Source organism: Adhaeribacter swui (genome assembly GCF_014217805.1).
Classification (GTDB): Bacteria; Bacteroidota; Bacteroidia; order Cytophagales; family Hymenobacteraceae; genus Adhaeribacter; species Adhaeribacter swui.
This window is the reverse complement of record NZ_CP055156.1, coordinates 634388-692058: the sequence shown is the minus strand read 5'-3', so window position 1 is coordinate 692058 and position 57671 is coordinate 634388. Positions and strand designations below refer to the sequence as shown.

General features: G+C 43.2%; 53 protein-coding genes (2 of these 53 running past the window's edge). 29 read left to right on the top strand and 24 right to left on the bottom strand.

The window, feature by feature from the left end:
- On the bottom strand, positions 1–549 hold the 5' end (the start) of the coding sequence (locus HUW51_RS04055) for a valine--tRNA ligase (protein WP_185272719.1). 2079 nt of this gene lie to the left of the window's left edge; 549 of the gene's 2628 nt are visible here — the first part of the coding sequence; the start codon lies at positions 547–549; its stop codon lies beyond the left edge, outside the window.
- A gap of 303 nt (positions 550–852) precedes the next feature.
- Between HUW51_RS04055 and HUW51_RS04050 the strand changes: the two genes are divergently transcribed.
- Positions 853–1545, top strand: a complete 693-nt coding sequence (locus HUW51_RS04050) for a hypothetical protein (RefSeq protein ID WP_185272718.1) — start codon at positions 853–855, stop codon at positions 1543–1545.
- A gap of 18 nt (positions 1546–1563) precedes the next feature.
- Here the strand turns inward: HUW51_RS04050 and HUW51_RS04045 are convergent, their stop codons facing one another.
- Positions 1564–2178, bottom strand: a complete 615-nt coding sequence (locus HUW51_RS04045) for a hypothetical protein (protein WP_185272717.1) — start codon at positions 2176–2178, stop codon at positions 1564–1566.
- A gap of 175 nt (positions 2179–2353) precedes the next feature.
- Positions 2354–3631 (bottom strand): serine--tRNA ligase, encoded by a 1278-nt coding sequence (serS, locus tag HUW51_RS04040; protein WP_185272716.1) that lies wholly within the window; start codon positions 3629–3631, stop codon positions 2354–2356.
- A 266-nt stretch (positions 3632–3897) separates the two neighbouring features.
- Here serS and rho point away from each other — a divergent pair, with 266 nt between their 5' ends.
- Positions 3898–5910 (top strand): transcription termination factor Rho, encoded by a 2013-nt coding sequence (rho, locus tag HUW51_RS04035; RefSeq protein WP_185272715.1) that lies wholly within the window; start codon positions 3898–3900, stop codon positions 5908–5910.
- A gap of 78 nt (positions 5911–5988) precedes the next feature.
- Here the strand turns inward: rho and HUW51_RS04030 are convergent, their stop codons facing one another.
- A complete protein-coding gene (locus tag HUW51_RS04030) occupies positions 5989–6852 on the bottom strand; it encodes a UbiA family prenyltransferase (protein WP_185272714.1) in 864 nt (287 codons plus the stop codon).
- Positions 6853–7045: 193 nt separating this feature from the next.
- Entirely contained in the window at positions 7046–7825 is a 780-nt protein-coding gene (locus HUW51_RS04025) for a class I SAM-dependent methyltransferase (protein ID WP_185272713.1), read from the bottom strand.
- A 637-nt stretch (positions 7826–8462) separates the two neighbouring features.
- On the opposite strand from HUW51_RS04025, the gene HUW51_RS04020 reads away from it, so the two are divergent.
- Positions 8463–8774, top strand: coding sequence for a hypothetical protein (locus tag HUW51_RS04020; RefSeq protein WP_185272712.1), 312 nt, complete (start codon positions 8463–8465; stop codon positions 8772–8774).
- A 66-nt stretch (positions 8775–8840) separates the two neighbouring features.
- On the opposite strand, the gene HUW51_RS04015 is transcribed toward HUW51_RS04020, so the two are convergent.
- Both HUW51_RS04015 and HUW51_RS04010 read right to left on the bottom strand, forming a co-directional pair.
- A complete protein-coding gene (locus tag HUW51_RS04015; RefSeq protein WP_185272711.1) occupies positions 8841–9569 on the bottom strand; it encodes a Dph6-related ATP pyrophosphatase in 729 nt (242 codons plus the stop codon).
- Positions 9570–9627: 58 nt separating this feature from the next.
- Positions 9628–10182: a hypothetical protein gene (locus HUW51_RS04010; RefSeq protein WP_185272710.1), complete on the bottom strand. Its 555-nt coding sequence runs from the start codon at positions 10180–10182 to the stop codon at positions 9628–9630.
- A gap of 255 nt (positions 10183–10437) precedes the next feature.
- On the opposite strand from HUW51_RS04010, the gene HUW51_RS04005 reads away from it, so the two are divergent.
- The 9 genes from HUW51_RS04005 (at position 10438) to HUW51_RS03965 (ending at position 22089) form a co-directional block, all read left to right on the top strand.
- Positions 10438–10719 carry an ATP-dependent Clp protease adaptor ClpS gene (locus HUW51_RS04005; protein WP_185272709.1) on the top strand — a complete coding sequence of 94 codons (282 nt, stop codon included), beginning with the start codon at positions 10438–10440 and terminating at the stop codon, positions 10717–10719.
- 14 nt (positions 10720–10733) lie between these two features.
- On the top strand, positions 10734–11342 hold the full coding sequence (gene recR, locus HUW51_RS04000; protein WP_185272708.1) for a recombination mediator RecR: 609 nt from the start codon (positions 10734–10736) through the stop codon (positions 11340–11342).
- A gap of 330 nt (positions 11343–11672) precedes the next feature.
- Positions 11673–12134 (top strand): lipocalin-like domain-containing protein, encoded by a 462-nt coding sequence (locus HUW51_RS03995; RefSeq protein ID WP_185272707.1) that lies wholly within the window; start codon positions 11673–11675, stop codon positions 12132–12134.
- A 218-nt stretch (positions 12135–12352) separates the two neighbouring features.
- The gene (locus HUW51_RS03990; protein ID WP_185272706.1) at positions 12353–14308 is read left to right on the top strand and encodes a glycosyltransferase family 2 protein; all 1956 of its coding nucleotides are present in this window, start codon (positions 12353–12355) and stop codon (positions 14306–14308) included.
- A 174-nt stretch (positions 14309–14482) separates the two neighbouring features.
- Positions 14483–14866 (top strand): hypothetical protein, encoded by a 384-nt coding sequence (locus HUW51_RS03985; RefSeq protein WP_185272705.1) that lies wholly within the window; start codon positions 14483–14485, stop codon positions 14864–14866.
- A 178-nt stretch (positions 14867–15044) separates the two neighbouring features.
- On the top strand, positions 15045–19409 hold the full coding sequence (locus HUW51_RS03980) for a CusA/CzcA family heavy metal efflux RND transporter (protein WP_185272704.1): 4365 nt from the start codon (positions 15045–15047) through the stop codon (positions 19407–19409).
- A 2-nt stretch (positions 19410–19411) separates the two neighbouring features.
- Positions 19412–20569, top strand: a complete 1158-nt coding sequence (locus tag HUW51_RS03975) for an efflux RND transporter periplasmic adaptor subunit (protein ID WP_185272703.1) — start codon at positions 19412–19414, stop codon at positions 20567–20569.
- A gap of 75 nt (positions 20570–20644) precedes the next feature.
- On the top strand, positions 20645–21532 hold the full coding sequence (locus HUW51_RS03970; RefSeq protein ID WP_185272702.1) for a cation diffusion facilitator family transporter: 888 nt from the start codon (positions 20645–20647) through the stop codon (positions 21530–21532).
- A 98-nt stretch (positions 21533–21630) separates the two neighbouring features.
- Positions 21631–22089 (top strand): heme-binding domain-containing protein, encoded by a 459-nt coding sequence (locus HUW51_RS03965; protein WP_185272701.1) that lies wholly within the window; start codon positions 21631–21633, stop codon positions 22087–22089.
- A gap of 193 nt (positions 22090–22282) precedes the next feature.
- On the opposite strand, the gene HUW51_RS03960 is transcribed toward HUW51_RS03965, so the two are convergent.
- Together HUW51_RS03960 and HUW51_RS03955 are read right to left on the bottom strand one after the other, a co-directional pair.
- Positions 22283–23107: a helix-turn-helix domain-containing protein gene (locus HUW51_RS03960; RefSeq protein WP_185272700.1), complete on the bottom strand. Its 825-nt coding sequence runs from the start codon at positions 23105–23107 to the stop codon at positions 22283–22285.
- 42 nt (positions 23108–23149) lie between these two features.
- Complete coding sequence (locus HUW51_RS03955; RefSeq protein ID WP_185272699.1) at positions 23150–24124, bottom strand: aldo/keto reductase; 975 nt, start codon at positions 24122–24124, stop codon at positions 23150–23152.
- 357 nt (positions 24125–24481) lie between these two features.
- Between HUW51_RS03955 and asnA the strand changes: the two genes are divergently transcribed.
- The 4 genes from asnA to HUW51_RS03935 all read left to right on the top strand — a co-directional run bounded on the left by asnA (position 24482) and on the right by HUW51_RS03935 (position 29008).
- Positions 24482–25522, top strand: a complete 1041-nt coding sequence (gene asnA / locus HUW51_RS03950; RefSeq protein ID WP_185272698.1) for an aspartate--ammonia ligase — start codon at positions 24482–24484, stop codon at positions 25520–25522.
- A gap of 429 nt (positions 25523–25951) precedes the next feature.
- Positions 25952–26449: a cupin domain-containing protein gene (locus HUW51_RS03945; protein WP_185272697.1), complete on the top strand. Its 498-nt coding sequence runs from the start codon at positions 25952–25954 to the stop codon at positions 26447–26449.
- Positions 26450–26767: 318 nt separating this feature from the next.
- A complete protein-coding gene (locus HUW51_RS03940) occupies positions 26768–27982 on the top strand; it encodes a pyridoxal phosphate-dependent aminotransferase (protein ID WP_185272696.1) in 1215 nt (404 codons plus the stop codon).
- On the top strand, positions 27983–29008 hold the full coding sequence (locus tag HUW51_RS03935; RefSeq protein ID WP_185272695.1) for a bifunctional heptose 7-phosphate kinase/heptose 1-phosphate adenyltransferase: 1026 nt from the start codon (positions 27983–27985) through the stop codon (positions 29006–29008).
- A gap of 31 nt (positions 29009–29039) precedes the next feature.
- Here the strand turns inward: HUW51_RS03935 and HUW51_RS03930 are convergent, their stop codons facing one another.
- Together HUW51_RS03930 and HUW51_RS03925 are read right to left on the bottom strand one after the other, a co-directional pair.
- The gene (locus HUW51_RS03930) at positions 29040–29612 is read right to left on the bottom strand and encodes a redoxin domain-containing protein (RefSeq protein WP_185272694.1); all 573 of its coding nucleotides are present in this window, start codon (positions 29610–29612) and stop codon (positions 29040–29042) included.
- 139 nt (positions 29613–29751) lie between these two features.
- The gene (locus HUW51_RS03925) at positions 29752–30390 is read right to left on the bottom strand and encodes a 4'-phosphopantetheinyl transferase family protein (RefSeq protein ID WP_185272693.1); all 639 of its coding nucleotides are present in this window, start codon (positions 30388–30390) and stop codon (positions 29752–29754) included.
- Between the two features lie 167 nt (positions 30391–30557).
- Here HUW51_RS03925 and HUW51_RS03920 point away from each other — a divergent pair, with 167 nt between their 5' ends.
- From HUW51_RS03920 to folB, 3 genes are read left to right on the top strand one after another with little or no spacing between them, the layout of a single operon-like run.
- Entirely contained in the window at positions 30558–31514 is a 957-nt protein-coding gene (locus tag HUW51_RS03920) for a WD40 repeat domain-containing protein (RefSeq protein WP_185272692.1), read from the top strand.
- A complete protein-coding gene (locus tag HUW51_RS03915) occupies positions 31489–32529 on the top strand; it encodes a DivIVA domain-containing protein (protein ID WP_185272691.1) in 1041 nt (346 codons plus the stop codon). Before HUW51_RS03920 ends, HUW51_RS03915 begins: the two co-directional genes overlap by 26 nt.
- A gap of 15 nt (positions 32530–32544) precedes the next feature.
- Entirely contained in the window at positions 32545–32904 is a 360-nt protein-coding gene (gene folB, locus HUW51_RS03910) for a dihydroneopterin aldolase (protein ID WP_185272690.1), read from the top strand.
- 561 nt (positions 32905–33465) lie between these two features.
- Here the strand turns inward: folB and meaB are convergent.
- From meaB to HUW51_RS03880, 6 genes are all read right to left on the bottom strand, one after another.
- The gene (gene meaB / locus HUW51_RS03905; RefSeq protein WP_185272689.1) at positions 33466–34452 is read right to left on the bottom strand and encodes a methylmalonyl Co-A mutase-associated GTPase MeaB; all 987 of its coding nucleotides are present in this window, start codon (positions 34450–34452) and stop codon (positions 33466–33468) included.
- Positions 34453–34526: 74 nt separating this feature from the next.
- Positions 34527–35678, bottom strand: coding sequence for a TolB-like translocation protein (locus HUW51_RS03900; RefSeq protein WP_185272688.1), 1152 nt, complete (start codon positions 35676–35678; stop codon positions 34527–34529).
- A 504-nt stretch (positions 35679–36182) separates the two neighbouring features.
- Positions 36183–36815, bottom strand: coding sequence for a nitroreductase family protein (locus HUW51_RS03895; protein ID WP_185272687.1), 633 nt, complete (start codon positions 36813–36815; stop codon positions 36183–36185).
- Positions 36816–36961: 146 nt separating this feature from the next.
- Positions 36962–37561, bottom strand: a complete 600-nt coding sequence (locus tag HUW51_RS03890; RefSeq protein ID WP_185272686.1) for a TetR/AcrR family transcriptional regulator — start codon at positions 37559–37561, stop codon at positions 36962–36964.
- A gap of 86 nt (positions 37562–37647) precedes the next feature.
- Positions 37648–38208: a hypothetical protein gene (locus HUW51_RS03885; RefSeq protein WP_185272685.1), complete on the bottom strand. Its 561-nt coding sequence runs from the start codon at positions 38206–38208 to the stop codon at positions 37648–37650.
- Positions 38209–38242: 34 nt separating this feature from the next.
- The gene (locus HUW51_RS03880) at positions 38243–38620 is read right to left on the bottom strand and encodes a PH domain-containing protein (RefSeq protein WP_185272684.1); all 378 of its coding nucleotides are present in this window, start codon (positions 38618–38620) and stop codon (positions 38243–38245) included.
- A gap of 401 nt (positions 38621–39021) precedes the next feature.
- Between HUW51_RS03880 and HUW51_RS03875 the strand changes: the two genes are divergently transcribed.
- The gene (locus tag HUW51_RS03875) at positions 39022–39804 is read left to right on the top strand and encodes a hypothetical protein (RefSeq protein ID WP_185272683.1); all 783 of its coding nucleotides are present in this window, start codon (positions 39022–39024) and stop codon (positions 39802–39804) included.
- A gap of 190 nt (positions 39805–39994) precedes the next feature.
- Here HUW51_RS03875 and HUW51_RS03870 read toward each other — a convergent pair whose 3' ends face one another.
- The 5 genes from HUW51_RS03870 to scpA form a co-directional block, all read right to left on the bottom strand.
- On the bottom strand, positions 39995–40483 hold the full coding sequence (locus HUW51_RS03870; protein ID WP_185272682.1) for an RES family NAD+ phosphorylase: 489 nt from the start codon (positions 40481–40483) through the stop codon (positions 39995–39997).
- Positions 40484–40493: 10 nt separating this feature from the next.
- Positions 40494–40910 (bottom strand): type II RES/Xre toxin-antitoxin system antitoxin, encoded by a 417-nt coding sequence (gene parS, locus HUW51_RS03865; protein WP_185272681.1) that lies wholly within the window; start codon positions 40908–40910, stop codon positions 40494–40496.
- A 129-nt stretch (positions 40911–41039) separates the two neighbouring features.
- Positions 41040–41396, bottom strand: coding sequence for a histidine kinase (locus HUW51_RS03860; RefSeq protein WP_185272680.1), 357 nt, complete (start codon positions 41394–41396; stop codon positions 41040–41042).
- Between the two features lie 9 nt (positions 41397–41405).
- Positions 41406–42719 carry a PAS domain-containing protein gene (locus HUW51_RS03855; protein WP_185272679.1) on the bottom strand — a complete coding sequence of 438 codons (1314 nt, stop codon included), beginning with the start codon at positions 42717–42719 and terminating at the stop codon, positions 41406–41408.
- The gene (gene scpA / locus HUW51_RS03850) at positions 42709–44853 is read right to left on the bottom strand and encodes a methylmalonyl-CoA mutase (RefSeq protein ID WP_185272678.1); all 2145 of its coding nucleotides are present in this window, start codon (positions 44851–44853) and stop codon (positions 42709–42711) included. Before scpA ends, HUW51_RS03855 begins: the two co-directional genes overlap by 11 nt.
- Before the next feature lie 398 nt (positions 44854–45251).
- On the opposite strand from scpA, the gene HUW51_RS03845 reads away from it, so the two are divergent.
- Positions 45252–45455, top strand: coding sequence for a hypothetical protein (locus HUW51_RS03845; protein WP_185272677.1), 204 nt, complete (start codon positions 45252–45254; stop codon positions 45453–45455).
- Between the two features lie 11 nt (positions 45456–45466).
- Here the strand turns inward: HUW51_RS03845 and HUW51_RS03840 are convergent, their stop codons facing one another.
- Together HUW51_RS03840 and HUW51_RS03835 are read right to left on the bottom strand one after the other, a co-directional pair.
- Complete coding sequence (locus tag HUW51_RS03840) at positions 45467–47302, bottom strand: methylmalonyl-CoA mutase family protein (RefSeq protein WP_185272676.1); 1836 nt, start codon at positions 47300–47302, stop codon at positions 45467–45469.
- Positions 47303–47647: 345 nt separating this feature from the next.
- The gene (locus HUW51_RS03835) at positions 47648–47902 is read right to left on the bottom strand and encodes a hypothetical protein (protein ID WP_185272675.1); all 255 of its coding nucleotides are present in this window, start codon (positions 47900–47902) and stop codon (positions 47648–47650) included.
- Between the two features lie 429 nt (positions 47903–48331).
- On the opposite strand from HUW51_RS03835, the gene HUW51_RS03830 reads away from it, so the two are divergent.
- The 8 genes from HUW51_RS03830 to HUW51_RS03795 all read left to right on the top strand — a co-directional run.
- Positions 48332–49069 carry a DUF72 domain-containing protein gene (locus HUW51_RS03830; RefSeq protein ID WP_185272674.1) on the top strand — a complete coding sequence of 246 codons (738 nt, stop codon included), beginning with the start codon at positions 48332–48334 and terminating at the stop codon, positions 49067–49069.
- Positions 49070–49252: 183 nt separating this feature from the next.
- Positions 49253–50011: a 5'-nucleotidase C-terminal domain-containing protein gene (locus HUW51_RS03825; RefSeq protein WP_185272673.1), complete on the top strand. Its 759-nt coding sequence runs from the start codon at positions 49253–49255 to the stop codon at positions 50009–50011.
- Between the two features lie 149 nt (positions 50012–50160).
- Positions 50161–51093 carry a metallophosphoesterase gene (locus HUW51_RS03820; RefSeq protein WP_185272672.1) on the top strand — a complete coding sequence of 311 codons (933 nt, stop codon included), beginning with the start codon at positions 50161–50163 and terminating at the stop codon, positions 51091–51093.
- Between the two features lie 106 nt (positions 51094–51199).
- Positions 51200–52624, top strand: coding sequence for a chromosomal replication initiator protein DnaA (dnaA, locus tag HUW51_RS03815; RefSeq protein WP_185272671.1), 1425 nt, complete (start codon positions 51200–51202; stop codon positions 52622–52624).
- 21 nt (positions 52625–52645) lie between these two features.
- Positions 52646–53074 (top strand): RrF2 family transcriptional regulator, encoded by a 429-nt coding sequence (locus tag HUW51_RS03810; RefSeq protein ID WP_185272670.1) that lies wholly within the window; start codon positions 52646–52648, stop codon positions 53072–53074.
- A 230-nt stretch (positions 53075–53304) separates the two neighbouring features.
- Positions 53305–56169, top strand: a complete 2865-nt coding sequence (locus HUW51_RS03805; protein WP_185272669.1) for a TonB-dependent receptor — start codon at positions 53305–53307, stop codon at positions 56167–56169.
- Between the two features lie 205 nt (positions 56170–56374).
- A complete protein-coding gene (locus HUW51_RS03800) occupies positions 56375–56935 on the top strand; it encodes a hypothetical protein (RefSeq protein WP_185272668.1) in 561 nt (186 codons plus the stop codon).
- A 203-nt stretch (positions 56936–57138) separates the two neighbouring features.
- Positions 57139–57671, top strand: the 5' portion of a protein-coding gene (locus tag HUW51_RS03795; RefSeq protein WP_185272667.1) for a peroxiredoxin. Its footprint extends 103 nt past the window's final position; 533 of the gene's 636 nt are visible here — the first part of the coding sequence; the start codon lies at positions 57139–57141; the stop codon falls past the right edge of the window.

Below are 57671 nucleotides of genomic sequence, written 5' to 3'. Positions count from 1 at the left end.
GGCGGTTAAGCCTTGCGGGTCCCAGTTCACCATCCGGATGCCCCGGTAAATGTACCCTTTGCGGTATAAGTTCACGAACACCTGAATAACAGCCGCCGACAAGTCTTCTTCCATGGTAAAACGGGTGCGGTCCCAGTCGCAGGAAGCACCTAGCTTTTTAAGTTGCTCCAGAATAATGCCGCCGTATTTTTCTTTCCATTCCCAGGCATATTTTAAAAATTCTTCCCGCGAAATATCTTTTTTGCTGATTCCGCGCTCCTTGAGCATGGCCACTACTTTGGCTTCGGTAGCAATAGAGGCATGGTCGGTGCCGGGTACCCAGCACGCTTCTTTGCCTTGCATGCGGGCACGACGCACCAGTATATCCTGAATGGTATTGTTGAGCATGTGCCCCATGTGCAGCACACCGGTAACGTTTGGTGGCGGAATTACCACCGAGTACGGTTGCTTGCGCGGATTAGGCTTGGATTTAAAAAAGCCGTTTTGCAGCCAGCTTTGGTACCATTTATCTTCTACTTCCTTGGGATTATAGGTTTTGGCAATCGACATAAGAGTATTCCGGATTTTGGACCGCAAAAATAAGCAAAATAGTTGCAAGTTGCAGGTTACAAGTTTAAAGTTTAAAGGTTGAAAGTTGGAAGGTTGAAAGGTTACAAGATGCAGGTGGAAGAGATTAAAATTTAAAAATTTAGTGCTGCTTACCAAATACGTGCTTTATTATCAAGTGTTTAGATGTAGTGCTTTGCAACCATTTTAATTATTTTGGACTCGTATTAGTTACATTCTGGATTTGTTTTTCTGGTTTATCGTGCGTTAATTATATAGCCTGTCCGGTATTTACTTTCCCCGTGTATGAGAATCCTGCTGTTGTGCTGCGTTTTAATTTGTGCGTGTAATATTAGGGCTTTTGCTCAACCCGATAGTACCAAAACCTGGCAGGTGCGTTGGGCTATTTCGAGTTTTGCCTTATCCCGGGTGCCCAGTTTGCAGCTCGGGTTTCAAAAGAATTTTAATTCTCGGTGGGCGGTATCGGCGGAGTATGGCTGGTCTACTTATAACTTGTTTCGGGATAAGTGGTACCCCGATAGTGTGCGGGAAAACTTTCGTTACCGGAAAATCCGGGCTGAGATAAAGCGTTATTCTTCCATTACCGAAGTTTCGGATCATATAAATACCCACGTGTACTGGAGTCTGGAAGGCCTATTTATTCCGGAAAAGTATAAAAAGCACAATGATACTTTCCGGCAGGGAAACCAGAGTTACGGCTATTTTTTCTCCCGAATTAAAAGTAATATTTACGTGGCCAGTTTAAATCCAGGTATTGAGTGGCGCTATAAACAAAAAATCGTATTAGATACCTACGTAGGTCTGGGGCCACGCTTTATTCATATTCGCCATTACGATACTGTATTGGGCTATGATCCTCCCAACACAGGCGGAATTTTAAATTTTTTAAATTTTGATGATTCTAAAGATTGGAAAGAAGGCTGGCATACTACTCTGCACGTAGCCTTGGGATTTAAACTTGGTTATTTTATTTTTTAGGTAACGGTAATTGCCGTGTTAAACGGTATCTACTTTCCCAGCCAAATAATCCGTTAATTTGCCCCATTGTATATCCTGAAAACCAGCCCAGCCGCCTTCGGCAATTAAGGTGTTTAAAAAGGCCCGGCTACCAGCTTGGTAATCCTGATTATTTATTTTTTCGTTTTTGCCAATTTGGTAGCCGAACAAACTAGAGCCCCGGCGTTCTATCCGGAACGTACTGCTGGCTTCTTTTACAAAAAAATGCTGTGTTTCCTCGGACTCTTGCAGCGGATTGGGGCAGGGATGCACCGTAAACTGGGCAGAGCTATCATCTTCCAGGATATTTTCTATTTGCACCCAGTTTTCTACGTTTACACCCGGTAATATTATTTGAATGTAATAACTAGGTTCGGGTTTGGTTTGGGTTGGTTGCCCTTGCTGATCGTACAGTTTAAAGGTAGAGTTGATGCCAGGTAACTGACTCCAACTGTTTACCGCAAACAACTTCGTTAACCCGCGGGTAAAAGCTGCCTGAGCCTCTGTTTCGGAAGGGTAAGTTTGCTCGCTGCAGAAAGTTTTATCTTTTCCCGCATCGCCGGTTAATACTTCCCACTCGTGTTTTAATTTATCAATGATGTTATCGGCCCCCATGTTCTTTCTTGTTTAAGTTACACAAACCGATACCTCTACGAAGCAAAATCTACCCTAGTTTATTTTTTTAGATTTTAAATGCACAATAAGGGTCTTTTTAAGCAGCCAGAAGTAGCATAACATAAAAAAGCCTGTTTTTTAAAAAACAGGCCTTTCGTGAATTTAGAATGTAGTATTATAAGGTGATTTTATCGAAGCCACAGTAAGCGTGCAGAATAGCCGGCAGGGTAATACCATCCTCGGTTTGGTTGTTTTCGAGTAGTGCGGCAACAATGCGGGGCAATGCCAGAGCGCTACCGTTTAAGGTATGTAACAACTGGGTTTTGCCGGTGCCGGGTTTGTAGCGCAGATTTAAACGGTTGGCCTGGTAGGTTTCAAAGTTGCTGCAGGAACTTACTTCGAGCCACCGGTTTTGAGCCGCCGAAAAAACTTCTATGTCGTAGGTTAAGGCCGAGGTAAAACCCATATCGCCGCCGCATAAGCGCAGCACCCGGTACGGTAATTCCAGTTTTTGCAACAAGCTTTGAATATACTGACTCATTTCTTCCAGGGCCGCATAGGATTTTTCCGGTTCTTCGATGCACACAATTTCTACTTTATCAAACTGGTGCAAGCGGTTTAAGCCCCGCACATCAGCGCCCCACGAGCCAGCTTCGCGCCGGAAACATGGCGTATAACCCGTATTTTTAACCGGTAATTTATCCGAAGCAATTATTTCATCGCGGTACAGGTTGGTAATTGGTACTTCGGCTGTAGGGATCAGGTATAAATTGTCTTCGGTGGCGTGGTACATCTGGCCCTCTTTATCGGGCAATTGACCAGTGCCATAACCCGAGGCTTCGTTTACCAAAATAGGCGGTTGTACTTCGGCGTAACCGGCTTTCAGGGCCTCGTCCAGGAAAAAGTTAATTAAAGCGCGTTGTAAGCGGGCGCCTTGCTTTTTATACACCGGAAAACCAGCTCCCGTAATTTTGTTGCCGAGCTCAAAATCAATAATGTCATATTTTTTAATCAGCTCCCAATGCGGTAAGGCAGTAGCATGTAATTCCGGAATATTTCCGTGCTGGTATACAATTTCGTTGTCTTCGGCCGTTTTACCTTCAGGTACGCTGCTGTGGGGCAGGTTGGGTAATTTTACTAAAGCATTTTGTAAATTTTTTTCAATTTCTGACAACTCTTCGGTCAGATTTTTGGTTATTAATTTTAGAGCGGCAGTTTCGGCTTTTAAGGTTTCGGCCTCTTCTTTCCGACCGCTTTTCATTAGGGTACCTATTTCCCGGGCCAATTGGTTGGCTCGCGCTTGTTCTTCATCGTGCCGGGCCTGCAGGCCGCGGCGTTGACTATCCAGATCAAGAATAGTTTGAACCTCCTGCGTGGCGTTTTTATAGTTTTTTTTATTTAAGCCAGCCAGTACCAAGTCTGTTTGCTCTCTTAGAACCGATAATTGTAACATTTTTTTCGTTTTAACCCGGTGTAAAATTATACTTTTTTAAATTAAGCGCGTAGTAATTAAAAAATCATAATTATATAAAACAGTAATAAATAAAATTTACCTTAATATTTGGTAATTACTTAACATTGCTATAACATTGTGAGGCGAACCTATTTTCCTGGTTCATTCAATCTAAGAGTAAATAGTCAGGTTTTCCTAAAACATAATCTCCTGTTGCTTCCCGCACCCTGAGAACCATAAAATTTTGTTAAAATTCTAAACTTTATATGTACAATATTGAAGAGTTGAAAGATAGACTTCTTTCAGAGCTAAAAGAGATTGCAGAAGGTCTTGGCGTAACGAGCTTTAACCGGCTGAGCAAACAAGACCTCATCTACAAGATCTTAGATCAACAAGCCATTACCCCTCCCGAAAAACTTCCTAAAAAATACAAAACACCAGCCCGTACCCAATCCGTAGCCGTTGTAGAAAATGCCCCCGCTACTGCCAACCAAGGCCTGATAGATTTTGACGCTGCTACTCCGGCACCAACCGCTCCGGAAAAAGCACCTGAGCCAGCTATTGCTTTAGATGCTGCCCCCGCTGCGCCGGTAGCGCGTCCGGAAACACCACGCCGGCAAACTACTCGCCGGGAACCCCGGGAGCGGACCACAACCCCGGTAGTGCGGGAAGAGCCCGTTCGGGAAGCCCGGCCAGTGCGGGAAGCCGCTACCGCCGCCCCCGTAGAAGTACCGTCCGTCCGCGAAATAAGACCGGTTCGGGAAAGAGATAACAATGGTGCCCGGGAAAACCGGGAGCCAGCAGCCCCGCGCGAGAAACGGGAACCAGTTCGGGAAATGGCCCGGGAAGAGAAAGAGCAAGTAACAGCGCTTCGCGAAAACAGAGAAAATGTACAACCGGTAACCCCGGCCCCGGCGCGGGAACCCGTAACACCACCTGCGCGCGAAAACCGGGAAGCAGGACAGACGCAACCACAACCGCAACCGCGCGATAACCGCGAAGTAACCCGGGAGCCAATGCCTCCCCGTGAAAACCGGGATAATCAGCCCCGCGAGAACCGCGACAATCAACCGCGCGAAAACCGGGATAACAATAACCAACCGCGTAAGGTAAATAATGGGCCCCAGCCTAATGCCAACGTTAATAACAATAACTTTAAAGAATTCGACGGAGTTATTATTAACGAAGGGGTGTTGGAGTTAATGCAGGATGGTTATGGTTTCTTGCGTTCTACCTATTATAATTATTTGGCTAGCCCCGATGATATTTATGTTTCGCCGTCGCAGATTAAATTGTTTGCTTTAAAAACCGGTGACACCGTTAAAGGCCAGATTCGTCCGCCAAAAGAAGGTGAAAAGTATTTTGCTTTGTTAAAAGTGGATTCTATTAATGGCCGTACTACCGAAGAAATCCGCGACCGCATTCCTTTCCAGCACTTAACGCCTTTATTTCCGGAAGAACGCTTAAAGCTGACTACCAAAGCCAGCCAGTATTCTACCCGGATTATGGATTTGTTTGCACCTATTGGTAAAGGCCAACGGGGTATGATTGTGGCCCAGCCTAAAACCGGTAAAACAGTATTATTAAAAGAAATTGCGAACGCTATCTCGGAAAACCACCCGGAAGTTTACCTCATGATCTTGTTGATTGATGAGCGTCCGGAAGAGGTGACCGATATGGCCCGTAGCGTTAATGCCGAGGTAATTGCGTCTACTTTCGACGAAACTGCCGAGCGCCACGTAAAAATTTCGAGCATTGTATTGGATAAAGCCAAACGCATGGTAGAGTGCGGGCACGATGTAGTAATATTACTGGATTCCATTACCCGTTTAGCACGGGCTTATAATACCGTGGTACCTAGCTCCGGTAAAATATTGTCGGGTGGGGTGGATGCCAACGCCTTGCACAAACCAAAACGCTTTTTTGGAGCGGCTCGTAACGTAGAAAACGGCGGTTCTTTAACTATTATCGCTACTGCCTTAATTGATACCGGTTCTAAAATGGACGAGGTTATTTTTGAAGAATTTAAAGGTACCGGTAACATGGAATTGCAGCTGGATCGGAAACTGGCGAACAAACGGATTTACCCAGCGATTGATGTGCCGGCTTCGGGTACCCGCCGCGAAGACTTGTTAATGGACAAAGACGAACTAAACCGCGTTTGGATTTTGCGTAAGTTTATGTCGGATATGAACTCTGTAGAAGCCATGGAGTTCCTGAAAGACCGCATGAAAGGCACTAAAGACAATGACGAGTTTTTGATTTCGATGAACAGTTAATTTTTTAAAATTTTAAATAAAAACAAAGCCCAGTTTATTCGTAAACCGGGCTTTGTTTTTATAAGTGGTTTAAAGTAACTACCGGGTAAGTAATAAGATTAAAATAAAGGCGGCGCTCATGCTGAGGGATGATACTTTGTTCATGCGCATGGTATTGTCAAAATTGGCCAAAGTGTGATCTTTACGGACCTGCCAAAACCAGGTGCTAAAAATATAAACTACCGGTGCAGTGCAAGCCAGAAATATAAAAATATTGATTATCTGGTTCGTTACTAAATAATTCCAGAGCAGTAAGCCTGCTCCAAGCAACAAACTAAAAGCCGAAAAAGCAAAAGTGCCCGTTATGCCCAGGGCAAGGCTTAAAGTACGGTCGCCGCGTTGGGCATCTTCGTGGTGTTGGTAAATCTGGGTAAGCGGGTACGAGCCACACAAAAACAAGGTGCTTACTAAAGCAAAAAGTAAATTGGTGGTAGTCATGATCTGGGCGGGTAAAGTACCTGCACCAACCTGCACCATTATAAAAGTAAAGGCTCCTTGGAATAGGATAACCACCAGGGTACTTACCAGAGGATACTTTTTTAACCGGATTTTATCGTAACTGTACGCCTTAGAAACCAACAGATAAATAAATATGCCGGAAGTAAACTCCAGCGAAACCAGCACAAAAGAGCCCATTATGGCTAGAAAGTCAAACAAAAGAACCAACCACAGTAACTTTCGGGTAACCTTGGGTGGGTGTTTTAAGCCTCCAATGCTGCTTTCGTCTTTGTCGTAAAAAGAGTTGTAGCCATTACTCGCCGGATAAACGAATAAGTGGATGATTATAAAAACGTAAATAGCTTTAGCAACATCAAAATCTGGTAGCACGCTTAAGGCAAACCAATAAACCGGCATTAAATACACCGAAAAAGGAATCCGCATTAATTTTAAAGCATCGGCCATAGGTTGCAGGTTTTAGGTTGCAGGTTACAAGTTGCAGGTTATAGGTTGTAGGTCTTAAGTTGAAAGGGCGGGAAATTTCGACTTATTATTATCCGGGTTAGAATCATTTTTTAATTTTTTGGATTTGATCACTCTGCTCAATTTTAAATTTTCTAATTTCTTAACCTGCAACTTGCAACCTGAAACCTGCAACTTACTCCGGGTAGCCAATTAAATAAATAATTTTGGCGCCGCTGCGGTGTTGGGCTTTGCCGGCTTCCCATTTATAACCGGGTGCCGCAATTTCATGGGTAAGCTTTACCAACATAGCCGGCGAGTACAAACGCAAAATAGAAACCAGGCCGTCCCACATAATACATAAGGGGATGATCGGTACCAGGTACGTAAAAAATAAGCGGCTCCACCGGAAAGGTTTTATAAACGGGGTAATAGCCAGAATAATAAACGGAAATACAAACAGCACCAAGGCAATTTCGAACCAGCTTTTGCTGGCTCCTTCAAAAATACCAATAGGTACTTTCTTGTGGGCGGCATCTTGCAAAATGGCCTTTGCCATAGCTGGTTTAAAATGGTGAAAAGCCGAAAAAATAGTCCGGAAGTTGTTAAAACGGGTAGGTACATCGGTCGCATCTACCGGTTCGGGCAGATAGGAAATGGTGCCCGCCGTTTGTTTTTTAATTAACTCAAAAGCAGGAATATTCGGAAATTTATCGCTTAAGGTAATGTTTACATTATAACCTGCTTGTTTGCTTAATTCTTGTTGAATACCGACAATACCGCCTCCGCCACCCGAACATAAATCCAGAATATCAGATTGTGAAGTATGTTGTAGCGCTTGTTGCATAAATGGTACTATAGGTTCGTAAATCGCTATCTTACTAATCATAAAGCGTAAGAAATCCATCATGCTTTGCCGCAAAAAATCCGGAAACCAGGCTAAATCCTCAAACTCAAATAAGTGATAACGCTTCATACAATTAGCTAGTATTTATGGGTGTTGTAGATTTCGATACTTAAGGTGGAGAGGTGTGGAAGCCGAAGCCTGTTAAAAGCCGGAATAAGCCTGATTTGATACAGCATGTATTTGCCTGCGAACAAGAAATTAAGAGCTATCGGAATACAAGCACTAAGAATACCCACGATAGCAATGAAGCTATAACCAGTAGGGTTCTCTTTTCTTTGGGCAAATGCTTTAAAATTTAAAAGTCGGGTTGTAAACCACCACAAGCAACTAAATACTCGGGGAAATAGATTTTTTAAAAACCATTTTTCCATGTAAGAAAAGCATTAGTTTATCTGCTAATGTAACTATAATGTGCAAATACCAAACTATTCTATCCGGAAAAGTGGGTTTAGTTAAAGCAACACCAGGTGCTTGTCTGGGGTAAATATTCCTGGCAAGGTGGTTCACTTTCGAACACTAAATGTTCGTATTCGCACACCGAATAGGCAGCATTATTTCTGAATAAAAAAATAAGTTGCTATAAATCAGTATTTTGTAAATGTTGGCATTTAGTGGCATATGGCTTGTAAATCTTTTGGCATAGTAAAGCTGCTTTTACTGTAACAAAACCAAAAATGATTTAGAAACGACATAAAATAATAAAACCATGAAAAAAGCCATATTCACCCTCGCCATTGCCTTACAAGTATTTGTTGCTTCTGCCCACAAAAAAACCGGCGATCAGGAGCTTACCGTTTACAAACAACCTTCTAAAGATACCGAGGTAATTAAAGTTGTTTCGGATGCCGATGAAGTTGCACTGGTGCGGCCTTTTAACAACCGGTGGTCTATTGTTACCATTAACAAAGAAGTAGGTTACATGTCTAACTTCCAGTTAGCGCAGTATAACAAACAGCAACGGGCCGCCGCAGTAGCTAAAGTAAAAGCTAACCGGGCCAAACAAAGCGCCCGTTCCTAAAAGTATGAATACGTATTAAACTTGTTGCATTACCTTTAAGCCGGCAAAGAGCTCTTTGCCGGTTTTTTATTTTAAATCAATAAACCAAAAAGCATAATCGTGATTTGGTTTGTGCGATTCTTCGTTTGCTTGGCTGCTTGGGTTTCCGTAAGTGCGGAAGATGGTTTCGCCAAAGGTAAACGGAATGGGATGCTTGAAAATAGGTCCATCGTACACAAAACTGTGGTACTCGCCGTTCTCGCCGCAAGGATCAACCCCCGGAGGTAAATTTTTTAAAAAATCAGCATCAATTTCCTGCCCGGCAAAAGTTTCCGGGAAGTATTTAGCGTTGAGGCAAACCAAAACCGCTTTAAATTGTAACTGCACAAATTGCTGCACCAAGCTAGTAGTGGATTTTTGCCAAAGCGGAAACATGGCCTCTAAACCAATCTGTTGCATTTGCTGTTCGCGGTAAGCTCGTAAATCTGCCAGGAAAATATCGCCGAAAATTGCCGCTGAAATTCCGGTTGCTTTTAATTGATTAAAGGCTGTAGCCATTAACGCCTCGTATTCTGCCATAGTGGGGTTTTCGGGTACCCGCACTTGTATTAAAGGTAGCTGTAATGATTTAGCTTGTTGTTCTAATAAACGCGTGCGTACCCCATGCATGGATACGCGGTTAAATTGCTGGTTAACGGTAGTAAGCAGGTGGGTTACTTCGTAGCGGACGTCTTGCAATATCTGGTGCAAAGCCAGCGCAGAATCTTTACCGCCGCTCCAGACGAAAACTGCTTTAATTTTTAAAAAATTACTCAAGCTGGTAAATAGTTTTGCTAATTGGCGGCAAATTACGTCTAAATTTTACTTCGCTCGTTTATCTGGCAATTTCAAACTCCCGCGGCAAGGTAAAACTTAAGTGCGCACTGTACCGGCGGCTATGTAAGTGCGTTAAAAATTCGTCCAGTGCTGCTTTGTATTCCAGGTGGTAATCTTCGTGTAGATTTTTCTGAATGAGTTGGATGGTACGCAGCGTCAGGCGGGCGGTGGTTACATAAAAAGTGCGGTACACACTCTCAAACTGGCCGGTAAAATTATCGAAGATTTGTTGCAGTAAATACAGCTGTAAATCTATTTCGCCTTTGGCATTTTTGGTAATGCGCTTAAACCGGGCAATTTCCTGCATGGCTTTGCGGAGCGATCGGGTTAAACTTTTAGAAAAACTACGACCCGAAGTGGTATGCAATAGTTCGTGAATTTTTTCGGTAGTTTCTTCGATTAAATGTTCCAGGGTTACTTCTTCAAGTAGCTCAAAAGCCAGCATATCGTAAAACTCGGCATCGCGGCGAACAGCCCGGAGCAATAAGGTTTCTTTTTCTTTTTCCGATAAATATTTTACCGCTTTTTTAAATTCAACAGAAGGCGCAGGCATGCAGGTAAACAGTTTAAATCCGGTTAACCCGGAATTGTACAGGTGCTTTTATTGTTATACAAAGGTATTATATATCATACATTAACCCGGTCCGGAAAAGTTCTTGGTATTAACTTTAAGCTGGGCATAATTTTTTAAATTTTTCGAAATCCAAAATGGTAAAACCAAGGTATATAACAGATTGTAAGCCAAAGTTTCATCATGATATCAGCCGGTTGGCTACTAATTATAAGCTAAATTTCGTAAATTTGTATTATGCGTACAGCCACTGAAATATTAACCGACGAAGACGTACTGTTGCTTGAAGAGCATATTGACCTACGCAATTTAGTTGTTTATAACGACGATGTAAACACCTTTGAGCACGTAATAGAAACGCTTATTCAGGTTTGTAACCATTCGCAGGAACAGGCCGAACAATGTACTTATCTGATTCATTACAAAGGGAAATGCACTGTAAAAGTAGGAACTTTTGAAGAGTTAGAAGGTATGTGCCTTGCCATTCACGACCGGGGCATTTCTGCCGATATTGTTTAACCCTAAATTTCTGAATGGAGTTTCCTTCTAAATTAATTCAAAGTGCCGTTGATGAATTAGCCAAATTGCCGGGTATTGGCCGCAAAACCGCTTTACGCCTGGTATTGCACTTACTCAAAGCTGAAACCGAAGACACTACCGATTTGGCCGAGGCGCTCACCAAAATGCGCCAGGATATTACGTATTGTAACCAGTGCCACAACATTTCGGATACCGAAATTTGCAGTATCTGTGCCAATCCGCTCCGCGACCAGGCGGCCTTGTGCGTAGTGAGCGACATTCGCGATGTAATTGCCATCGAAAATACGGGCCAGTACAAAGGCTTGTACCACGTGTTGGGCGGCGTTATTTCGCCCATCGAAGGCATTGGGCCTTCGGATTTAAATATTACCTCTTTACTGGAGCGCATTCCCGGATCGGAGGTAAAAGAAGTAATTCTGGCGATTAGCCCCACCATGGAAGGCGATACCACTTCGTTTTACATTACCCGCAAATTGCGCGAGTTTGGTGTAAAAATAACCACTATTGCCCGCGGCGTTCCCGTAGGTGGCGAACTGGAGTACACCGACGAAATTACCCTGGGGCGCAGCATTGTGGAACGCACCAGTTACAATAAAGTTTAAACGTTTACTTTTTAAATTTTATAAAGCTACTGTTTTACCTGCAGTAGCTTTTTTTTTGAGCTGCTAATTCTAAATCGGATAGTAGTTATTTCATGTAAAATAATGGTAGTAAAATCTTGGGTTACTCTTACATATGGAGTAAGCTTTGCACTATTCGGTATAAAATCAGTAACTTCAGAATTGTAAGTAAACAAACCTGAACTAGTTTTCTTCCTGCCAAAATTTTAATTTGTTTTGATATGCAGTTGTTTAGCAGTCTTTTTAAATTTTTAAGGTAACATTCCGGGGCTTTGGGGTATTTGATGAAAAAGCGCTTTGTTTCAAAGCCAGATGATGATACTTGAAAAATTGCTTCTTTTCCTGTTTTTTGTTCCGATAGCTTTTGCGGGTTGTGATAAAGAGGAGCATCATGCAGTTGCCCAAACCAGCGACGAATTGCTGGTGGACAAAAATTGGGTGCTAACCGCCTATACGTCGCAAGTAAATAACCAGCCGGTAAAAGATGAATTTGCGTTTTACGACGATTGTAATGCCGATGATATTTACCGGTTTTTTAAAAATAATACGTTTGAGGTAAGCGAAGGCGCCACTAAATGCGATTCCGCTGATCCGCAGGTATACAGCCAAGGCACCTGGAGCATTAATCCGGATAATTTTTTAACGATGCAAAGCGGCAACACGCCCGAAAGTGCTAAAATTGTGGAGATAACGAAATCAAAGCTGGTTTTATCGGCAACGGAATCTTTAGAGAATCAGGTGAACGTGCAGGTACTCACCTTTACTGCTATGTAAAAACTTATTTTTAAAAATTAATTATTTCCGGCAAAAAGGTTGGCAGGTTACGTATCGTATTTTACTGTAGGGGCTTAAATGCTGCATTATTGTACTGGTATAAAGTATCCGGCGTACTTTCTGGCGCGGCTATAATAACCAATCCACTAAATTTTCCGGGTTTTAAGCACGAGTTATCGTAAATTATAGATATTTGCAGAAACTACTACGCCGCCTGTTTGAAAAAACTGTCTGTTATAATTGTTAGTTACAACGTTTGTTATTACCTGGAACAAGCCCTGCTTTCCGTCCGGAAGGCCATTACTAAATTAAATGCGCCCGCTGAAGTTTTTGTAGTAGATAATAGCTCCGGCGATAATTCTGTGGCTCGGGTAAGGCAGCGTTTCCCCGAAGTTACCTTAATCGTAAACAATCAAAACCTGGGTTTTGCCAAAGCGAATAACCAGGCCCTACGGCAGGCCACCGGCGAATACGTTTTGCTGCTCAACCCCGACACAGTAGTAGAAGAAGATACTTTTTTAAAATGCTGCAATTTTATGGACCAACACCCCGAAGCCGGCGGTTTGGGTGTAAAAATGCTGAATGGGACTGGTCACTATTTGCCGGAATCCAAAAGAGGCTTACCTACGCCTTGGGTGGGCTTTTATAAGCTTACCGGTTTAACCAGCCTGTTCCCACAATCCGAAAAATTTGCCCGGTATTACCTGGGGCACCTCGACAAAAATAAATCCCAGGAAGTAGAAGTGCTGGCCGGAGCGTTTATGTTTCTGCGGTGCTCGGTGCTCACGCAAGTAGGCCTCCTCGACGAAGCCTTTTTTATGTACGGCGAAGATATTGACCTGTCGTACCGCATCCGGCAGGCTGGATTTAAAAATTTTTACTTTCCCGAAACCCGCATTATTCATTATAAAGGCAAAAGCACCCGCCACGGCAGCCTTAATTACGTGTATGTTTTTTACAACGCCATGGCTATTTTTTACCGCAAGCATTTTTCGGGCCGCTCAGCTTCTTATTATTCTTTCTTTATTCAGCTGGCCATTGTTTTGCGGGCTGGAGTTTCAGTTTTGGGGCGTTTGGTAAATCCGCTTCTACCATTTCTGGACGATGCGGCTTTGCTTTTTGCGGGTTTAGTGGGTTTAAAAATAATTTTTGAACAGCGTTTAAAAACTGTGTTTCCGGAGTATTTTGTCATACTTGTTGTGCCGGTTGCTGTTTTTTTGTGGATTAGCGCTATTTATTTTAACGGCGGCTACGAAAAGCCTTTTAAGCTGGCCAGGTTTTTCCGGGGTATCTTCTTCGGTACTATTCTGGTGGCCGCGCTGGGTAGTTTCTGGCCAGAGGCTAATCTTTCTGATACATTTATTCTGGCTGGCGGCAGTTGGGCCATCCTGGCTCTTTTGGGCAAGCGCCTGGTTTATCAATACGGACAATACAAAAATTTAAAATTAGGCTTTCAACCCCGTAAGCGCGTTGCGGTGGTTGGGAGCGAGCCGGAAAGCAAATCGGTACTGCAGTTGCTGAAGCAAGCAAATAACGACTTTAAAATGGTGGGTTTTGTTAGTCCGAGCGGAGAGAAGCGTGCCGCTAAAGAGTATTTGGGCGAACTCTCGCAATTAAACGATATTATTCAGGTTCAAAAACTAAACGAAATTATTTTCTGCGCTAAAGATTTAACGGTTTCTCAAATTTATGAGTGGATGGTAGCCATTAATAATAACGCGGTACAGTATCGTATTTTACCGGAAGACAGCGAAAACCTACCGATCAATAAGGCACATTACCCGATTACGGATTATTACGCTTTGCCTTTAGAGTTGAAGTTGTTTCGGAAAGAACAAGTACGATATAAAGCCTTACTGGATTTTTTACTGGCTTTAACGTTCCTGGTTTTATCGCCGGCGTTGATTTGGCTGGTACAGCGTAAAGCCGGTTTTTTCTGGAACTGCTGGTTAGTGCTCAGTAGGCAATGTAGTTGGGTGGGCTTGCACCATACCCTGGACCAACATTACCGCAAACATAAAGCTGTTTTAACCCCCTTGGATCAATTTGCTCCTAACCGTTTCGATGAGCAGACTATCCGGCAAATGGATGTGTTATACGCCCAAAAATACAGCGTGCGGTCTGATGTAAAAATTATTCTAAAAGCTTTCCGGTATCTGGGCCGAAAGGTTTGATTATCCGCAAATTTTTAAATTTTTTACTTTTTACCGCTCCTTACTTTTGTGTTCCTATTTCTACTTTTTGCCGCCATTTATGCGGGGTAATTGTCTGGTTAAAGCACAAAAAGTAGAATTAGATTGGATGCCATTTGCATTTTTTCTAACTTTGTTCCTTAAAAGCAAGAAAATTTGAAATTCAGAATATACTTCTTTGCGATTTATATATTTTTAGGCTCTTTGCTGCCTAACTCTGATTTTCATGAGCTTTCCAAAATTACGACGCTGCTGCACCACTACCAGGAGCATAAAGGCAGAACCACCAATCCGTTAAGTTTTCTGGATTTCTTAAAAATGCACTACGCCTGTGCCGATAATAAGACCTCGGATAACCACGATAACTTGCCGTTTAAACACATGGGTAATTCGGCCTATGATTATTTTGTAAGCACCCCGTTGCTGCAATCCGAAGAAACTATGCCGGTTTTTATGCCGGAAAAGCATTACGTGCATTTACATTTTGCCATCCCCGGTCAGTTTACCGGTAGTATCTGGCAACCTCCCCAAACTGTTTAAGATACTCTTTTAGTATTTTCATGCGCTTTACTCCTGGTACACACCCATGGGGTTGAGCAGGCATGTCTGTTTCTCATTTTTTTATTCTTTTCCTGACCAAAGCCTGCGCCTAATTTTAAAAATAGGATTGGTAGCGCTTATGTCTTGCCGGTATTCGCCGGTAAAAAAATCAATTGTTATGCTGAATAAGATTATTTTCTTTTCTATAAAGAATAAACTCATTATTGGGCTGTTTACGATAGCCCTGATGGGGTGGGGGATCTACAACCTCCGGCAACTGCCCATTGATGCCGTACCTGATATTACCAATAATCAGGTGCAGATTATTACGGTTTCCCCCTCGCTCGGGGCCCAGGAAGTAGAACGGCTTATTTCTTTTCCGGTGGAGCTCTCCGTGGCCAGCGTACCCCACATTATCGAAATTCGTTCTTTTTCGCGCTTTGGTTTATCCCTAGTAACCGTAGTATTTACCGATGAAACGGATATTTATTGGGCACGGCAGCAAATAACCGAAAAGTTAAAAGAGGCCGAAGAGCAAATTCCGCCGGGTACGGGCACGCCGTTTCTGGCGCCCGTTTCTACGGGTTTAGGAGAAATTTACCAGTATGAGCTGCACCCGGCAAAGGGGTTCGAAAACAAGTATACCGCAACCGAGCTCCGCACCATTCAGGATTGGCTTGTGCGGCGGCAATTATTAGGCACTCCTGGTGTAGCGGAGGTCAGCAGTTTTGGCGGTAACTTAAAACAGTATGAAGTGGCCGTGAACCCGGCTAAGCTGCGGGCGATTAATATTACCATTAAAGAAGTGTTTGAAGCGCTGGAAAACAACAATGCGAACGCCGGCGGCGCTTACATTGAAAAAGACCCGAACGCTTACTTTATCCGCACCGAGGGTCTGGTAGAAAACGCTGCCGATATTGGGCGCATTGTAGTGAAAGATACCGAAGCCGGCGTACCCATTTTGATCCGGGATATTGCAGAAGTGCGGATAGGGGCGGCCATTCGTTACGGCGCCATGGTAAAAGACGACCAGGGAGAAGTAGCCGGCGGCATTGTGATGATGCTGAAAGGCGAAAACTCGTCCGAGGTAATTGCCCGGGTAAAAAATAAAATTGCCGAAATTCAAAAAACTTTGCCCAAAGGAGTGGTGCTGGAGCCTTTTCTGGACCGTACCAAATTAGTAGACCGGGCCATTAGTACCGTAGAGAAAAACCTGATTGAAGGCGCCTTAATTGTGGTTTTCGTTTTGGTGCTCTTGTTGGGCAATTTGCGGGCCGGACTGTTGGTAGCTTCGGTTATTCCGCTGGCCATGTTGTTTGCCATCTCCCTTATGAATGTTTTTGGGGTTTCCGGTAACCTGATGAGCTTGGGAGCGCTGGATTTCGGGTTGATTGTAGACGGCGCGGTAATTATCGTGGAAAGTGTCATTCATCGCATTCATTCGAGTAAACACCATGCCTCCGGTAGCTCCTTGTTGAGCCGGGAAGAAATGGATGCTGAAGTTTACAGTTCGGCGAGTAAGATGATGGGCTTTGCTTCTTTTGGCCAGATCATCATCCTGATTGTATACCTGCCCATATTGGCCCTGGTGGGGATTGAAGGTAAAATGTTTAAGCCTATGGCCCAAACGGTAGCTTTTGCCATTCTGGGCGCTTTTCTGCTTTCGCTCACTTACGTGCCCATGATAGCTTCTTTATTTTTAAGCCGCAATACCGAGCATAAAACCAATATCTCGGACCGTATCATGCAGGCTATTAACCGGGCCTATCAGCCTTTGCTGCATTTCGCACTCCGCATGAAAGGATTGGTAATAACGGTAGCCATTGGTTTATTTGGGATTGCCTTGTTTTTGTTTTCCCGGATGGGCGGCGAGTTTATTCCGTCCCTGGATGAAGGTGATTTTGCCATTGAAACCCGGGTACTCACCGGCAGTTCTTTAAACGAAACCATCAGCGTAGTTAAAAAAGCCTCAGGTTTATTAAAAAAAGAATTCCCAGAAGTAAAAAAAGTAGTAACCAAGATTGGCTCCGCGGAAGTGCCCACCGAACCAAACCCCGTAGAATTAGGGGACATGATTGTGGTGCTGAAAGATCAAAAAGAATGGACGAGCGCTCGTTCCCGGGAAGAACTAGCTAATAAAATATCCAGCACGCTTCAACAGAATTTACCGCAAGCTTCCTTTGGCGTACAGCAGCCCATTCAGATGCGGTTTAATGAACTCATGACCGGCGCCAGGCAAGATGTGGTGGTAAAAATTTACGGGGAAGATTTAGATACCTTGGCCATTTACGCCGAAAAGTTGGGCAAACTCATTCAGCCCGTAGCTGGCGCCCAGGATTTATACATCGAAAAAATGACCGGCTTACCGCAGATTATGGTGGAGTATAACCGGGAAAACTTAGCTCATTACGGCTTGAGCATTAAAGAGGTAAACCGCACCATCACGGCTGCCTTTGCCGGCGAATCCGCCGGGCAGGTGTACGAAGGCGAAAAACGCTTTGACTTGGTGGTACGGTTAAACCAACAAAACCGGAAGGATATAGCGGATGTTAAAAACCTATTCGTGAGCAATTCGGCAGGCTTTCAAATCCCTTTGGAGCAATTGGCTACGGTGCACATGAAAGAAGGCCCTAATCAAATCCAACGCGATGGCGCCAAACGCCGCATTACAGTTGGTTTTAACGTGCGTAACCGCGATGTACAAAGCATTGTGAACGAAATTCAGAGCAAAGCCGAAGAAAAGCTGCAGTTACCGGTGGGCTATTCCTTAACCTTTGGAGGCCAATTTCAAAATCTGATCGAAGCTAAAAACCGGCTTTCGGTGGCCGTGCCTTTAGCCTTACTGCTCATATTTCTTTTACTGTTCTTTGCTTTTAAATCCGTTAAACAATCCGTTTTAATTTTTACGGCCATACCGCTTTCGGCCATTGGTGGGGTGTTTGCCTTGCTAATCCGTGGAATGCCGTTTAGTATTTCGGCCGGGGTGGGTTTTATTGCTTTATTCGGGGTTGCCGTTCTTAATGGCATTGTAATGATTGGCTATTTTAATCAGTTAAAGGCCGCCGGAATGAGCAATCTGGAAGAAATTATTAAAAAAGGTACGGCTGCCCGTTTACGTCCTATTGTGATGACGGCCACTGTGGCCTCTTTAGGTTTTCTGCCAATGGCTCTTTCTTCTTCGGCAGGCGCAGAGGTCCAAAAACCTCTGGCTACAGTAGTTATAGGCGGTCTGGTATCGGCTACTTTACTGACGCTGGTGGTATTACCCGTAATTTATTATTTCTCCGAAAAAGGATTTAAGCGGAACAAGCATCTAAAAAAAATAGCCAGCATGCTGTTGCTCCTCGGGCCTTTAGCTGCCTCGGCTCAATCACCGCAACTAAAAAGCCTAAACGAAATCCGGCAATTAGCCCGGGAAAATAACCAGGAAATAAAGAAGTACCAGCTCGGAGTAGAGATGGCTTCTAGTTTAAAAAAATCGGCGCTGGACTTATCCAAGACCAATATTAACTACTCCGAAGGAAAATTGAACAGTCCTTTATTGGATAACCGGATAGGTCTTACGCAAAGTTTTGCCTCGCCTATTATTTATAAAAACAACCGTAAACTGCTCGAAGAACAAAAGGTTTTAAGCCAGAAACAATTACTTACCCGCCAGCATGAACTGGATTTTCAGGTAAAACAGGCTTACGCTGAATTAGCTTACTTACATGAGCTAAACGAATTGCTGCAACGGCAAGACAGTATTTTTAAAGTTTTAGAAAGAGCCGCGGAGGTGAAGTTCCGGACCGGCGAAAGTGGTTTATTAGAAAAAACAACCGCCGAAACGCAAAGGCTGGAAATCTCGGATCGGTTAAAGCAAAACGAAGTGGCCATCAAAATGGCGCTGAATAAGATCAACGCCCTGGTGCAATCTCCGGAGCCAATCATGTTTATTCCGGAAAAATTAAAAAAGCTGGAGTCTACGGGGGAGCAGATACCGGAAGGTACAGAACACGTGCTTTTATCGGTTTATCAGCAACAAATTGCCGTGGCTGAGCGGGAACAACAGCTCGAAAAAGGGAAACTTACCCCTGATTTCTCGTTGGGCTACTTTAACCAATCGCTGGCGGGAAAATATGAGGTAAACGGCCAGGAGCAAAGTTTTAACCGCCAGAATCGTTTTCAAGGTTTTGAAGTCGGCATTGCGCTACCGCTTTACTTTGGCGCCCAAGCCAGCCGGATTAAAGCTGCCGGGTTAAATAAACAAATGGCTCAGGCCGACCTTTCTAATCAGCAAATTTTACTCACTAACGAACTCAAATCTGCCCAGGAGAACCAGCAGCGCCTTAACAACAGCTTAGAGTTTTATCAACAGAAAGTTTTGGTAAACGCCGGTCTTACTTTAAAACAGGCCGATAAAGCTTACCGGAGCGGGGAAGCTGGTTATCTCAATTATTTACAGGCAGCGGATCAGTTGTTACGCATTCAGCAAAACTACCTGCAATTGCTTCTGGAATATCAATTAAACATGTATCAGCTTCAGTATTTACAAGGAAAATAGTCATGAATAAATATAGCATCTTGCTTCTTCTTAGTTTTTTAATTTTAAACAGTTGTTCTAAATCAGAGAACACCGAAGAACCCAAAAATCAAGGGAAAGCCACTGCCCAGCAAGCGGCCGCACCTAATCCGGATCAAATAAAATTAACCCCGGAGCAGGTTAAAAATATCGGCATTGTGTTAGGTAGCGCCTCGGAGCAAACCTTGGGTACTACTTTGCAATTATCCGGGGAAGTAGATGTGCCGCCTTCTGGTTTAATTAGTATTTCGGTGCCTTACGGGGGCTTTCTCCGGCAAACATCCATGATTCCGGGGGCTCAGGTGCACAAAGGCCAGGTACTGGCCATTCTGGAACATCCGGATTACGTGCAAATTCAACAAGATTACCTGGATACCAAAACTAAAATAGAACTGGCGCAGCAAGAATATGCCCGACAACAAGAGCTGGTAGCAGAGAAAATAAGTGCGGCTAAAAACGTGCAGCAGGTACGGGCCGAATTGCAATTATTAAAAAATAACCAGGCGGCTTTAAGGCAAAAATTGCTCATGATTAACGTGAACCCCGAGGGACTAACCCCGGGAAAAATTAGCCGGACCATTAGTCTGCAATCGCCGATTAACGGTTTTGTAAAAAACGTAAATGCTAACGTGGGCAAAATGATTAGCGCCAATGATATTTTATTTGAGCTGGTAAATACCGATGAACTGCACATTGAATTAAACGCCTTCGAAAAAGATATCAGCAAATTAAAACCGGGTCAAAAATTTAGCTTTCGTTTGCCGAACGAGCAAAAAGACCGCTTAGCGGAAATTTCGTTGGTGGGGCAAAGTGTCCAAGGGGATAACATTATTCCGGTACACGGGCATTTGCTTCAGAAAGACCCTAAGCTATTGCCGGGCATGTTTGTAACTGCCTCCATCCAAACCGGCCAGAAAGAAACAACAATTTTACCCGAAACTGCCGTGGTGCAACTGGAAGGCAAGAAGTACATTTTTGTGGAAGAGCAAGCTAATCAGTTTAAAAAAATACCAGTGGAAACCGGCATTAAAAACCAGGATAAAATCGAGGTGAACTTACCGGAAATTTTAAAAAATTCTGATAAGATAGCGATTAAAGGCGCCCACAACTTATTGGCTATACTTGCCAAAGACGAGGAATAACGTTAGGAAAGCCCGGTTAAACAAATTGATTTAACCTGATTTTTTTACTTCTGCTTTATTAATTATATTATACAGATGAATCGGGAAGATCATAAAATTTTGATCGGAAAAACTGCTCGGAGAACAACTTTAATCGGGATAGGTACCAGTTTTTTACTGGTTCTGGTAAAAGGAGTAGCTGGTGTTCTGGGCAATTCTTACGCCTTAGTAGCCGATGCTATTGAGTCGTTAACCGATATTTTTACTTCTTCTATGCTGCTGGTCGGTTTTCGGGTGGCATCCAGGCCAGCTGATAAAAACCATCCTTATGGGCACGGGAAAGCTGAGCCGATTACTTCTTTAGTGGTGGTATTGGGGTTGGTAGGGGCGGCTACCATAATAGTAGTAGAAAGCTTTAAAAATTTACGCACGCCCCACGACGTACCCGAGCCATTTACGTTAGTGGTACTTATTGCGGTAGTTATCTCGAAGGAATTAATTGCCCGCTATATTCAGAAAAAAGGCAAAGCGGTTGAAAGTAATGCCATGCAAGCAGATGCTTTTCATCATCGAAGTGATGCTATTACTTCGGCTGCTGCTTTTATCGGGATATCTATTGCTTTATTGGGGGGCAAGGGATATGAATATGCGGATGACTATGCGGCCTTGCTTGCTTCTGGTATAATTTATTATAATGCTTTTAGTATTGGGAAAACTGCTATTCGGGAATTAATGGATGAAGCCCCATCCATTAATTTTATAGAAGAAGTCCGGGAGGAAGCCTTAAAAACGGAAAAAGTGCTAGGTTTAGATAAGTCCTTCGTCCGTAAAATGGGTTTTGATTTTTACGTAGATATTCATGTTCTGGTGGATGGTAAAATAACGGTGGCAGAAGGTCACCAGATAGCACATGCGGTGAAAAACAGGTTATTAAATCACTTTCCGGCCATTCAGGACGTTATTGTTCATATTGAACCAATTTAAAAGCTTATTTACCGGGTATTATCATAACATTATTGCTTTTACTCCATTGTAACTGTACGTAAACCCATTTAGCTGAAAAAACTCCAGATTAATTTACCATGAAGAAGAAACTATTATACTTACTGCTTTTTATTATTGTAGCTATTCAATTTATTCGACCGGCAGAAAACAAAGGCCAAGCTTTTACCAGCCAGGATATTAGCCATTATGTAGCGGTTCCGTTAAATATTAAAAATACGTTACAAGCTTCTTGTTACGACTGTCATTCTAATCATACCAATTATCCTTGGTATTCTAAAGTCAATCCGATAGGGCTATGGCTCAATCATCATATAGAAGAAGGAAAAGCAGAACTTAATTTTTCTGATTTCTCCAAGTATGATTTAAAGAAAATGGATCATAAACTAGAAGAAATTGCCGAAGAAGTGCAGGAAGGCCACATGCCTTTGCCTTCGTACCTTTGGCTTCATAATGATGTAAAATTAGATCAGCAACAGATAGCGCAAATTGTAGCATGGGTGCAAACAGAACGGCAAAAATTAGCTTTAACCAGGTAAGTTTTTTTTGCCGATATACATATGATCGAATGATAAGAAGAATCTGATGCTATCATTCCCGTACTGGATGCAACTCAGAAAAAAAGTATAGCTATAATTGCTGAGCTGAGTTAACTGTTTATCTTATATTTAAATAACCAGGAGGTTAACTGTAGACCCTAACACTTGGTTGCTATAGATTTACGTAAATGAATCAAGACTGACTTGTTACTACTCTTTCGGTGGGCGCTTTGCCGAACTTTCTTTTAAAAGCGTGCGAAAAATGCGAAAGGCTTTCAAAGCCCAGGTCGAGGTAGATGTGGGATGGTTTTTTATTTTTATGCTCAATTAAATGCCGCGCTTCGGCCAACCTTTTTTCCTGTAGCCAGTGCCGGGGCGCCATACCAAATGATTTTTGAAAATCGCGCTTGAATCCGGCCAGGCTTCTGCCAGTAAGTTGGGCAAACTTTTCGACCGGAACATTAAAATGATAATTGCGCAGCATAAACTTTTCCAGGTCTATTTTATGCGGTTCCGAAAAGTCGAACAGGAATTCAGTGAGCCCCGGCATAGCGTGTAGTAATAATTGTACCGCTTCTTTTACTTTTAATAAGCCCAAGGTAGTGGTTATCTTTTCGGCGGGGTGACGAACATAAGGGATAATGGATTGAAAGAAACCGTACAGAAAATCGTTTTGGGGAATAAGCACATTGGGTTGCCCCGTGTATTTCTGTACGGTTTCTATTTGTTCTTCCAACGCAATCTTCCGGAGCATGTCTTCTTTCAGGCTGATAACAATGGTTTGGTAATTCTCCTGAGCCAGCGGCGTTTTTATCAATTCTGCCAATTGGTTTTTTCGTATCAGCAACATCTCGCCTTTTTGCATGGTAATTCTTTGGCTGGTAGTTTCCAGGGTAAGCTGTCCGGCTACCTGCAATACCAAGGTGCTATGCTCAAAAAATCCTACTTTTTCTTTTCGCATCCCCGATAGAAATGAGTAAAATAAAACGCCCGGAATTATTTCGGTTGGATTTGTCATGTTATAAAGTTATAAAACGTATTACGCTCACCAGCAAAGGAATTAGCGTTGCAGGTAGGTACTGCCCAGTATGGCTCCGGGGGCAAAATGCGTGTTCAGTAACGTTAAGTCCTGGGGAGTAAGTACAATTTCCATAGCCTCTATGTTTTCTGGTAACCGGGAACGGCGGCTCATGCTTACCAGCGGCATTATATGCTCGCCCTGGGCATTTACCCAGGCAATGGCCAGTTGGGTAGGGGTGATGCCTTTTTCCTGAGCCAATTTTTTAAAAATTTCTACTTTTTCCAGGTTCTTTATTAAGTTATATCCCTGAAAACGCGAGAAATGGTTCCGGTAATCGTGGGCGGCAAGCGGGACTTTTAGTTCGCCGGTAAGTAAACCTTCGGAGGTATTGGCAAAGGCTACTACTCCAATACCCAGCTCTTTAGCTGTAGGCAATAAGTCTTGCTCTATTTGGCGTTCGGCTAGGGAGTAACCTATTTCTAATGCGGTAACCGGGTGTACGCGGTGGGCCTGGCGTAGTTGGTCGGCCGTAATTTCCGATACGCCCAGGAAACGTACTTTTCCTTCCTGGATCAGGTCGGCTACGGTGCCGATTACATCTTCCACAGGTACGCTATTATCCAAACGGCAGGGTTGGTAAAGATCAATGGTATCAATCCCTAAACGTACCAAAGAATAATTAATAAAGTTTTTTATGGCAATAGGCCGAAGATCTAAACCAATCAATTGATTGTGGTAAAAGATGGCGCCAAACTTTACGCTAATAAAAGCATCGTCCCGGCGGCCTTTAATGGCCTTACCCACTAATAGTTCGTTGTGGCCGCTGCCGTAAAAATCCCCGGTATTCAAAAAATTAATTCCATTATCCAGCGCCGCCTGGATGGTAGCAATACTTTCACTTTCATCGTTTACCGGGCTGCCCCAGGTAGTAGACATGCGCATGCAACCTAATCCGAGTTTAGATACCAGTGGGCCGTTGTTGCCTAAAGTTATTTTTTTAATTGTTGTTGTCATTGCTGTTTTATTTAAAAATGTAACAATGCAAAGATCCGCTATTATGGGCTGCGGTTGCTTTCTTTTACAGCTCAATCTACTTGTCTGGGTGGCTCACATTTTTTGCGCTTATCAGTAAAAAATTAGCTTGAAAAATAATTTAGGTTTAATTTTTAAAATTTTAGCATTTTATGGATTGATAAACGAACATTCTCCAATTGCCAACTATTCTGAAGCAATTTTTATCTTAAACTGACAAAACCCCGCTAATTATTTTATTTTAAAGTTAGCCGCAAAATAAACAAGAGCAGAAAAGAAACCGCTGGGTATAATCTTATGCCAATATTTTCTATTTTTAGGCTCTAGATAATTCTGCCTATGAGTAATTTCTTGTTTATTCCGGCCCAGTATAAGTCTATTCTGGATCCTAACCGGACCGAAAAAGCCATTAAGTTTACCAAAGATGTATTTGAAAACCAGCTTTCTGCGGAGTTGCGCTTACGGCGGGTTACTGCGCCGCTTTTCGTCATAAAAGGTACCGGCATTAACGATGATTTAAATGGTGTGGAAAGGCCGGTGAGTTTTCCGATTAAATGCATGCAGGAAACCCAAGCCGAAATTGTGCATTCTTTGGCTAAGTGGAAACGCTGGAATTTAAAAAAACTGCAAATTCCGGAAGGCTTTGGTTTGTACACCGACATGAACGCCATTCGTCCGGACGAGGATTTAGATAATATTCATTCGTTGTACGTAGACCAGTGGGATTGGGAACGGGTAATTGCCCCGGAAGAACGAAATCTGGACTTTTTAAAACGGATGGTGCATAAAATTTATTCGGTGATGAAAAGAACCGAATACCTGCTCTTTGAAGAATATCCGGAGCTAATCCCCCAACTACCCGACAAAATCACCTTTATCCAGGCTCAGGATTTACAAGACCAATATCCGGATTTAAGTTCGAAAGAGCGGGAAGACCGGGCTGCTAAAGAATTCGGCGCTATTTTTATTATTGGCATTGGCGGCGCTCTGGCAAACGGCGAAAAACACGATGGCCGCGCCCCGGATTACGACGATTGGACCACCCCCACCGAAAGTAACTACAAAGGTTTAAACGGTGATATTGTGGTTTGGAACAGCGTATTGCAACGTTCTTTCGAGCTGTCTTCCATGGGGATTCGGGTAAACCCCACGGCTCTGCAAAATCAATTAACCATTGCGGGTTGCGAAGACCGGGCTAATTTAATGTGGCACCAAATGCTGCTTAACGGTGAGTTGCCCCAAACTATTGGCGGCGGCATCGGCCAATCCAGGTTGTGCATGTTTTTCTTGCGCAAAGCCCACATCGGTGAGGTACAGTCCAGTATCTGGCCCGACCAAGTGCTACAAACCTGCGCCGAAAATAAAATTATTTTACTCTAACATTACTAGCCTGTAAACCAAACTACATAAGACCAGATTGCGGATGGTTCTCTGAATAGCACCAACATTATTATAGTTAACAGAAACGGCTACCCATTTAGGTAGCCGTTTCTGTTGTTCTGGATATTAATAAGTAATTTCAAAAAGAAAGAAGTAGTTGTTATAGCCGACTTTGCTGTTGTTTTTTAAGGCTGGAACAGGCTCTAAAGAAAACGCTTATTGCCAAACAAAATCTATGTTAGATTATTAATACGATTTGGTAAAACAGGGCATAATTAATTTAATACGCCGGAAGTGGGATTTAGATCAATAAGATGCTGATAAATAGTTGTTTATTAAGATAAAAACCTGATATTTAGCCTCTTGATAGTGCGATTTCTTACTTGCTATAAACCTGCTTTACCGTATAAATTAATGAGAGCGAAGCCAATGAGACCAAATGCTATTTTAACCGTTGATGCGGAAAGTTTGTCCAGCGTTGCCGTAGCTGGTGGTAACTACACCGTTTTAATTTCGGGGGAGCAAACGGCAGGAACTTATGCCGTTATCGAAATGAAGGTGCCTCCGCAGGGTGGTCCCGGGCCACACGCGCACGCGGCTATTCAGGAAACCTTTTATGTTTTAGAAGGCGAAGTAGTTTTTAAAAGTGAAACACAAACGTATACCGCAAAACCCGGTTCTGTTATTACTATCCCGAAGGGAGGAGCCATCCATGCTTTTAAGAACCAAACTGCGCAGATAGTCCGTTTACTTTGTCTGGTTAACCCGGCCGGTTTAGATAAGTTTTTCCAGGAAATTGGCCAGCCAGTTCCCGCCAACACCTTTCTGCCACCGGCAAAAATGACGGACGCCGATTTGAAATACCTGCAGGAAATAGCCCAAAAGTATGATCAAGAACTGTTTCCTCCGGATTACCTCGATCGGTGAAAATAACTATTGGTTTGTTGCGGTTTACTAGCTTTTACGTTACCGTAAAAATTAATAATTCGGTTGCTGCGCCAGTAATAATAAAGTTTCCGGGAAAATTTAAAATGGGTTTTTAGCGTTTATAGCTGCGCAGGAACATCTTTGTTGAAATATTTTAAAAAAATAACCGGGTCCGGAGGTGATAATCAGAAGATTGTTAAGGAAGTTTTAAACTGTTTTAAATTTTCTAAATTTTAATCTGGCTTTAATAAATCCGTAAAACACGTAAAGCAAATACAGCAGAATTCTGTATTTTTGGCCGCATAACATTAACTTAATATGGAAATAACAGCACAAGCAACCAGTTTCTTATCCGATCGCATTAACTCTTTGGCCGAATCGCAAACTATTGCCATGGCCAAGAAGGCGCGCGAACTGGCGGCTCAAGGTTTCGATGTCATTAACCTGAGTTTCGGCGAACCCGATTTCCAAACCCCGCAGTACATTAAAGATGCCGCTAAAAAGGCTTTAGACGATGGTTTTACGTTTTACACGCCGGTAGCAGGTTACCCTGACTTACGCCAGGAAATCGTAAATAAATTAAAACGCGACAACAATCTTGATTATAAACCCGAAAACATTGTAGTTTCTACAGGGGCAAAACAATCTATTGCCAACGTTATTATGAGCCTGGTGAACCCCGGCGATGAAGTAATTATATTTTCGCCGTACTGGGTAAGCTACGAAGAAGTAGTAAAACTGGCAGAAGGTATTCCGGTTTTAGTAAAAGGCAATATCGAAAATAATTTTTCTATTTCGGCGCAGCAACTCGAAGATGCCATTACCAGCAATACCAAACTGGTAATGTATTCGTCGCCGTGTAACCCTACCGGTTCCGTATTCTCGAAAGAAGAACTGGAAGCTTTTGCAAATGTGTTGGCCAAACACCCGCAAATTTTTGTGATGGCCGACGAAATTTACGAGTACATTAACTTTACCGGCGAGCACGCCAGCATGGCCCAGTTTGATTTTATTAAAGACCGGGTAATTACTGTTAATGGTTTCTCTAAGGGCTACGCCATGACCGGCTGGCGCGTGGGTTACATTGCCGCTAACAAACAAATTGCCGATGCCTGCGATAAAATGCAAAGCCAGATTACGTCTGGTACGTGCTCTATCGCGCAAAAGGCTGCCGTTGCCGCTTTAAAAGGTGGCCGGGGTTCTGCCGAAGAAATGTCGGCGGCGTATTTGCGTCGGCGCGATTTAGTACTGGGCTTAATGAAAGAGATACCAGGCATTAAAACCTACGTACCACAAGGTGCTTTTTACATTTTCCCGGATGTGAGTTCTTTTTACGGTAAATCGTTTAACGGCCAGGTAATTAATAACTCCAGCGACTTAAGCATGTTTATCTTAAATGATGCGCACGTAGCGGCGGTTTCGGGCGATGCTTTTGGCGCCGATGAGTGCATTCGTTTCTCGTTTGCTGCTTCCGACGAAAAGTTAGTAGAGGCCATGCGCCGCTTAAAAGAAAGTTTAGCCAAACTCGTTTAAATGACACCATTCAATAGCCTGGGGGCTATTTTTGATTCTTTTAATCAGCTTACCGTGCTGGTAGTCGGCGATGTAATGCTGGATTCTTATTTATGGGGCAAATCTACCCGCTTATCCCCGGAAGCTCCCGTTCCCATAGTGAACGTACTCCGGAAAGAAAAGCGGTTGGGAGGAGCCGCTAACGTAGCGCTCAATGTACAAGCATTGGGCGCTACGCCTTTATTGTGCTCGGTAATCGGCGACGATTTGGATGGCGCTGATTTGCTGCGTTTAATGGAAGAACAGCAGTTGCCCACCGATGGTATTATTAAAAGTACCGACCGCATTACCACCGTTAAAGAACGGATTTTAGCCGGCGACCAGCAACTATTGCGTATTGATGCCGAAATTGAAACCGAGTTGCTGGAACACGAAGCAGCGCATTTGGTGCAGCAATACAGCAAATTGCTTCCATTGGCCGACGTAGTTATTTTTGAAGATTACGACAAAGGTGTACTCACGGCCGCTAACATTGCCGCCATGTTGGAGTTAGCCCTGCAGCACGACATCCCGACGGTAGTAGATCCGAAGAAGAAAAACTTTTTGTCTTACGTGGGTTGTACTTTGTTTAAGCCCAATTTAAAAGAATTAAAAGAAGGGTTAAAAGTAGATTTCCAGGATACCAACCACGAAGAATTTGAACGTGCCGCTGCTAATCTGCAAAATAAATTAAATGCGCAAACTGTATTAATTACCCTATCGGAACGGGGCGTATTTTACTTATCCGGCCCGGTTAAAAGATACATCGAAGCCCATTTGCGCACCATTTCGGATGTGTCGGGTGCCGGCGATACCGTTATTAGTATTGCGGCTTTGTGTTTAGCTTTGGAATTGCCCGTAGCTTTTATTGCCGGTTTATCTAATCTGGGGGGCGGCTTAGTGTGCGAACAGGTAGGCGTGGTACCCATTAATAAAGTTAAATTACTCGCCGAAGCGCAACGCACCAATACCTTTCAGTTATTAAATCAGCCGGTTATTTCTAGCTAAATTTTTAAAATTTATTCTGGTGGCTAACAAATTAAAACCGCTTAATAGAGCAGCCGGTAGCGCGCTTCTGCGAAATGGCCGGAGCTTGATTAGCTACTATTGCATCTAAGGCATTTTTTAAAAAATTCTCTTTTACGTAGCCTTCTACCTGCGGATTATCGTCGATAGCGCCTTTATACCGCAGCGTAAACGTACCGTTATCGGGTTGCAGCACAAAAACTTCGGGAGTTTTGGTTGCGCCCCATTGCTGGCTAACTTTTTGGTCGGTGTCTACGGCGTACTGAACATCATTTGCCGCTTTAGTAGTGGTGTTATTGGTATTAATGGCTGATTGGATAAACAAGAATTTAACTCCTTTGCCGGCGTAATCGGTGTTGAGTTGCTGCAAACGTTTTTGGTACAATTGCGCATACGGGCAAAGCGCATTGGTAAAAATCACTACCACTGCTTTACTGGCCGCATGGTCGGTAAGCGCTACTTTTTGACCAGTTTCCGTCTGCAACGTAAATGCCTCTACTTTCTGGCCCGGTTGGTAGCCGCCGGTTTGCGCTTGCAAATGCAAAGTGAATAGCAGTAAAAAGCAACTGATAATTATTTTTCTCATTCTTAAGCTTTTTAAAAATGCTTTGTTGTTTTGGATAGCCCTGCTATAAATATAGTAAAATTTTAATAATTATTGCTTTTGTTAGCGGCTAAAGTTAATCTTAAAACAATCCGGAATTTACGTTTTTTAAAAATTACGGTTAGCGATGCAGGCAATAAGTAAGTACCGTATTGTTTTCCACCTCAAAGTGCACCGTATATTTTTGCTGAAAGGTAAGGGTTTGAATTTGAGCTTCTAAATAACCCCTATGGGTAGTTTCAAAAGGAAACAAGATTAGATTTTCGCTGAAAGTAATATTTTTTTTGCCGTGTAATTTGTACAAAGTTTCTTTGGCGCTCCAGGCAATCGTTAGTTCTACCAGATCGTTGGTTAAAAATTGTTTCTCAGTTTCTGACAAAAATTTATCTTTTACCCGCAACACCTTAGATTGTATTCTTTCAATATCTATGCCAACCCTGTAATCCTTGGATACCAGAACGGCAACCTGGTCGTGGGTGTGCGAAATGGAGATCTGGCAAGCGCAATTTTCAAAAACAGGCTGACCGGTTTCGTTGTTCAGTAGTAAGTAAAAATCCGGCGTAAATTTTTGCAGGAGCTGGTAAGCCAGTATGCGGCTGGCTAGCCATTCGGCCCGCCGTTTTTCGTGGCTTATCGTTTCCGGTAAAATTATTTCGGTGGGTAAACCCGGGTGTTGCAACAATTGCAGACTAGTTTCGGTAAGTGCCCAACGGCCTAAAAAGGTGCTGGCGTTTATTTGTTTTATTTCAGTTAAAGGCATAAGCGGCGTAAATATAGCGTTCTGGGGCTTACCAAATTTATTTTTTGAATTAGCTAACCCGGCAGCAGCAACTATGTTTGGTTTCGGGTATTTTTGCAAATAATTACTTTTTCTTAAATAGATTATTGTAAATTAGCTAAACGCCGTCATACACAAATTTAGTTTTCATGAGTAAACGCATTATTCAGGTACAAAAAAGCGCCAGCCTTACGGGCCACCGGGATTGCGTGTATACCCTGGAACGCTCCGGCCAGGAAGAAGTATTTTTTTCGGCAGCCGGCGATGGCATGATAGTAGCCTGGGATTTGCGTAACCCCGGTAACGGCGAACTCATTGCCCAGGTACCTTCGTCAGTGTATGCGCTGCGCTACGTGCCCGATAAAAACTGGCTGTTGGTAGGGCACAACCATAATAGCCTGCAGGTAATCGATTTGTTTAAAAAAACGGTAATTGCTACCGTACCTTTACCGCCATTAGCCATTTTTGATATCGCGTACTCCGAGGCAAACCAACTTATTTATGTGGCTCTGGGCGATGGGGGAGTAGGGGTAATTAGCGCCGATGGATTTATTTTAAAAAAAATAGTTAAACTATCCGATAAAAGTGCCCGTAGCCTGGCTTTAAACGAAGCAACCCAGGAACTAGCCATCGGCTACAGCGATCATTTAATCCGGATACTGGATGTCCGGAGCTTAGCGCTTAAATTAACCATATCGGGCCATACTAATTCGGTTTTTACGGTGGCTTATTCGCCGGATGGGCAATATTTGTTGAGTGGGAGCCGCGATGCCCATTTAAAAGTTTGGGCCGTAGAAAATGCCTACGAAGCCCACGCCTCTATTATAGCGCACATGTACGCCATTAATCATATTACTTACAGTCCGGGGGGGCAGTTTTTTGCTACGGGCAGCATGGATAAGTCCATTAAAGTGTGGGATGCGGAAACGTTCCGGTTGTTAAAAGTTATTGATAAAGTACGGCACGCCGGGCACGGTACGTCGGTAAATAAATTATACTGGTCGGGGTACTGCAACCAATTGGTTTCGGGTAGCGACGACCGCACCATATCAGTCTGGGATTTAAATTTTAGTTTAACTTATGAAGATTACACCCTTAGAGATTAGGCAAAAAACCTTTGAAAAAGCTTTCAGAGGTTTAGATAAAGATGAAGTAACCGCGTTTTTGCTAACACTTTCGCAGGAGTGGGAAAAGCTGATGGACGAAAACAAAGAGCTCCGGGTAAAACTGGATATTTCTGGTAAAGAAGTACAAAAAATGCGGGAGGTGGAATCGTCGTTGTACCGCACGCTTAAAACTGCCGAAGATACCGGAAATAATATATTGGAGCAGGCCAACCGGTCAGCGGAGTTAAAATTACGTGAAGCCCAGCTGCAAGCCGATCAGTTACTCAACGATACTCGCCTAAAAGCCCGCAGTATTATCGAAGATGCGTACAAACAATCCGAGAAGGCGATTGACGACATGCAACGCGAAGTAAAACAACTGGAACAGGAACATCAACGTATGGAAACCTATCTGGAGAATCTGGTTCGCGATTTAAAAAATATGGCCCACGATGCTTTAGAAAAAGTAGAAAAATCAAACAAACGCCCGCGTACCTATTTATCCGGTATTTTATCGCAGGCGGCTAACGTAAAAGTAAAGCAAGTGGAATTATCAAAAGAATTAAAAGATGTGTACTCCGGCAGCACCGTTGATAACAGCCCGGTAAATGCGCCGGCTCCGCAGCATCGCGCCGAGCAATTGTTGACGGATAAACCAGTTACGGCTCAAAATCCAGCGGTAGAACCTATTCCGGGTACGCCCGAGCAACCCGAGCCGAACCCAACGCCAGATGTAACACCGCCGCAACCCGAAATTCCGGACCCAAAAACGCCGGTACCTTCACCAACCGGACCCGAAATTGAACGACCAAAACCAGATATCCCAGACATTCCGTCGCCGGCTCCTGAAATAGAACGCCCCGTACCCGAAATAGGCCCGATTACGCCGGGCACCCCGGAAGTGCAGCCGCCTTTAACGCAACCCGGTGGGCCATCGTTTGGGCAAGGCAAACCAGCTGCTAAACCGGTAGCACAACCAGCAGGTGGCGGTTCGTTTTTCGATGAACTAGATTAAGCGGTATTACCAGATATGCAAGGACGCATTGCCCTGGAAGGCATGGAGTTTTTTGCTTTTCACGGTTACTACGACGAAGAGCAGAAAATCGGGAATAAGTACGGCGTAGATTTATTTATATACACCGATTTACAAGCTGCGGCGCAAACCGATGAGTTGCCCAAAACGGTAAATTACGAGTTATTATACAAGCTGGTATACGAAGAAATGAAAGTGCCGGCCCGTTTGCTGGAGCATTTAGGCCACCGGATTATCGACCGGGTCTTTCAAAAGTTTCCGCATTTAAAACAGGTAAAAATAAACATTTATAAATTTAATCCGCCGCTCGGAGGCATTTGCCACAAAGCCAAAGTTACCTTAAAAGAAAAGCGGTAATTAGATTAGAAAATTAAAAAATAGCCTTTCTGGGTAGTCCCTTACCCGGAAAGGCTATTTTTTTAATTTTCAGAATTTAGAAGCTGTTTTGTATTTGACTTAAAAACAAAGCTGTTTGCCAGGAGTAATAACATTATTGCCCCTGAAGAAGCACACCTCCCGCCAGCTTGTAGCTGGTGGGTGATTATAAAGGGATGTTTTCAACTTCCGGCCAGTTGAAAACTGGCCACTATCAAAAGCTCCCAGTTATACTGAGTTAAACTGGAAGCAGATATATCCTTCGTTGTACTTAGAGTTAGCGAAGCGCTCTAAGTACTTTGTGTGCGGTCAATCTCTGATTGGCGTTTACCCAAGACTCCCTAATACGCCAATCAGAGATATAGCTATTCGAAAAATGCGTAGTGACCGCTGACGCGAACGCTACGCATAACACTTAGCAGCGTGCATAGCAGGAAGCTTACATAATTTTAAATTTTTAAAAATTTCCTTTATCCAGAAATTTTGCACAAGTAAAAAGCTTGAATAACAACCTAATACCTATCGCTTACAACCGAAAACCTACTACTTATAACCTAAATTGAGTAAATCAGTGGCGGCGGTAAAAGCCGATAACTTTCCGGCCAGTACGGCTTGTTCTTTTTCGGGTAAAAGCTGCGCTACGGCGGGGTTGGCAAAAAATCGTTCTTCCAGGGTTTGCCTAATGGTTTGGTGTAACCAGTACAGTTGCTGATTATTTCGTTTTTGCTCCCAATAACCAGTTTGCCTGGTTTGGGTCTCGTATTGTTGTATTTGTTCCCACACTTCGGCGACACCGGTTTGTTCCAGGGCAGAACTTAGCATCACCGGAACCAGCCAGCCCGAAGCTGCCGCCGGAAATAAATGCAAAGCGTTCTGGTATTCTTGTTGGGCAGCCTGGGCTTTCTCTTTATTAGAACCATCAGCTTTCGTAATTACCAGCGCATCGGTCATTTCCATAATGCCTTTTTTCAAGCCTTGTAATTCGTCGCCGGCGCCTGCCAACATGAGTAACAGGAAAAAATCAGTTAAACTATGAACGGCAGTTTCGGACTGGCCTACGCCTACAGTTTCAATAAAAATAACTTCAAACCCGGCAGCCTCGCACAAAATGATACTCTCGCGAGTATAGCGCGCCACGCCGCCCAACGAGGCGCCCGCCGGCGAAGGCCGGATATAGGCATTAGGCTGGGTAGCCAGTACCTCCATGCGGGTTTTATCGCCTAAAATACTGCCGCCTGACCGTTGGCTGCTGGGATCAATGGCCAGTACCGCTAACTTTTTTTTAAATTTTTGAATAATGTAATTGCCCAACACTTCGATAAACGTGCTTTTGCCCACACCGGGCGAGCCTGTAATGCCCACCCGGATGGATTTGCCCGAGTAAGGGAGTAAGCGGTTAATTACTTGCTGGGCCAGTTCCTGGTCGGAGGGTAATTTGCTTTCTACTAAAGTAATAGCGCGACTTAAAACTACCCGGTCCTGGGCCAGAATGCGGTCTACGTACTGATCGACATAAAAGCGTTTAACCAAAATTGTTTGATGGGGTTAGAAACCAGCGCTTAGGTTAGTTGAAAAATTCCGGAAAATAAAATTTTTTAAAAATTTTACCGCAAGTGGCTGTACCGGATGTTGAAAAAATAGCTTTGCACAAAGTTAGGTAAGCCCAATTCGCTGTGCCCCTCGTCGCTGAGCATCTGCCCTTCGTCGACGTAGTTGCAGCCCAGCCCGGGTGTGTTCGGGTTATTAATCACGCCTAAGGTTTTTTCTTTTTCTTTAGCTAAATAAATTTTTCCATCCGGACCTAACTGCAACGAGCCAATTTTATCGGCTTTCGATACGGCAATAAGCGTAGCCGATTCTTCGATGGCTTGCCGGGAACCTAGTAAGTTAAATTGCCAGATTTGCGGGGCTACGTTGCCAATGCCGTTGGTAGTACCATATAATTTAGTGCCGTCCGGCGAAAATTCAATGCCGTAAGCTTCGTCGTAATGTTCAAAGGCCAGCGGGTTAGATACTTTGCCGGTGGCGTTATTAAAATCAAAAACTTCGAACAAGTTGCTGTCGCGCCACAAAGCCAAAGCTAATTTTTTGCCATCTGGCGAGGCTTTCATGGCGCCAATAGCTTCTTTGTTTTTACCTTTGTGCACGGTGCCCACATTGCTTACTACGGGCTGTCGGCTTACGCCCGCAGCGGTTACCTGAAAAGCATAAAACCCATTGGTGCCCCATTTGTGGGTAATTACCCAATAATCGGTATTGTTGCTGTGCTTTACGGCCGTTAACTTTTCGGATACTGGCGATACCAGGAAATTATTTTTCTTGGCAATATCGCCTGAGCCTTTCTGCAAGCGCATATCTACTTCGGAGTAGCGCAAACCGTATAATTGCGATTGCAGATCGGCGGTGAAAATGTAATAGATATTGGGGTTAAGCGGCCGCGGTACAATTACCGCCGATTGCGTAGAAGATCGGTGCCCCATTAAGCGGTTGCCGTTGGGCATTAATTTGTGTTCCCGGTTCCAGACGCTCACGCCGTTGGTGTAAAACAACAAATTGCCCTCCGCATCCGATATAGTAGCGCAGCCTTCCATGGTAGAAAGCATGCTGTTGTTTAAAGGTGTGGCCTTGCCGCTATTAAAATCTAAACCTGCTCGTTCGCCAAAATACCAGATGTTGGCTTCTTTCTGCGCTGAGGCCGCATGTGTAAACCAAAAAAAAGATAAAAATAAAAAGACAGACGGAAGCTTTTTGAACATAACAGGATGGCGGTAATAGTAACAGAATGGTCTAAATTCGAAAAATTTAAAATAAAAGTAAAATTAGTGCTACTAATAATTCATTAAATATAACGGTGTACTTCCCGGATTATTCTGGTATAATAGCTGCGGTGCGCAGGATGTCAGGGTGCAGTAAGTTCAGGGTCAGATATTTGAATTATTAAAAATTTTTGTTTTGGATTTGATTATAGCCTAAGGTAGAGTGGATTTACTTTCGTAACTACTTTGGCGCGGATATACTTCCGAGACTTACGAGTTAAGGCTGATAAACTTAGAAATTCTCGTTCGCATAGCCGCTATTTTAGCTGTGATTATTTAGTGATTTTCTGCACCTGATACAGCTACTTGCTGCATAGTAGATTTACTATAATTCTAAAATTTAAAAAATAGCGGTAAACTTTATAAAGATAAATGCCTGCTTGTCAACAAGCAGGCATTTATCTGGTAAGTCTAAATTCGAAGATTATAATTTGATTTATAAGGTTAAGCTACCTGTAAAAACAGCTTATCAGCGTTTCGGCGGACTTTTTTCTGCTTTGCCAGCCAGTCGTTGGTTTCGTCGCGGAAGCCTAAAGGCAGCAGGGTAACGCTGCGCAGGCCTTTTTCTTTTAAGTGTAATAACTCGTCCAAGGCGGCGGCTTCAAAACCTTCCATGGGGGTAGCGTCTACTTGTTCGGTAGCGGCGGCGGCAATGGCCGTACCAAAAGCAATATAAGCCTGGCGAGCGGCCCACTGGAAATTTTGCTCCGGCGTATTACGGGTTACTAAGCCCACCAGCGAATTTTTAAAACCGGCCAAAGTTTCCGGATCAACCCCGCGTTCGGCGGCAATTTGGTTAATGTACTCGGTAACTTGTGCTTCAGTGATATTATCCCAGGCCGCAAAAACAAGTAAGTGCGAGGCTTCTACAATTTGCGGTTGGTTGTTAGCTATTTTCTGAATTTGCTGACGTAGTTCTTCATCTTCAATAACCAGAATAGTGTAAGGCTGCAATCCCATCGACGAAGCCGATAAGCGGATTGCTTCCAAAATTGTATCTATTTTTTCGAAAGGCACTTTCTCACCGGTCATTCTTTTGGTGGCGTAGCGCCAATTTAAAGCTTGTATTAAACTCATGGTATTTTAATTTATTTTTTTGTGCTGGTTTATAACTATATGATTTTTTATTTCTAAGTTATCATAATTAACAGTGTTAACTTTAAGGCTAAATTTTTTAAATTTTACTTTCTATTCATTAATCCTAAAGGTTGCGGTTTTATAAATTATTCTAAGTTCCGGATAAACCCTTGAATGGCATCTTGCAATACCAATTGGTTTAATTTATCCGGGGCAGCGCTGCGGCCGGTAAGATTAATAGATATAAGGCCGTGCAGCATCGACCAATACGTATGAAATTTTAAAAAACAATCTGTTTCGGGGTTTTTACTGGTAGCAATTAAGGCTTTAATGGTTTCCTGAAGCAGGTTGCTGAACTTGGTCATTTCTGGTGTTTGCCGCACTATTTCGCAAGTAGGCATACCCAAACCGTACATAAGTTGGTAGTATTCTTTATTTGTAACAGCAAAATTCCAGTAAGCGTAAGCCATGGCTTCTAATTGCTTGGCCGGCGAAGCATGTTGTTGTTTAGCAGTTTCTAATTGCTCATTTAAAAACCCGAAGCCTTCTTTGGTAAACTCTTGTAAAATAGCTTCTTTGTTTTCGAAATGGTTGTAAATAACCGGCACACTGTATTCAATGGCATCGGCAATTTTACGAATCGAGAGTGCCTGCCAGCCTTCGGCTAAAACCAAAGCCCAGGCAGCCCGCAGAATACTTCCCCGAACTTCTTCTTTTTGCCTTTGTTTACGCTCTACAATGCCCATAATCTTAATTATTGTTATTATAGTTAACAGTGTTAACAAATATAAAGTTCTATTGTTTGCTAGCCAAGCAAATTTTTTAAATTCTGTTAAGTTAAAGATGGGTTAAATGCCAGAATAGCATAAGCCCGGTTATTAAAAGTAATTTCGCCGATTGCTTTAAAGTCTAAATGCTTGGTATGTACCTGGTAAGAGGCCTGGTTAGCCCCATCAATAAAAGCCAGGCCTAAGTTGTAATGTGCTTGCAGTTCTTTTTTGGTTTGTAAAAACATACGCTGGAGTAAACCTTGTTGTCGGTATGGGGTTGCTACCAACGCGGGTCCGTAAAAGAAATAAGTGTATTGTGTAACTGGCAAATTTTTAAATTTTAACTGAGGCAGGGCTTTTATAATTTCCTGCACCAAGGGCGGATACTCAGGCGGCGGCAGCTTGGTATTAATGATAAAACCAGCTAATTCGGTTTGATTGTAAGCTACAATGCTGGGCGCTGACTGGATCATACGGCGTACTTGTTCTTCCGAAAAGACACCGGTTAAAAAGCCGGCTTGGCGGTCTTGTTCCGATAAATGCTGGTAAGTATACTGGTTAGCTAAATGAACGATAGCGGGTACATCGGAGGCAGAAGCAACGCGGCAGTTAAAATCGGGCATAATGGTTGAAGTTTAAACCAGCGGAAGTACGGCGTTATTTTAAAATTTGCGCGCTTAAGAGTTGGTATACCTGGTTAATGTTGTGGTCTTTCCGGAATTCTTTAATAATGGGTTCGGCCTGGCCGGTAACCCAAATTTTAAGTTCGGCATCTAAATCCAGCATACCGCCGCTTTCTTTCGAAAAGCGGGTAATCGATTTATACGGAATAGACAGGTATTCTATTTTGGAGCCCGTTAAGCCTTGCTTATCTACCACAAATAAGCGTTTATTAGTAAAAACCAGTAAGTCGCGCAAAATGCTGAAAGCTTTATGCAGGGTTTCGTCTTCTACTAGCAATGGCGCAAACTCGGCCTGTACTTTCTCCAGCGCTATTTCGCTGGCATTTCCCATTAAACCGTCCAGTAATCCCATGCTTTTTACGTTTTTTTAACTAGTGAAAAAGTGGTTTGCCAGCGAGCTGCCTTAATAACTTTAAGTATAAGAAAAATTGTTTTGAAGTTTACTTTTTTACAAAAAATACTAACGGGTTCCGGTAAATAACAGACGCTTAAAACGGTTGAACGGAGTAAACAAATTTTTGCTTCTGCCAAAATAAAAAATTTTTAAAAATTTTAATGTGTGAGCTATGTTAACTGTTTGATTTAGTGCTTGTAGCTTATGATTATTGCGGATTAAACGTGACAATTCTATCTTACCTGAACTAACCCAAAACAACAATTTACTGTGTAATTTAAATATTAAATATATTTATTTTTATATATTTAATATTTGTTATTAGCTTTGTAGCATTATCGCGTACACAATTAAGTAAAATGAAAGGTATAACGGGTATAAATTTTATATTCGTAGGAATAATTGCGACAGTTTCTGGTGCAATTATCTTATTGAAAAATGACTTTGCAACAAATCATCCGGAGAATAATAGCCCGGCAAAACAAGAAATTAAAGTAGTAGCCCAAAACCTACCGGATGCTAATAAAAGTATCCTGGACTATTCTTTAATAGCGGACAAACTAACCAAACAGAAGGATAATCTAACAACTGCTTCCGAAGCTGAGGCAAAAGCAACATTTCCTAAAAAAAGAAAAATGAACCGGTTAGCTAACGATTCAAAAAAGAAAGGCTATGATTTTGAAAAATACGTTATCCGGAAGTTTGATAAAAAGCAATTTAAATTAAAGGTTTGGGACGAGCGTAACTACCTGGAAAGCATTTCCACCGAAACTGTGCGGCAACCCGATTTAATTTACCAGTATACGCAAGAGGGTATTCTGGATAGCTTTGCGGTAGAGTGTAAATGGCGAAAACAATTTCAAGACAACGAAATTGAAATTGCCACCCATCAGCAAATTGAAAATTATAAAATTTTTGAAAAAAAAACCGGTTTGCCGGTGTTTATTACGCTGGGTATTGGCGGAGAACCCGCCTCACCCAAACAAATATACATTATTCCCCTGAATAAGATTTTTTCGAATAAGGTAGATATCTCCTTTCTGATGGAGTTTGAGCAGGTGCCTTCCCGAAATTTTATTTACGATTCCCGAACAAAGAACTTATCTGCCAGAACTTATCCGGCTATCTCAGAAGGAATTTAAGTTATAAACTTAATCGCTGTTGGATTGCTACCTACCCATTCGGCAATTACTTGTTCTAACTAAAAGCAAGCCGGTAGTTTATTTAATAACTCAAATTTGTAATAAGCAAATAACGCGTATAAGGCGGGGTATACTTTGTAATTAAAATTAATTGAAAAACTGCTTTGTAATTTTATCTGGCTAAGATTAATCAGCTTCTCTTCTGTCTGTGCACCAGTTCTTTATCCATGGTTACAAAGCGGTAATCGTACGTGAAGGGTTCCCGGCTTTTAATTTGTATTTGAGTAAAGTCTGGGTGGCGTGCATTAATTACGAAGTTGTATTCGGTGGGTACTACAGCCGAAGGTACTTTTAACAGCAAAGTTTCGCCTGCCCGGTACCACTCCGAGCCCAAGGGTTGCGTTTCGGCGTAGCTGCTGGCCAGTTTCCAGCTATTGGGCAATGTTTCCGGCGTGATAGTTTGAACCGGTATGGTATCCGGAATATCCAATACCATAACCGTAAACCGCGTACCAAGCACGCCTTGGCCCATTTTATGTACCATGTTTTCCATGGAAGCTAAAGAGCGGCTGGAGGCAGCGTATATTACAAATTCACCTTCGTAGTTCCAACGGCCCGAAAAACCAGGCGCGTACAACTTATCAGCAAACTTTTCGAAAACAATGCGGTAAACTTCCATTGGCTACTGCTTAAGCCGCGTAGCCGTGCGCCAACCGGAGTAATTGCTTTTCTACTTCCGTTATCCCCGAAACGGAATGTAAAAGCGACAACGGACTTTGGTTATTTAAACCCGGCGAAGGAATAGCCAGCCAATCCATAAACTCGGCAGTAGAACCAAATAAATCATCACCTAGAGCAAATAAACGATGCAGCTTTAACAATTTTTCGGCTGCGTCGCGGGTAAATTTTTTCTGCGATTTCCGGTAATTATCTACTGTTTTCGAGTCTATTCCAACCAGATTAGCTAACTCATTTTTTCGGAACCCAGCGTGTTTCAGTAGATTTTCAAAATACAAAGCCTCAATCCCTTCCTGCGCTTTGCTTACTAGGGCTAATTCATCCTGCACCACAAATAAATCGGCCGCTACTTCTAAAGGAGCATACATAATCAAGTTAAATCAAAGTTTAAGTAAATATACGGAAACTTTCGGATTGTTGACGGAAATTTCCTTTAAATATTTGCTAACGGTGAAATGTGGATTCGCTACTTAGGAAAATTTTTAAAATAGAATTATCTAATCTTTCAGAGTTTTTTCTAGCTGCGAAACCAATGCAATAAACTTCTCCGATTTTTCTTCGATGGTGCTTAGTCCTTGTTGGGCCAAATCAATTTTGCCGGCTTTATACAGGTTAAATAATTGCCGGGCGGTGGCATCCATGTCTTGTTGCAACGTTAATAGCGGAAGCAGCCCCGGTTCATGCCGGTATTTTTTTAAGCCAATTTCGTTAAACCAGGTATTTATCGGGCTGTTTGATGAAAACAACGATGCATCGTACTCGCCGTTATTAACATAAAGCACCGACCGGATCTTGGATTTGTAGAGGATATGCTTAATGCGTAGCTGTTGAAAATCGATTTCAGCTAAATTCATGCGGAGGCGTTAAGCATTATGGGACAAGTTAATTTCGTTAAGCGGGTAACCTAGTTCTTGTAGTTTTTGCCGGAACAGCACTTCCTGAGTTACTTCGTAACCAAACACCAAAATACCGGTTATTTCTTCATTTTCGTTGTAGATAGCCTGATAAGTAAAGTTGATGTAAATTTGTTCCAACTCGTGGGCATTATTGCGACCTATTTTTATAGGAACTTTTTGTGCCACGTAATCCTGGCCGGTTTGGTAAACCTTATCCAGAATCTGAAGAAAGCCTTGTTCTACCACTTCGGGGAGCGCTTCGGCCACAGTTTTGTGCAGCAAGTCGCGGTTAGGAAATAATTTCTGGTATTGCGGGTTAACCATTTCGTAGCGGTGCGCCGGACTTTTTAAAATGCAGAAAAAGGCCGGTGCTTGCATAATCAGCCGTTCTAAAGTAGTTCTTTCGGTTTCGGCTTTCTGAAAGGCCAATTGTACCTGGTCGGATAAGGCAGCCATTTGTTCGTTGCTGGCCAGTAATTCCTGCACCATCAATTTGGTATCGTGAATGTCGGTGTTGCTGCCTACCCGCATGTGCACATTGCCTTGCAAATTAACGAGAGGTAAGCTTTTGACCACGTGCCACCGGTAATAGCCCGCTTTGTTCCGGATGCGAACCTCAGACTGAAATTCCTGGTTGGCAGGCAAAGCACCGTGCATCTTTTTTTCCACGGCAATTAAATCATCCGGGTGAAACGTGTTTCTCCAGCCGCTGCCCAGTAAATCGGCTTCGGATAACCCGGTATAATCGAGCCAGCGCTGGTTCACGTAGGTTACGTTGCCGTGCGTGTCCGCGGTATGAATGAGCTGCGGCACCGTATCGGTCATAAATTTAAATTTATTTTCGGTTTCCTGGTGCGCCAGCTTGGCCAGTTCGCGTTCGGTAACGTTGGTGGTGCGCCGGATAATGTATTTTACTTCGCCATCTTGATTTAGTACGGGCGTATGCGACGCTTCCCAATACCGGGTTTCAAAGCCGCCACCTTCGGCTTGAGGCCGGGCTATATCGTAGCGGAGTACATCAAAATAAATAACTTTTTTTTCCTGAAAGGTTTTATCAATGGATTGCCGCAACAACGATCTGTTTTTAGAGTCGGCATTATTGGGGCTGTCCGGAAAAGCTTCGAGCAAATTTTTACCGATTAGCGCCTCCCGGCTACGCAATACCAGGCTTAAGTAGTTATTAGTGGCAGCTAAAACCGTGTAATCCGGGGCAATGGCAACTAAGGCCTCCGGTATATGTACAAACAGTTCGTTTAAATCTAAATTAATATTATCCGGCATTTAGTTCGTGTATTAACTTTTCTAAAATTTGCTGAGCAGCAACGCTGATAACCGTGCCCGGCCCAAAAATTCCTACTACTCCGGCATCCGTTAAAAACTGATAATCCTGAACCGGAATAACGCCGCCGGCAATTACCAAGATATCCTCCCGGCCTAAGGCTTTAAGTTCCGAGATTAATTGCGGGATTAAGGTTTTATGGCCGGCAGCTAAACTGCTCACACCAACCACATGCACGTCGTTTTCGGCGGCTTGCCGGGCTACTTCCTGGGGTGTTTGAAAAAGCGGTGCAATATCTACATCAAAACCTAAATCGGCGAAGGAAGTGGCAATTACTTTAGAGCCCCGGTCGTGCCCATCCTGACCCATTTTGGCCACCATAATGCGGGGCCGGCGACCATCTAATTGGGCAAAGTGGTCGGCCAGTTCTTTGGCTTTTTTAAAATTTTCGTCATCCGAAAGTTCGGTAGCGTAAATCCCTGAAATAGCTCTGATCACTGCTTTGTGTCGTCTGTATATTTGTTCTAAAGCGTTGGATATTTCGCCTAAGGTAGCTCGTTTACGGGCAGCTTCCACAGCTAGTTCCAATAAATTTCCGGTGTTGTTTTGTGCTGCCTTGGTTAATGCCTGTAAAGCAGCTTCTACTAAGGTGTTATCACGTTTGGCTTTAAGTTGTGCCAAACGTTTGAGCTGGGCTTCCCGTACGGCAGTATTATCAATATCCCGGACTTCGAGGGGGTGTTCATCTTTTTCAGGACGGTATTTATTAACGCCCACAATTACATCTTTGCCCGAATCAATCCGGGCCTGACGTCGGGCAGCCGCTTCTTCAATGCGCATTTTAGGTAATCCGGTGGCTATCGCTTTAGCCATACCACCCAGTTCTTCTACTTCGGTTATAAGTTCCCAGGCTTTGTGCACTAGCTGGTGCGTGAGCATTTCTACGTAATAAGAACCGCCCCACGGATCTACTACTTTGGTAATATGGGTTTCGTGTTGCAGGTATAACTGGGTATTGCGGGCAATACGGGCCGAAAAATCGGTGGGTAAGGCAATGGCTTCGTCGAGGGCGTTGGTATGTAAACTTTGGGTGCCGCCCAAGGCGGCGGCTAAGGCTTCTACGGTAGTGCGGGCCACATTATTAAACGGATCTTGTTCGGTTAAACTCCAGCCGGAAGTTTGGCAGTGCGCCCGCAGCATCAGTGATTTTTTGTTTTTCGGATGAAACTGCTGCATGAGCTTAGCCCATAACAAACGACCCGCCCGAAGCTTGGCAATTTCCATGAAGTGGTTCATGCCGATAGCCCAGAAAAAAGATAAACGGGGTGCAAACTGGTCGATAGCTAAGCCAGCGTTTAAACCTGTACGCACGTATTCTAGGCCATCAGCTAAGGTGTAAGCCAATTCCTGGGCGGCGGTAGCGCCGGCTTCGTGCATGTGGTATCCGCTGATGCTGATGGAATTAAATTTAGGCATTCGCTGGGCCGTAAAAGCAAAAATATCGGCTACAATGCGCATACTGGGTTCGGGCGGGTAAATGTAGGTGTTCCGAACCATAAATTCTTTTAAAATATCATTCTGGATGGTGCCGCTCAGTTGCTCGGGTTTTACGCCTTGTTCTTCGGCGGCTACAATGTAAAAAGCCATAATGGGCAACACGGCGCCGTTCATCGTCATGGAAACGCTCATTTGGTCCAGGGGAATCTGGTCGAAGAGAGTTTTCATGTCCAGTACCGAATCAATGGCTACACCGGCTTTGCCCACATCGCCCACTACCCGCGGGTGATCGGAGTCGTAGCCGCGGTGGGTGGCTAAATCAAAAGCTACAGATAAACCTTTTTGGCCGCCCGCCAGGTTGCGGCGGTAAAAAGCATTGCTTTCTTCGGCTGTAGAAAAACCCGCGTATTGCCGGATGGTCCAGGGGCTGCGCACATACATAGTGGCATAAGGTCCGCGCAAATAGGGGGGAAGGCCCGCCGTAAAACCCAGATGTTCTAATTCCGCCATATCGGCGGCAGTATAATAATGCTGCAGCGGAATTTGTTCGGCCGTTTTCCAGGTGTTGCCTGTCGATTGAGCCATTTTAGACGAATAATCAGAACTAGCTAAAGAAATTTTTAAAAAATCGGGCTTCACGGTCGGTAATTCATTAAAGTGAAAAAGTAAAGTTTTTACTGGCTTTTACTTATAAAAGTTAGTGTTCTGCCAAGCAAACGAGGTTCGGGCGTTAAAAATAAAGGATTGACGGACTACTGTTTTGGCAGAACAGATAAATCTACCCTTCTTCTTTTGCAACAAGCAATAAATTTAAAAAATTAAAAAAGGTAAAACCTATAAGCTGATTCTTAATTGTTCAAAACCGGCCATTTTTTAAAAAGTGTTCCATTCGTGAACAAGCTGCGCTAAAACCGGACAATCTTCTTAAATATTTTAATAGATAAACTATTGATTAGAAAATAGTGAATAGGTTTGGTATGAGCCTTGGATGAAACTGGTTGAAGTTAAAATAAAAATGGTCCTGAAAATTAAAAACTATGAAATTTATCTTTTTACTGCTTGCCGGGTATGTTTATTTTTCTGCCGCGTTGTTAGATTCTTTAAAAAACTTTTCTTACGCCACGCTCCCCAGTAAACAAACTGTAATAATCGAAATTACCGAACCAACACGAGTACTTGGTGATAAAGTAGCGATGGCCAAAACAGCTTCTTTCGTCGATAAATCAGGTTATCCTTTATAAGCTAAAACTGGTTATTCTTTCTGAAGCCGTTCTTGAATGCGGCTAACAATGGAGGCCGTATCGCAGCCCTCAAAAATAAATTCATCGAAACCTTGCGCTTTTAGCTCAGCTTTCATGTGGTACGGGTTGGCAGCCAGAATAAGCGCGGTTTTATCTTTATGATTTTGCAGCGCGGGGCCAAGCTGTTGCGCAAACGACTGGTATTCTTCGTTTGAAGACGACAGTACAATTACCTGGCCTGACATGGATTGTAAAGCTTCGGTTGCTTCCGGAACCGAATCAAAATGCTGCACTTCGGTTTGAAAGCCAGCGCAACCAAAAAACTCTTTTGCGAAAGAAGCATTAATATGCCGCTGAATGGAATCGCCGATAGATATTACTACGGCCTTGGGTTTTTGCCGCCGTTTCTGGTAATGCAGTTCCACGGCAAAGCGCATTACTTCTAAAGAATAAGCTGCCCGGGCGGTATCAAAGTATTTGCTTTGAATTAACTCTTCGGGGTCGTAATCAAACTTTTCCTGGGGATTAATAAACTTGTTAGTACCCACTAAAACCTCTTCCCCCGAAGCAATTTTTTTAAATTTTTGCTGCGCCACCGCATTTAAAGCATCCTGAATAATGTGGTTTTGCCACGCGGTAGCAAAGCCGCCCTGTTTTTCCGTTTCCTGAAATAATTGCCAGGCTTCTTCAGCTAATTGTTGCGTTAAAGATTCGAGGTAATATGACCCACCCGCCGGATCAATACTTTGGTGCAGGTACGCTTCTTCTTTTAAAATGAAGGAGATATTACGGGCTAAGCGCTCCGAGAAGTGGTTTTCTGGCCGGATGGTACTATCAAAAGGGGCAATGCACAAGCTATCGCAACCCCCTATCACTGCGGCCATGGCTTCGGTGGTGGTGCGTAATAAATTAACGTGCGGGTCAAAAGTAGTTTGATACCACCGCGAAGTTTGGCTGTGCAGGCGTAAATTAGCCGCTATCTCCGGAGCCAGGCCGTAGCTTTTTATGATGGTAGCCCATAATAACCTTATAGCCCGTAGTTTTGCAATTTCAAAAAAATAATTGGTGCCCACCCCTAGTTGCAAATGGATATGTCGGGCAACTGTTTCGGGTGCAAAACCTCGCTCGGTTAAGGCATCTAAATAAGTTACGGCTACGCCAATGGTATAGGCAATTTCCTGAACAATAGTGCCGCCCGCCGTGGCAAAACGGGTACCGTTTATACTTAGTACATGAAACTTGGGACTGTCAGGGGCAAGCTGCAGCAAATGGCTTAGTTCATCAAAATAGTTGCTCGTATAGTTTTCCTGGGTAGTATCGGGTTTATAATTAATAAAGCCTTTTACTTGTTGCGAGGATATACCTTGTGCCTGCAACTGGTGCAGGTACTCCGTTAAAAACGCGGCAGGTTGCCCTTTTAAAGTAAAACTAACGAAAGTTCGGGTAAGGTCTATCCGCTGACCCAGGTAGGCCAGATCAATTGTTTTGGCCTGCTTCAGAACAAAGTGTAAACCAGTGGCTCCCTGGCTTAAAGCTAACGCCCCTTTATCCACAGCGCCCGTAAAATCTTGGTCTACCGCTATGGTTTGAATAAGGTCCCAGTGGTTAGAAGTAGTTTTGGAGCCGCGAACAAAAGGAAATGACTCCGGCTCCCAATGCGCAACAGGCAAAGCCGCCAGATCTTCCGGATGATAGCAAGGTTTAATTAGAATGCCTTCCGGGGTATTCCATTGCAAATGGTCTGGGTTTTCTCCTTTTAAATCTTGCCGTACTTTTTCGGCCCAATCGGCAGCTGTAGCTGATTTAAATTCCGGGAAAAAAGCGGATGACTGCGGTAATTCAGGCATGTAATACAGATTTGTTACGGTAGTAAAGATACATTAATAATACCACAAACCGGAGCAGTATGTTTTGTGGGGGCAGGTTCCGTTATTTAAAAGAAGGTGCCGGCAGAAAGATTTTCCGAGAATCTTGTTTATAAAAAAAGCCTTTCAATAAATGCCTTATATTAAATTGCGGTGCTTTATAACAAGCAAGTAAACATCTGAATTTTTGGCCGATAGTAGCTTAACCCGTTGGCGCTTTCGGGGTTTATTTGGGGCTGAGGCCGGTAGAAATTACCAGGTCAATTCTAATCTTAGTTTTGAGGGAAACAGGTACAGGTGGTATTAGAGCCTTGGCGTATTGGATTTTTAAGAAACACATCGGGTTATGCCCATGAAGCAAGTTAAAATAAAGGCTACCGTTGCTAAAATAATAACGATTCGCGCATGGTCTAATTGCTTGAGCAACCGGTAAGCGGCGTGAACATCAGAAATGCCATTCTCGTATTTTTCCTGAGAAAGATATATTTTTTCGGCAGTCAGGTAATCCTTTTTCTTATAAGCCCGATAAAAAGCTTCCTTCCATTTACCGCCATCCTGGTTTATGTTGTTACCCTCTATCATAAAACAACTATTACACTACGCTTGCCTCTTCTTTGCCGGCACATTAATCATGTGCCCTTATGCCAGATTTGGGCACGTTGATGTGCTTTTAAAATGTAAGAAATTAGAACTAGTAAGACTTACCTGCCACCTGGTGCGGCGCTAAGCGAAAATGGCTGATTAAAGGAACAGTGCTGGCAAAACCATTCAATATAAAGGCTACACGAACCATTTGCTTTAGGCGCTTCGTTTAGTATAAATATCCGTATAGCACAAATTGTTACCCTATAAATACAAAATAATAGCGATTTACTTATGAAATAGGCTTTATAGCAACGTAGGAGCGGTTTTAAAAGTAAACCCCAAAATCGATTAAAGTTTGGGCTATAGTTTAAAGTCACACTTTGGGACGAAGTAAAATTTTAAAATATTTTAAATTCTGGAATATTAATGGATAGATTACATATTGGCACTTCGGGGTGGAGTTATCGTTGGAAGGGCTTGTTTTACCCCGAAGACCTGAAATCGGCAGATTATTTAAACTACTTCGCGCAGCACTTTAACTGCACCGAAATAAACAGCAGTTTCTATCATTTTACGATGGAAAAAACCATTCAGAAATGGCTGGAGCAAACTCCGCCCAATTTTAAATTTTGTGCCAAGTTAAACCAGGAAATAACCCACAAACGTAAGTTCGACGATAGCGCAGAGTTATTACAAAAGTTTATGGGCCGGTACCTCTTAATGGGCGAACGTTTAGGCGTTATTCTAATTCAGATTGCCGCAAGTTTCCGGTTCGACCGGCCCACAGCCGAAAGCTTTTACCGTTTGCTGCGCCAGCAGTATCCGCAGGTAAAATTTGCGCTGGAAGCCCGCCATGTTTCCTGGTTTACCGAAGAATCTTTGGATTTGCTACGCGATTATGATATTACCTTTGTTATTGCCAGCGCCGGTAAGCGTTTCCCGAGCCTCGAAACTACCACCACCGAAACTGTTTACCTGCGCCTGCACGGCGATGAGCGCTTGTACTCGTCACTGTATTCTGACGAAAAGCTGGAACGTTACGCTTTTATGATAAATGATTGGTTACTCGACGGCAAAGAAGTATGGGTGTTTTTTAATAATACCATTATGGGCAGCGCCATTACCAACGCGAAAAGCCTGCAGAATTTACTGGCTAATCTGTGATTTTTAAAAAATAGTTTATTGGGGTTTACTTTGTTGATAATCAAATTTTTAAAAATTTAAAAATTTTGTTTTCAGGTAATTAGCCGGGCAGCGCCAAGCGGATGGAACAGGTTTTTTACGGAACCCAGCTTGCTTTCGGAAGCGCAAAAATGTATCTTACCTCTCTTACTTTAAAATGAGTTAATGCGTTACCTTGGCTTAGGGGCTTTCTTCCAGAACCTCGTTTTTGTTATTTTACTGGTATCATGCCAACGTACCTGGCAACCCTCGGCTCAGTTACGACCCGAAGCCCGCGTACCAGTTAACGCGAGCGTAGCTGCCGATGCGGCTTCAGAAGCCACCATTGCGCCTTATCGCCAAAAGGTAGAGCAGCGCATGCACGAAGTAATTGGCCAGGCCCCCACCGAATTAAAAGCTGAACCAATAGAATCATCGTTGGGTAATTTTGTAGCCGATTTGCAACGGAGCCAAGCAGCGGCATTGTTGGGCCGACCGATTGATATGGGATTAATGACCCGGGGTGGTTTGCGTTATATTATTCCGCAGGGCAACATAACCGTAGGCGATGTTTTTGAATTAATGCCCTTCGAGAATGAATTGCTGGTACTAACCTTGTCTGGTTCCACCGTCGAAAAGTTGTTTCAGTTTGGGGCGAGTAAAAAAATATTAGCTCTTTCGGGCGCTACCTTTTCTATTCAAAACGATCAGGCCATTAACATTTTAATCGGTGGTAAACCTTTTGATAAACAACAGACCTACACGGTTGCTATTTCGGATTACCTGGCCAACGGCGGCGATAATTTAGGCTTTCTGAAAGAAGCAGTAAAAACCGAAAAAGCCGGTATTTTGCTGCGCGATGCTATAATTAAACACATTCAGCAACTAACAGCCCAAGGAAAACCCGTGGAAGCCCGCGTGGAAGGCCGGGTGAAAGTTCTTTAGTGGGAAGGTTAGAAAGTTGAAAGGTTGGAAAGTTGATTTTTTAAAATTTTGATTAGCGCTAATCTTTGCGGAGCGAGGCTGGTATTAAGGAACGATATTCAGTTTCGGGATTGACGGAATAGATTAAACATTTTAACAACGTCGCGAGAATGAACAGACGTGAATTTTTAAAAAAAACATCCGTTGGCGTAGCAGCAGCCGGCTTATTAGCCTGGCCCGAAGAAGTATGGGCCGCCGGTACGGTAAACCTGACTATTCTGCACACCAACGACATGCATTCCCGCATTGATCCGTTCCCCAACGATGGACGAACCAACGGCGGTTTAGGCGGCATGGCCCGGCGGGCCACCTTAATTAATCAAATAAGGCAGCAGGAAAAAAACGTATTGCTGCTCGATTCCGGAGACATATTTCAGGGAACCCCGTATTTTAATTTTTTTGGCGGCGAGCTGGAGTATAAACTCATGACCCAGATGCGCTACGATGCCACTACGTTTGGCAATCACGATTTTGACAACGGCCTGGAAGGTTTGCAGCGCCAGTTACCCAACGCTGGTTTTTCTTTTTTATCCGCTAACTACGATTTCAGCAATACCATATTAAAAGACCGTTTTCGGCCTTACCAGATTTTTAAAAAAGAAGACATTAAAATTGGGGTGTTTGGCTTGGGCATTGAACTGGCCGGACTGGTAGATAAAAAAAACTATGGTGCTACGGTTTACCTCGATCCGGTGCAACGCGCCGCCGATATGGTTAAACAACTACGCGAAAAAGAAAAGTGTAACCTGGTTATTTGCTTATCGCACTTAGGTTATAAATACGATACGGCTAAAATAGACGACCGCAAATTAGCGCAACAAGTACCCGGTATCGATTTAATTTTAGGCGGGCACACGCACACTTTTATGGAAGCACCCGAAAAAATCAACCATAGCAACGGGCATGAAACGCTCATTAATCAGGTAGGCTGGGCCGGAATTAACTTAGGCCGAATGGATTTTACTTTTAATAAAAAAAACAAGCAAAAAATAAACGTTGCTGCTACGGTTTTACCCGTGGGTAAGCCTGTAATAAGTTCGTAAATAAATAATTTTTTGTTACCTTTTTTTTTTAGATTTTTGTAGCCCTCAAAAAATTATTGGGTGCCGGTATATTGTTAGGATAATAACGTAAGGAGTAGTGACTTTCATGATTAAAGACTGTACGACGGTTTGGAAAAACTGTCTGCAGGTAATAAAGGATAGCATAGGGGAGCAGAGCTACAAAACGTGGTTCGAGCCTATTGTGCCCTTGTTGCTGAAAGACAACGTACTGACGATCCAGGTGCCTAGTCAGTTTTTTTATGAGTGGCTGGAAGAGCACTATGTAAGTCTGCTCAAAAAAGTTATTTACCAGGAACTCGGCAACGAAGGTCGCCTGGAATATTCGATTATCGTGGACCGGGGTAATGATTTTAATAAACCCCAAACGGTAAATATCCCGACCAAAAAAATACCCACGGCCATCTCTAATTCGTACCAGCCGGAGCAGCATTTTTTAAAAAATCCCTTCGATTCCAAAACCATTGACCGCAATTTTTTTAATTCGCAGCTAAATGGTTCGTATAACTTCGATAATTACATTGAGGGCGATTGCAATCGGTTAGCTCGTTCGGCGGGTTATGCGGTAGCGGCTAAGCCCGGTACTACTTCGTTTAACCCTTTAATGGTTTACGGCGGCGTAGGTTTAGGCAAAACACATTTGGTGCACGCCATTGGTAACCACATTAAAAGTACCTGGCCCGAAAAATTTGTACTGTACGTTTCCTCGGAAAAGTTCGTCAATCAGTTTATTGAATCTTTAAAAACCAACACCGTTCAGGATTTTGCTAATTTTTACTTACTGGTAGATATCCTGATTATTGATGACGTGCAGTTCTTAAGTGGCAAGGAAAAAACCCAGGAAATGTTCTTCCACATTTTTAACCACCTGCACCAGTCCGGTAAGCAAATCGTGATGACCTCGGATTGCGCACCGCCTAAGTTAAAAGGTTTGGAAGAGCGTTTATTATCCCGGTTTAAGTGGGGTTTAACTGCCGATTTACAAAGTCCGGATTTTGAAACCCGCATGGCCATTATTCAAAAAAAGATGCAGGCCGACGGCATTGATATTCCAAACAACGTAATCGAGTACTTGGCTTATTCCGTGGACACCAACGTACGGGAACTGGAAGGCGTACTTATTTCGTTAATTGCCCAGTCGTCTTTGAATCGGAAAGAGATTGATCTGGAGTTAGCCAAAAACGCTTTAAAGCACATCATTGAAGACGTTGAAACCGAGGTAAATCTGGATTTTATTCAAAAAACGGTGGCTGAATATTTTGATGTAACTCTGGATTCGTTAAAAGCCAAAACCCGGAAAAAAGAAATTGTAACGGCGCGTCAGGTGGCGATGTATTTTGCCAAAGAGTTTACCAGCCATTCTTTAAAATCGATTGGTTACCATTTTGGTGGCCGGGACCACAGCACGGTAATTCACTCGGTGCAAACGGTTTCGGATTTGATTGATACAGACAAAAAGTTTAAAGCATCGATACAAGAATTACAAAAGAAATTTAAAGTGAAAACCGGTTAACAGCCGGATTTAAAAACTATTATGCTTTCAAAAAAAGCGAAATACGCCCTTAAAGCCTTATTATACCTCACTAAAAACGCCGACAAAGGCCTCATTCTTATTTCGGATATTTCCGAGCGGGAACGTATTCCCCGTAAGTTCTTGGAAGCCATTCTGGTTGACCTAAAAACCCAAGGCTTGCTGCAAAGTACCCGCGGTAAAAACGGCGGTTACGCTTTAGTAAAAGATCCTTCTCAAATTTCCGTAGGCAACGTTATCCGCATGATTGATGGCCCATTGGCACCTATTCCCTGCGTGAGCCATTTGTACTACCGGAAGTGCGACGAATGCGTAGACGAAGTAACCTGCGAAATCCGGATTGTGATGAAAAAAGTGCGGGATGCTACCGCCAACATTCTGGATACTACTTATTTAACCGACCTGGAAAGAATAAATACCTTGCTGGCTTAAAAAAATAATTTGCCACTTTCAAAACTTCTTACTTAATTTGTCTATTGATTCTATAGACAATGTTTGAAAATCTGAATTGCTGTTGTAGTTGCTCGCAAAGCCCCGGAATAATTTCGATGCGGTAGGCGTAATCTTTTTGTTGATTTCCACTGAAATCAGGATGCTAACTTAAATCAGCTCAAATCATAATCTTATTTGTACCCATTCCCCATCCAACTTCTTTTTAATTCATGAAAAAAACTTTTTTACTCCTTTATACCTTGCTGGTAGCCGTTTTATCAACCTATGGCCAGGAAAACAATATTATTGAAATTACGGGTCAGGTTACCGACCAGGAAGCAAAAGAGCCTTTGCCTGGGGTAAGTGTTTACGTAAAGGGCACCGTTACCGGAACTGTAACCAATAACGCTGGTGATTTTGCTTTGCGTACCCGGCTGCGTTTTCCGTTTACCTTGGTATTTTCTTCAGTCGGCTTTCAGCAGCAAGAATTTCAAGTAACGGGGGTAGGCTCCAAGTTAAATGTATCTATGGTTACGCAAACCGTGTTGGGGAAAGAAGTGGTAATTACCGCTTCGCGGGTAGAAGAAAGTATCTTAAAGTCGCCGGTAGCCATTGAAAAGCTAGATATCCGGGCGATTAGAGAAACGCCGGCACCAAGTTTTTACGATGCCTTGGAAAACGTAAAAGGGGTGCAGATGACCACTTCCAGCTTAACGTTTAAAGTGCCGAATACCCGCGGGTTTAATATCCCGAATAACTTCCGGTTTATGCAATTGGTAGATGGGGTTGATATGCAGGCCGCTACTTTGGGGGTACCACTGGGGAATGCCATTGGACCTACCGAACTGGATATTGCCAGCGTAGAAATTACGCCTGGTGCTGCTTCGGCTTTGTACGGCATGAACGCGATTAACGGGATGGCTAACTTAATTACCAAAAGTCCTTTCCTGCACCAGGGCTTAAGCGTGTACCAGAAAACCGGCGTAAACCACGTAGATGGCATTGATCACGACCCAAGTATATTAACTGAAACGGCGATCCGTTACGCAAAAGCTTTTAACAACAAGTGGGCTTTTAAAATTAACGGGAGCTACATGCGCGGTACCGATTGGCGCTCGAACACTACTACCGATCAAAACCCAAACAATTTAAACACGGCTAATCCTAACTTTCCGGAACTGGCGGGAGCTAATAACCCAGCTTACGATGCCTGGAACAAGTACGGCGACGAAAACAACAATGCTGTTACTTTAAGTGGTGTACAATATCAGGGTAAAAACCAAAGTTTTTTGGTGCGCCGCACCGGTTACTGGGAGCGCGATGTGGTAAGCCCCATTGTAGATAATTTAAAATTTGATGCGGCTTTACACTACCGCTTAAACGAAAACGCCGAATTATCTTATGGTTACCGCATTGGTAAAATGGACGGGGTTTTTCAAAGAGGAAATAAAATACAACTAGATAACGTGCGGGTACAAAACCACCGCTTAGAGTTGAAAGGTACTAATTACTTTATCCGCGGTTACGCTTCCATAGAAAATACCGGCGATTCTTACAACGTAAAGCCCATGGTAGATAACCTGGATATTACGGGTGGTGGTACCAACCAGATATGGGGCAACAAGTTTAAAACAGCACTGCAAAACGAATTAAATAACGGTACTCCCTTAGCTTCGGCGATGCAAATTGCGCGGCAAGCAGCCGACCAAGGACGGCCGGAACCCGGTACGCCCGCTTTCGAAAATTTAAAAAATACCATCCGGAGCATCAACAACTGGGATCACGGGGCAGTAATCGCGGGTGCACCCGCTACCGGCGGCGCCTGGTTAAAGCAAATGAGTCGCTTGTATCACGCCGATGCCCAGTATGATTTCGCTGATAAAATTAAATTCGTGAATGTATTGGTTGGTCTGGATGCCCGTTTGTACGAAATTATTCCGGATGGTAACAACTTTGTCGACTTTTCGCGGCCCATCGAAGAAAGAACTTTGCCCGGTGGCAATAACGTGTATTACAAAAAAATTGGTGGTTTTGGCCAGGTAACTAAAACCTTTTTCGACAATAAATTAAAATTATTCGGTTCGTTGCGCCTGGATTACAACCCGGAATTTGATCCGAAACTTAACCCGCGGATTGCCGCCGTTTATACCTTATCCGATCAACATAACTTCCGGGCTTCGTTCCAGAATGGTTTCCGGTTCCCGTCCTTGTTTGAGGCTTTGTCTTACGTAAATAACGGTAACGTGCGGCGCGTGGGTGGCTTGTCATACATCAACGAAGGTTTAGGTTACTTAGATAATTCGTATACTTTAAACTCGGTAAATGCTTTTAATGCGGCCGTGAATAAAGATGTAACCGCGGGCTTAACTGCCAACGATGCGGCTTTAAAAAACCGCGCCTTGCTGGAAGTAACTAACCTGTCGCCGACCCAACCTGAGCGTATTAACTCTTTTGAAATTGGCTATAAAAGCGTATTGCTAGATAATAAATTAGTAGTGGATATTGATGCGTATACCAACGAGTACAGCGGGTTCCTGGGGCAGGTAGAAGTGGCGGTTCCGGCTTCCGGCCGGATAGGAACGGATGCCGCCGTTACCGACATGTTAGCCGCTAACCGCAGTAAACAAACCCGGTACCGGGTTTATACCAACGCCAAAAACACCTACAATAACTACGGTTCGTCTTTAGGAATTACCTACAACTTTTATCAGAAATTTACCTTAGCCGGTAACGTAAACTATAATAATATTAAAACCAATAACGAAAGAGACGTATTTGTAACCGGCTTTAATACGCCTAAGTTTATTACCAACGTATCGCTGGGTAACCGCGAGGTAATTAAAAATGTAGGTTTTAACGTGGTGTGGAAGTGGCAGGATTCTTTCTTGTGGGAGAGCCCTTTAGCTAACGGAACTGTACCCGCTTACCATACTTTTGATGCGCAGGTAACTTACCGGGTACCTAAAGTAAATACTACCATTAAAGCCGGTGGAGCCAATATCTTTAACCAACGGTACATCCAATACGCAGCCGGTCCTACCATTGGGGGCTTATATTATGTAGCTTTAACGATTGATGGATTATTAAATAAATAATTAGATTTACTGAAAAATTATTTCGGAACAAAATACAGGATTGTTGGTTTTATAAGTTAAAGAAGTACCAAGAGCAATATGAAAAATTTTAAGATGCAAAGCTGTTACATGCATTGTTGTTGTAGCTAGCTGCCGGGCCGAAGTAGAATAACGGTGCTGGCTGTAATGAGTTAAAACTATTTTTCTACTTTAAAACCTTTGCCGCATGAAAGCAATTACTTCTTTATATTCCAATACCCTTGTTTCCGGAGTTAATAACCGGAGTTCTTTTCCAAAACCACGTACGTATCCGGCGGCTGCCGCAGAAATTATTTCGGTTCTGATGACTACGCCAGCAAAGCCCAAAGTTACGGTACTTAAAAACAACCTTTTATTAGAGTTGCAAAAACTTACCAAATCGTTGCGGGCCCAGGTGCGCAACTCGGTGGCACTTATAAAGTTTTTGCACTCCAAAAAAACGGATTATGCAGTACCCGAAGCTGCTACTGGCGCAGCCCCGGCAGGTAAACCTAGTTCTTTTGGCGAAAGTTTAACATTCCGGTTTTCGACCGATCCGGAAGCATTTACCTTGTTTACCGAAACCTTGCTGCGGAAAAGTTATTTTCTGCACCATTCCGCCGAAGTAGATCCGGAGCATCAATTGTTAAAAGTGCGCGTGGCAGAGAGCCGTTTACCCGAACTGGAGCAAGAACTCAGTATTGTTTTTGAAAATATAAAACCGGTAAATTACCTCGAAACTTACCTGCTGCGAAAACAAACAGCATAATGCAAATACCGGAGTAAGTAGCTGGTTGATAAATTAGTAGGTGGTAGAAAGTTTTTAAAGATTTTTTAAATTTTAAAACAGGTGGGTTGATATAAATTTAAATTTATTTAACATTTTTCCGGAAAGTGATACCTTTAATCCGGGGAATTTTAAATAATCACCCACACTTTAAACCTTTGTTTTACCTTAAATAAATAAAAATTATGGTTTTACGATTAGGGGATGTAGCTCCCGATTTTACAGCAGAAACGTCGGAAGGCGTTATCCATTTTCATGAATGGCTGGGCGATAGCTGGGGTGTTTTATTTTCGCACCCGCGCGATTATACCCCGGTTTGTACTACGGAACTAGGAGCGGTAGCGCGGATTAAAGACGAATTTGATAAACGTAATACCAAAGTAATTGCCATTAGCGTAGACCCTTTAGATTCGCATGCTGGTTGGATTAACGATATAAACGAAACGCAGGATACTACGGTAAACTTCCCGCTAATTGCGGACCCCACTAAAGAGATTGCTAATTTGTACGACATGATACACCCGAACGCCAGCGATACCGCTACCGTCCGTTCGGTGTTTGTGATTGGTCCGGATAAAAAAATTAAGTTAACCTTAACGTATCCGGCTTCTACGGGGCGCAACTTTGCCGAAATTCTGCGGGTAATTGACTCTTTGCAGCTAACAGCTAATTACAGCGTTTCTACGCCGGCCAACTGGGAACACGGTCAGGATGTGAT

Excerpts from the sequence above, each read along its gene's own strand:
- HUW51_RS03900 (WP_185272688.1), bottom strand. The coding sequence starts at position 35,678 with ATGTTCAAAAAGCTTCCGTCTGTCTTTTTATTTTTATCTTTTTTTTGG.
- serS (WP_185272716.1), bottom strand. The coding sequence starts at position 3,631 with ATGTTACAATTATCGGTTCTAAGAGAGCAAACAGACTTGGTACTGGCT.
- HUW51_RS03885 (WP_185272685.1), bottom strand. The coding sequence starts at position 38,208 with ATGCCCGATTTTAACTGCCGCGTTGCTTCTGCCTCCGATGTACCCGCT.
- HUW51_RS03965 (WP_185272701.1), top strand. The coding sequence starts at position 21,631 with ATGAAGAAGAAACTATTATACTTACTGCTTTTTATTATTGTAGCTATT.
- recR (WP_185272708.1), top strand. The coding sequence starts at position 10,734 with ATGGAGTTTCCTTCTAAATTAATTCAAAGTGCCGTTGATGAATTAGCC.
- HUW51_RS03820 (WP_185272672.1), top strand. The coding sequence starts at position 50,161 with ATGAACAGACGTGAATTTTTAAAAAAAACATCCGTTGGCGTAGCAGCA.
- HUW51_RS03835 (WP_185272675.1), bottom strand. The coding sequence starts at position 47,902 with ATGATAGAGGGTAACAACATAAACCAGGATGGCGGTAAATGGAAGGAA.
- parS (WP_185272681.1), bottom strand. The coding sequence starts at position 40,910 with ATGTATGCTCCTTTAGAAGTAGCGGCCGATTTATTTGTGGTGCAGGAT.
- HUW51_RS04045 (WP_185272717.1), bottom strand. The coding sequence starts at position 2,178 with ATGGGGGCCGATAACATCATTGATAAATTAAAACACGAGTGGGAAGTA.
- HUW51_RS03810 (WP_185272670.1), top strand. The coding sequence starts at position 52,646 with ATGCTTTCAAAAAAAGCGAAATACGCCCTTAAAGCCTTATTATACCTC.
- rho (WP_185272715.1), top strand. The coding sequence starts at position 3,898 with ATGTACAATATTGAAGAGTTGAAAGATAGACTTCTTTCAGAGCTAAAA.
- HUW51_RS04020 (WP_185272712.1), top strand. The coding sequence starts at position 8,463 with ATGAAAAAAGCCATATTCACCCTCGCCATTGCCTTACAAGTATTTGTT.
- HUW51_RS03995 (WP_185272707.1), top strand. The coding sequence starts at position 11,673 with ATGATGATACTTGAAAAATTGCTTCTTTTCCTGTTTTTTGTTCCGATA.
- HUW51_RS03845 (WP_185272677.1), top strand. The coding sequence starts at position 45,252 with ATGAAATTTATCTTTTTACTGCTTGCCGGGTATGTTTATTTTTCTGCC.
- HUW51_RS04010 (WP_185272710.1), bottom strand. The coding sequence starts at position 10,182 with ATGCCTGCGCCTTCTGTTGAATTTAAAAAAGCGGTAAAATATTTATCG.
- HUW51_RS03920 (WP_185272692.1), top strand. The coding sequence starts at position 30,558 with ATGAGTAAACGCATTATTCAGGTACAAAAAAGCGCCAGCCTTACGGGC.
- HUW51_RS03975 (WP_185272703.1), top strand. The coding sequence starts at position 19,412 with ATGAATAAATATAGCATCTTGCTTCTTCTTAGTTTTTTAATTTTAAAC.
- HUW51_RS03890 (WP_185272686.1), bottom strand. The coding sequence starts at position 37,561 with ATGGGCATTGTAGAGCGTAAACAAAGGCAAAAAGAAGAAGTTCGGGGA.
- folB (WP_185272690.1), top strand. The coding sequence starts at position 32,545 with ATGCAAGGACGCATTGCCCTGGAAGGCATGGAGTTTTTTGCTTTTCAC.
- HUW51_RS04030 (WP_185272714.1), bottom strand. The coding sequence starts at position 6,852 with ATGGCCGATGCTTTAAAATTAATGCGGATTCCTTTTTCGGTGTATTTA.
- HUW51_RS03925 (WP_185272693.1), bottom strand. The coding sequence starts at position 30,390 with ATGCCTTTAACTGAAATAAAACAAATAAACGCCAGCACCTTTTTAGGC.
- HUW51_RS03930 (WP_185272694.1), bottom strand. The coding sequence starts at position 29,612 with ATGAGAAAAATAATTATCAGTTGCTTTTTACTGCTATTCACTTTGCAT.
- HUW51_RS03830 (WP_185272674.1), top strand. The coding sequence starts at position 48,332 with ATGGATAGATTACATATTGGCACTTCGGGGTGGAGTTATCGTTGGAAG.
- HUW51_RS03945 (WP_185272697.1), top strand. The coding sequence starts at position 25,952 with ATGAGACCAAATGCTATTTTAACCGTTGATGCGGAAAGTTTGTCCAGC.
- HUW51_RS03800 (WP_185272668.1), top strand. The coding sequence starts at position 56,375 with ATGAAAGCAATTACTTCTTTATATTCCAATACCCTTGTTTCCGGAGTT.
- HUW51_RS04005 (WP_185272709.1), top strand. The coding sequence starts at position 10,438 with ATGCGTACAGCCACTGAAATATTAACCGACGAAGACGTACTGTTGCTT.
- HUW51_RS03840 (WP_185272676.1), bottom strand. The coding sequence starts at position 47,302 with ATGCCTGAATTACCGCAGTCATCCGCTTTTTTCCCGGAATTTAAATCA.
- HUW51_RS03860 (WP_185272680.1), bottom strand. The coding sequence starts at position 41,396 with ATGAATTTAGCTGAAATCGATTTTCAACAGCTACGCATTAAGCATATC.
- HUW51_RS04050 (WP_185272718.1), top strand. The coding sequence starts at position 853 with ATGAGAATCCTGCTGTTGTGCTGCGTTTTAATTTGTGCGTGTAATATT.
- HUW51_RS03895 (WP_185272687.1), bottom strand. The coding sequence starts at position 36,815 with ATGAGTTTAATACAAGCTTTAAATTGGCGCTACGCCACCAAAAGAATG.
- HUW51_RS03940 (WP_185272696.1), top strand. The coding sequence starts at position 26,768 with ATGGAAATAACAGCACAAGCAACCAGTTTCTTATCCGATCGCATTAAC.
- dnaA (WP_185272671.1), top strand. The coding sequence starts at position 51,200 with ATGATTAAAGACTGTACGACGGTTTGGAAAAACTGTCTGCAGGTAATA.
- HUW51_RS03960 (WP_185272700.1), bottom strand. The coding sequence starts at position 23,107 with ATGACAAATCCAACCGAAATAATTCCGGGCGTTTTATTTTACTCATTT.
- HUW51_RS03805 (WP_185272669.1), top strand. The coding sequence starts at position 53,305 with ATGAAAAAAACTTTTTTACTCCTTTATACCTTGCTGGTAGCCGTTTTA.
- asnA (WP_185272698.1), top strand. The coding sequence starts at position 24,482 with ATGAGTAATTTCTTGTTTATTCCGGCCCAGTATAAGTCTATTCTGGAT.
- HUW51_RS03935 (WP_185272695.1), top strand. The coding sequence starts at position 27,983 with ATGACACCATTCAATAGCCTGGGGGCTATTTTTGATTCTTTTAATCAG.
- HUW51_RS03970 (WP_185272702.1), top strand. The coding sequence starts at position 20,645 with ATGAATCGGGAAGATCATAAAATTTTGATCGGAAAAACTGCTCGGAGA.
- HUW51_RS03855 (WP_185272679.1), bottom strand. The coding sequence starts at position 42,719 with ATGCCGGATAATATTAATTTAGATTTAAACGAACTGTTTGTACATATA.
- HUW51_RS03980 (WP_185272704.1), top strand. The coding sequence starts at position 15,045 with ATGCTGAATAAGATTATTTTCTTTTCTATAAAGAATAAACTCATTATT.
- HUW51_RS03825 (WP_185272673.1), top strand. The coding sequence starts at position 49,253 with ATGCGTTACCTTGGCTTAGGGGCTTTCTTCCAGAACCTCGTTTTTGTT.
- HUW51_RS04025 (WP_185272713.1), bottom strand. The coding sequence starts at position 7,825 with ATGAAGCGTTATCACTTATTTGAGTTTGAGGATTTAGCCTGGTTTCCG.
- HUW51_RS03915 (WP_185272691.1), top strand. The coding sequence starts at position 31,489 with ATGAAGATTACACCCTTAGAGATTAGGCAAAAAACCTTTGAAAAAGCT.
- HUW51_RS03955 (WP_185272699.1), bottom strand. The coding sequence starts at position 24,124 with ATGACAACAACAATTAAAAAAATAACTTTAGGCAACAACGGCCCACTG.
- HUW51_RS03875 (WP_185272683.1), top strand. The coding sequence starts at position 39,022 with ATGAAAGGTATAACGGGTATAAATTTTATATTCGTAGGAATAATTGCG.
- HUW51_RS03880 (WP_185272684.1), bottom strand. The coding sequence starts at position 38,620 with ATGGGATTACTGGACGGTTTAATGGGAAATGCCAGCGAAATAGCGCTG.
- HUW51_RS03870 (WP_185272682.1), bottom strand. The coding sequence starts at position 40,483 with ATGGAAGTTTACCGCATTGTTTTCGAAAAGTTTGCTGATAAGTTGTAC.